Origin of the sequence: Neisseria sp. P0022.S009, assembly GCF_051956675.1 — a bacterium.
Lineage (GTDB): Bacteria > Pseudomonadota > Gammaproteobacteria > Burkholderiales > Neisseriaceae > Neisseria.
Genome location: NZ_JBQCXE010000002.1, coordinates 57,672 through 110,530, shown reverse-complemented (window position 1 = coordinate 110,530; position 52,859 = coordinate 57,672). Strand labels below are relative to the sequence as shown.

At 51.3% G+C, this 52,859-nt stretch carries 59 protein-coding genes and 3 tRNA genes (2 of these 62 cut by a window edge); 23 read left to right on the top strand and 39 right to left on the bottom strand.

Going from position 1 to position 52,859, the window contains the following annotated elements; translation table 11 throughout:
• The 3 genes in view from ACTHUG_RS03545 to ACTHUG_RS03535 are tightly spaced (at most 3 nt apart) and all read right to left on the bottom strand, a layout consistent with a single transcriptional unit that may run on beyond the window.
• A protein-coding gene (locus ACTHUG_RS03545) for a contractile injection system protein, VgrG/Pvc8 family (RefSeq protein ID WP_440386344.1) crosses the window boundary here: on the bottom strand, positions 1–1,289 show its 5' portion. Its footprint begins 64 nt before the window's first position; 1,289 of the gene's 1,353 nt are visible here — the first part of the coding sequence; it begins with the start codon at positions 1,287–1,289; the stop codon falls past the left edge of the window.
• Between the two features lie 3 nt (positions 1,290–1,292).
• A complete protein-coding gene (locus tag ACTHUG_RS03540; protein ID WP_440386345.1) occupies positions 1,293–1,745 on the bottom strand; it encodes a phage tail protein in 453 nt (150 codons plus the stop codon).
• A gap of 3 nt (positions 1,746–1,748) precedes the next feature.
• The gene (locus tag ACTHUG_RS03535) at positions 1,749–4,406 is read right to left on the bottom strand and encodes a phage tail tape measure protein (protein ID WP_440386346.1); all 2,658 of its coding nucleotides are present in this window, start codon (positions 4,404–4,406) and stop codon (positions 1,749–1,751) included.
• A 14-nt stretch (positions 4,407–4,420) separates the two neighbouring features.
• Here ACTHUG_RS03535 and ACTHUG_RS03530 point away from each other — a divergent pair, with 14 nt between their 5' ends.
• Positions 4,421–4,591: a hypothetical protein gene (locus tag ACTHUG_RS03530; protein ID WP_440386347.1), complete on the top strand. Its 171-nt coding sequence runs from the start codon at positions 4,421–4,423 to the stop codon at positions 4,589–4,591.
• A 56-nt stretch (positions 4,592–4,647) separates the two neighbouring features.
• On the opposite strand, the gene ACTHUG_RS03525 is transcribed toward ACTHUG_RS03530, so the two are convergent.
• From ACTHUG_RS03525 to ACTHUG_RS03410, 24 genes are all read right to left on the bottom strand, one after another.
• Positions 4,648–4,998 carry a hypothetical protein gene (locus tag ACTHUG_RS03525; RefSeq protein WP_440386349.1) on the bottom strand — a complete coding sequence of 117 codons (351 nt, stop codon included), beginning with the start codon at positions 4,996–4,998 and terminating at the stop codon, positions 4,648–4,650.
• Between the two features lie 9 nt (positions 4,999–5,007).
• Positions 5,008–6,015: a hypothetical protein gene (locus ACTHUG_RS03520; RefSeq protein WP_440386350.1), complete on the bottom strand. Its 1,008-nt coding sequence runs from the start codon at positions 6,013–6,015 to the stop codon at positions 5,008–5,010.
• Positions 6,015–6,521 carry a phage major tail tube protein gene (locus tag ACTHUG_RS03515; RefSeq protein ID WP_440386351.1) on the bottom strand — a complete coding sequence of 169 codons (507 nt, stop codon included), beginning with the start codon at positions 6,519–6,521 and terminating at the stop codon, positions 6,015–6,017. The genes ACTHUG_RS03520 and ACTHUG_RS03515 overlap by 1 nt, the downstream gene beginning before the upstream one ends.
• Before the next feature lie 24 nt (positions 6,522–6,545).
• Positions 6,546–7,748 carry a phage tail sheath subtilisin-like domain-containing protein gene (locus ACTHUG_RS03510; RefSeq protein WP_440386352.1) on the bottom strand — a complete coding sequence of 401 codons (1,203 nt, stop codon included), beginning with the start codon at positions 7,746–7,748 and terminating at the stop codon, positions 6,546–6,548.
• Between the two features lie 92 nt (positions 7,749–7,840).
• Positions 7,841–8,320, bottom strand: a complete 480-nt coding sequence (locus tag ACTHUG_RS03505) for a hypothetical protein (RefSeq protein WP_440386353.1) — start codon at positions 8,318–8,320, stop codon at positions 7,841–7,843.
• Positions 8,321–8,917 (bottom strand): phage tail protein, encoded by a 597-nt coding sequence (locus ACTHUG_RS03500; protein WP_440386354.1) that lies wholly within the window; start codon positions 8,915–8,917, stop codon positions 8,321–8,323.
• A 15-nt stretch (positions 8,918–8,932) separates the two neighbouring features.
• The gene (locus ACTHUG_RS03495; RefSeq protein WP_440386355.1) at positions 8,933–10,723 is read right to left on the bottom strand and encodes a phage tail-collar fiber domain-containing protein; all 1,791 of its coding nucleotides are present in this window, start codon (positions 10,721–10,723) and stop codon (positions 8,933–8,935) included.
• Positions 10,720–11,346, bottom strand: a complete 627-nt coding sequence (locus ACTHUG_RS03490; protein ID WP_440386356.1) for a phage tail protein I — start codon at positions 11,344–11,346, stop codon at positions 10,720–10,722. Before ACTHUG_RS03490 ends, ACTHUG_RS03495 begins: the two co-directional genes overlap by 4 nt.
• Positions 11,339–12,253 (bottom strand): baseplate assembly protein, encoded by a 915-nt coding sequence (locus ACTHUG_RS03485; RefSeq protein ID WP_440386357.1) that lies wholly within the window; start codon positions 12,251–12,253, stop codon positions 11,339–11,341. Before ACTHUG_RS03485 ends, ACTHUG_RS03490 begins: the two co-directional genes overlap by 8 nt.
• 5 nt (positions 12,254–12,258) lie before the next feature.
• Complete coding sequence (locus ACTHUG_RS03480; protein ID WP_070765451.1) at positions 12,259–12,591, bottom strand: GPW/gp25 family protein; 333 nt, start codon at positions 12,589–12,591, stop codon at positions 12,259–12,261.
• Positions 12,588–13,211, bottom strand: coding sequence for a phage baseplate assembly protein V (locus ACTHUG_RS03475; RefSeq protein WP_440386358.1), 624 nt, complete (start codon positions 13,209–13,211; stop codon positions 12,588–12,590). The genes ACTHUG_RS03480 and ACTHUG_RS03475 overlap by 4 nt, the downstream gene beginning before the upstream one ends.
• 132 nt (positions 13,212–13,343) lie before the next feature.
• A complete protein-coding gene (locus tag ACTHUG_RS03470) occupies positions 13,344–14,015 on the bottom strand; it encodes a phage virion morphogenesis protein (protein WP_440386359.1) in 672 nt (223 codons plus the stop codon).
• Positions 14,012–14,455: a phage tail protein gene (locus ACTHUG_RS03465; protein ID WP_440386360.1), complete on the bottom strand. Its 444-nt coding sequence runs from the start codon at positions 14,453–14,455 to the stop codon at positions 14,012–14,014. Before ACTHUG_RS03465 ends, ACTHUG_RS03470 begins: the two co-directional genes overlap by 4 nt.
• The gene (locus ACTHUG_RS03460; RefSeq protein ID WP_440386361.1) at positions 14,427–14,657 is read right to left on the bottom strand and encodes a TraR/DksA C4-type zinc finger protein; all 231 of its coding nucleotides are present in this window, start codon (positions 14,655–14,657) and stop codon (positions 14,427–14,429) included. Before ACTHUG_RS03460 ends, ACTHUG_RS03465 begins: the two co-directional genes overlap by 29 nt.
• Positions 14,654–14,905 (bottom strand): Rz1-like lysis system protein LysC, encoded by a 252-nt coding sequence (gene lysC / locus ACTHUG_RS03455; protein ID WP_440386362.1) that lies wholly within the window; start codon positions 14,903–14,905, stop codon positions 14,654–14,656. Before lysC ends, ACTHUG_RS03460 begins: the two co-directional genes overlap by 4 nt.
• Before the next feature lie 43 nt (positions 14,906–14,948).
• On the bottom strand, positions 14,949–15,257 hold the full coding sequence (locus ACTHUG_RS03450) for a hypothetical protein (RefSeq protein ID WP_440386363.1): 309 nt from the start codon (positions 15,255–15,257) through the stop codon (positions 14,949–14,951).
• A 10-nt stretch (positions 15,258–15,267) separates the two neighbouring features.
• Entirely contained in the window at positions 15,268–15,759 is a 492-nt protein-coding gene (locus ACTHUG_RS03445) for a M15 family metallopeptidase (protein ID WP_440386364.1), read from the bottom strand.
• 13 nt (positions 15,760–15,772) lie between these two features.
• On the bottom strand, positions 15,773–16,063 hold the full coding sequence (locus ACTHUG_RS03440) for a phage holin family protein (protein WP_440386365.1): 291 nt from the start codon (positions 16,061–16,063) through the stop codon (positions 15,773–15,775).
• On the bottom strand, positions 16,060–16,458 hold the full coding sequence (locus tag ACTHUG_RS03435; RefSeq protein ID WP_440386366.1) for a putative holin: 399 nt from the start codon (positions 16,456–16,458) through the stop codon (positions 16,060–16,062). Before ACTHUG_RS03435 ends, ACTHUG_RS03440 begins: the two co-directional genes overlap by 4 nt.
• Entirely contained in the window at positions 16,449–16,667 is a 219-nt protein-coding gene (locus ACTHUG_RS03430; RefSeq protein WP_440386367.1) for a tail protein X, read from the bottom strand. Before ACTHUG_RS03430 ends, ACTHUG_RS03435 begins: the two co-directional genes overlap by 10 nt.
• Positions 16,668–16,679: 12 nt before the next feature.
• Positions 16,680–17,156 carry a head completion/stabilization protein gene (locus tag ACTHUG_RS03425; RefSeq protein WP_440386368.1) on the bottom strand — a complete coding sequence of 159 codons (477 nt, stop codon included), beginning with the start codon at positions 17,154–17,156 and terminating at the stop codon, positions 16,680–16,682.
• A gap of 103 nt (positions 17,157–17,259) precedes the next feature.
• Positions 17,260–17,916 carry a phage terminase small subunit gene (gpM, locus tag ACTHUG_RS03420; RefSeq protein ID WP_440386369.1) on the bottom strand — a complete coding sequence of 219 codons (657 nt, stop codon included), beginning with the start codon at positions 17,914–17,916 and terminating at the stop codon, positions 17,260–17,262.
• Between the two features lie 48 nt (positions 17,917–17,964).
• Positions 17,965–18,990 carry a P2 family phage major capsid protein gene (locus tag ACTHUG_RS03415; protein WP_440386370.1) on the bottom strand — a complete coding sequence of 342 codons (1,026 nt, stop codon included), beginning with the start codon at positions 18,988–18,990 and terminating at the stop codon, positions 17,965–17,967.
• 50 nt (positions 18,991–19,040) lie between these two features.
• Positions 19,041–19,916 carry a GPO family capsid scaffolding protein gene (locus ACTHUG_RS03410; RefSeq protein WP_440386371.1) on the bottom strand — a complete coding sequence of 292 codons (876 nt, stop codon included), beginning with the start codon at positions 19,914–19,916 and terminating at the stop codon, positions 19,041–19,043.
• Positions 19,917–20,075: 159 nt separating this feature from the next.
• Here ACTHUG_RS03410 and ACTHUG_RS03405 point away from each other — a divergent pair, with 159 nt between their 5' ends.
• On the top strand, positions 20,076–21,890 hold the full coding sequence (locus tag ACTHUG_RS03405) for a terminase large subunit domain-containing protein (protein WP_440386372.1): 1,815 nt from the start codon (positions 20,076–20,078) through the stop codon (positions 21,888–21,890).
• A 15-nt stretch (positions 21,891–21,905) separates the two neighbouring features.
• Positions 21,906–22,913: a phage portal protein gene (locus ACTHUG_RS03400; protein WP_440386373.1), complete on the top strand. Its 1,008-nt coding sequence runs from the start codon at positions 21,906–21,908 to the stop codon at positions 22,911–22,913.
• A gap of 247 nt (positions 22,914–23,160) precedes the next feature.
• Here the strand turns inward: ACTHUG_RS03400 and ACTHUG_RS03395 are convergent, their stop codons facing one another.
• The 4 genes from ACTHUG_RS03395 to ACTHUG_RS03380 form a co-directional block, all read right to left on the bottom strand.
• Positions 23,161–24,387, bottom strand: a complete 1,227-nt coding sequence (locus tag ACTHUG_RS03395) for a tyrosine-type recombinase/integrase (RefSeq protein WP_440386374.1) — start codon at positions 24,385–24,387, stop codon at positions 23,161–23,163.
• A 173-nt stretch (positions 24,388–24,560) separates the two neighbouring features.
• A tRNA-Ser gene (locus ACTHUG_RS03390) sits at positions 24,561–24,651 on the bottom strand.
• Between the two features lie 64 nt (positions 24,652–24,715).
• Positions 24,716–24,802, bottom strand: a tRNA-Leu gene (locus tag ACTHUG_RS03385).
• Positions 24,803–24,840: 38 nt separating this feature from the next.
• A tRNA-Leu gene (locus tag ACTHUG_RS03380) sits at positions 24,841–24,927 on the bottom strand.
• Positions 24,928–25,021: 94 nt separating this feature from the next.
• Here ACTHUG_RS03380 and rnr point away from each other — a divergent pair.
• From rnr to recR, 4 genes are all read left to right on the top strand, one after another.
• Positions 25,022–27,502: a ribonuclease R gene (gene rnr / locus ACTHUG_RS03375; RefSeq protein ID WP_440386375.1), complete on the top strand. Its 2,481-nt coding sequence runs from the start codon at positions 25,022–25,024 to the stop codon at positions 27,500–27,502.
• 81 nt (positions 27,503–27,583) lie between these two features.
• On the top strand, positions 27,584–27,931 hold the full coding sequence (locus tag ACTHUG_RS03370) for an ArsC family reductase (RefSeq protein ID WP_440386376.1): 348 nt from the start codon (positions 27,584–27,586) through the stop codon (positions 27,929–27,931).
• A gap of 145 nt (positions 27,932–28,076) precedes the next feature.
• A complete protein-coding gene (locus ACTHUG_RS03365) occupies positions 28,077–29,930 on the top strand; it encodes a SurA N-terminal domain-containing protein (RefSeq protein ID WP_440386377.1) in 1,854 nt (617 codons plus the stop codon).
• Positions 29,931–30,012: 82 nt separating this feature from the next.
• Positions 30,013–30,618 (top strand): recombination mediator RecR, encoded by a 606-nt coding sequence (recR, locus tag ACTHUG_RS03360; RefSeq protein ID WP_188213932.1) that lies wholly within the window; start codon positions 30,013–30,015, stop codon positions 30,616–30,618.
• A 62-nt stretch (positions 30,619–30,680) separates the two neighbouring features.
• On the opposite strand, the gene ACTHUG_RS03355 is transcribed toward recR, so the two are convergent.
• Positions 30,681–30,968, bottom strand: coding sequence for a hypothetical protein (locus ACTHUG_RS03355; protein WP_107867417.1), 288 nt, complete (start codon positions 30,966–30,968; stop codon positions 30,681–30,683).
• A 214-nt stretch (positions 30,969–31,182) separates the two neighbouring features.
• Between ACTHUG_RS03355 and ACTHUG_RS03350 the strand changes: the two genes are divergently transcribed.
• The 4 genes from ACTHUG_RS03350 (at position 31,183) to ACTHUG_RS03335 (ending at position 36,300) form a co-directional block, all read left to right on the top strand.
• Positions 31,183–32,433: a lipoprotein-releasing ABC transporter permease subunit gene (locus ACTHUG_RS03350; protein WP_003746931.1), complete on the top strand. Its 1,251-nt coding sequence runs from the start codon at positions 31,183–31,185 to the stop codon at positions 32,431–32,433.
• Positions 32,426–33,109 carry a lipoprotein-releasing ABC transporter ATP-binding protein LolD gene (gene lolD, locus ACTHUG_RS03345; RefSeq protein WP_003679081.1) on the top strand — a complete coding sequence of 228 codons (684 nt, stop codon included), beginning with the start codon at positions 32,426–32,428 and terminating at the stop codon, positions 33,107–33,109. The genes ACTHUG_RS03350 and lolD overlap by 8 nt, the downstream gene beginning before the upstream one ends.
• Before the next feature lie 131 nt (positions 33,110–33,240).
• The gene (recD, locus tag ACTHUG_RS03340; RefSeq protein ID WP_440386378.1) at positions 33,241–35,004 is read left to right on the top strand and encodes an exodeoxyribonuclease V subunit alpha; all 1,764 of its coding nucleotides are present in this window, start codon (positions 33,241–33,243) and stop codon (positions 35,002–35,004) included.
• 96 nt (positions 35,005–35,100) lie between these two features.
• The gene (locus ACTHUG_RS03335; protein WP_440386379.1) at positions 35,101–36,300 is read left to right on the top strand and encodes a hypothetical protein; all 1,200 of its coding nucleotides are present in this window, start codon (positions 35,101–35,103) and stop codon (positions 36,298–36,300) included.
• A gap of 94 nt (positions 36,301–36,394) precedes the next feature.
• Here the strand turns inward: ACTHUG_RS03335 and ACTHUG_RS03330 are convergent, their stop codons facing one another.
• Complete coding sequence (locus ACTHUG_RS03330) at positions 36,395–36,796, bottom strand: RNA-binding S4 domain-containing protein (protein ID WP_003679090.1); 402 nt, start codon at positions 36,794–36,796, stop codon at positions 36,395–36,397.
• Positions 36,797–36,999: 203 nt separating this feature from the next.
• Here ACTHUG_RS03330 and ACTHUG_RS03325 point away from each other — a divergent pair, with 203 nt between their 5' ends.
• The 6 genes from ACTHUG_RS03325 (at position 37,000) to ACTHUG_RS03300 (ending at position 42,347) form a co-directional block, all read left to right on the top strand.
• Positions 37,000–37,959, top strand: coding sequence for an acetyl-CoA carboxylase carboxyltransferase subunit alpha (locus ACTHUG_RS03325; protein WP_049322761.1), 960 nt, complete (start codon positions 37,000–37,002; stop codon positions 37,957–37,959).
• Positions 37,960–38,047: 88 nt separating this feature from the next.
• Complete coding sequence (gene tilS, locus ACTHUG_RS03320) at positions 38,048–39,376, top strand: tRNA lysidine(34) synthetase TilS (RefSeq protein ID WP_440386380.1); 1,329 nt, start codon at positions 38,048–38,050, stop codon at positions 39,374–39,376.
• A gap of 214 nt (positions 39,377–39,590) precedes the next feature.
• Positions 39,591–40,190: an RNA polymerase sigma factor RpoE gene (gene rpoE / locus ACTHUG_RS03315; protein ID WP_036493687.1), complete on the top strand. Its 600-nt coding sequence runs from the start codon at positions 39,591–39,593 to the stop codon at positions 40,188–40,190.
• A 5-nt stretch (positions 40,191–40,195) separates the two neighbouring features.
• Positions 40,196–40,744, top strand: a complete 549-nt coding sequence (locus ACTHUG_RS03310) for a sigma-E factor negative regulatory protein (RefSeq protein ID WP_440386382.1) — start codon at positions 40,196–40,198, stop codon at positions 40,742–40,744.
• A gap of 117 nt (positions 40,745–40,861) precedes the next feature.
• Positions 40,862–41,653, top strand: coding sequence for a TrmH family RNA methyltransferase (locus tag ACTHUG_RS03305; protein WP_296117285.1), 792 nt, complete (start codon positions 40,862–40,864; stop codon positions 41,651–41,653).
• A gap of 34 nt (positions 41,654–41,687) precedes the next feature.
• Positions 41,688–42,347 carry a UPF0149 family protein gene (locus ACTHUG_RS03300; protein ID WP_440386383.1) on the top strand — a complete coding sequence of 220 codons (660 nt, stop codon included), beginning with the start codon at positions 41,688–41,690 and terminating at the stop codon, positions 42,345–42,347.
• Positions 42,348–42,416: 69 nt separating this feature from the next.
• Here the strand turns inward: ACTHUG_RS03300 and ACTHUG_RS03295 are convergent, their stop codons facing one another.
• The 4 genes from ACTHUG_RS03295 to ACTHUG_RS03280 form a co-directional block, all read right to left on the bottom strand.
• On the bottom strand, positions 42,417–42,905 hold the full coding sequence (locus tag ACTHUG_RS03295) for a DUF456 domain-containing protein (RefSeq protein ID WP_003746916.1): 489 nt from the start codon (positions 42,903–42,905) through the stop codon (positions 42,417–42,419).
• Between the two features lie 143 nt (positions 42,906–43,048).
• Complete coding sequence (locus ACTHUG_RS03290; protein WP_440386384.1) at positions 43,049–44,284, bottom strand: MFS transporter; 1,236 nt, start codon at positions 44,282–44,284, stop codon at positions 43,049–43,051.
• A 100-nt stretch (positions 44,285–44,384) separates the two neighbouring features.
• Positions 44,385–44,783 (bottom strand): extensin, encoded by a 399-nt coding sequence (locus tag ACTHUG_RS03285; RefSeq protein WP_440386385.1) that lies wholly within the window; start codon positions 44,781–44,783, stop codon positions 44,385–44,387.
• Between the two features lie 304 nt (positions 44,784–45,087).
• Entirely contained in the window at positions 45,088–47,133 is a 2,046-nt protein-coding gene (locus tag ACTHUG_RS03280) for a TonB-dependent receptor (protein WP_440386386.1), read from the bottom strand.
• A 548-nt stretch (positions 47,134–47,681) separates the two neighbouring features.
• Here ACTHUG_RS03280 and ACTHUG_RS03275 point away from each other — a divergent pair.
• Positions 47,682–48,302, top strand: coding sequence for a TetR/AcrR family transcriptional regulator (locus ACTHUG_RS03275; RefSeq protein ID WP_440386387.1), 621 nt, complete (start codon positions 47,682–47,684; stop codon positions 48,300–48,302).
• A gap of 90 nt (positions 48,303–48,392) precedes the next feature.
• On the opposite strand, the gene ttcA is transcribed toward ACTHUG_RS03275, so the two are convergent.
• Positions 48,393–49,352, bottom strand: coding sequence for a tRNA 2-thiocytidine(32) synthetase TtcA (gene ttcA / locus ACTHUG_RS03270; protein ID WP_003746908.1), 960 nt, complete (start codon positions 49,350–49,352; stop codon positions 48,393–48,395).
• Positions 49,353–49,480: 128 nt separating this feature from the next.
• Entirely contained in the window at positions 49,481–49,834 is a 354-nt protein-coding gene (locus ACTHUG_RS03265; RefSeq protein WP_440386388.1) for a RidA family protein, read from the bottom strand.
• 99 nt (positions 49,835–49,933) lie between these two features.
• Here ACTHUG_RS03265 and ybaK point away from each other — a divergent pair, with 99 nt between their 5' ends.
• The 5 genes from ybaK to hemB form a co-directional block, all read left to right on the top strand.
• Complete coding sequence (gene ybaK, locus ACTHUG_RS03260; RefSeq protein ID WP_440386389.1) at positions 49,934–50,419, top strand: Cys-tRNA(Pro) deacylase; 486 nt, start codon at positions 49,934–49,936, stop codon at positions 50,417–50,419.
• Positions 50,420–50,434: 15 nt separating this feature from the next.
• Positions 50,435–51,067, top strand: coding sequence for a DnaJ domain-containing protein (locus ACTHUG_RS03255; RefSeq protein WP_440386390.1), 633 nt, complete (start codon positions 50,435–50,437; stop codon positions 51,065–51,067).
• A gap of 3 nt (positions 51,068–51,070) precedes the next feature.
• Positions 51,071–51,943, top strand: coding sequence for an EamA/RhaT family transporter (locus tag ACTHUG_RS03250; protein ID WP_440386391.1), 873 nt, complete (start codon positions 51,071–51,073; stop codon positions 51,941–51,943).
• A gap of 159 nt (positions 51,944–52,102) precedes the next feature.
• The gene (locus ACTHUG_RS03245) at positions 52,103–52,813 is read left to right on the top strand and encodes a DUF6973 domain-containing protein (RefSeq protein ID WP_036491232.1); all 711 of its coding nucleotides are present in this window, start codon (positions 52,103–52,105) and stop codon (positions 52,811–52,813) included.
• Positions 52,814–52,845: 32 nt separating this feature from the next.
• On the top strand, positions 52,846–52,859 hold the 5' portion of the coding sequence (hemB, locus tag ACTHUG_RS03240) for a porphobilinogen synthase (RefSeq protein ID WP_440386392.1). The gene runs 988 nt beyond the window's last position; 14 of the gene's 1,002 nt are visible here — the first part of the coding sequence; its start codon is at positions 52,846–52,848; the stop codon falls past the right edge of the window.

Below are 52,859 nucleotides of genomic sequence, written 5' to 3'. Positions count from 1 at the left end.
GTCGGCGCGTCTTCGTAGAGCGTGATGTCGGGGACGATGCGCGCTTCAAATTGTATGCTTGCGGTATAGCCGCCGCTGTCGATTTTATGCGAAACCTCGTTAATTAGCCAGGCTTCTGCGTCGATTTCGGGCTTAAAGCCTTTGACGACGGCAGGCGTTTCGGGGTAGAGGTCAGGGCGGCCGACGGCGAGGGTAATGCTAAATTCGGCAACGCCGCGCTGGATTTTTTTGAATGCGCCGCGCGCGCCTGACCATGCGCCGCTTTCTGTGGCATACAGATGGCGCAGGGTTTTGATTTTTTGGCCGTCGGTGTTGACTTTGCGATTGTCTGTCACGGTTTTTGTCGTCGTGACTTTTTTTGTTGTGTACTGCCTGCCTTTTTTGCCTTTTACCGTCTTGCCCTTGGTGGCTTTGCCTTTTTGGGTTTTGCCTTTTACGGCTTTTCCTTTGATGATTTTTGTCTCGCTGACTGTCTTTTTATTGGGGTAGGCGTTGTCTTTGTTGACGATGACTTCTTTTTTTTGGCCTGTTTTTTTATCGGTGTAATAGGCGCGCACGGCCTGATAACTGTTATTGCTGGAGTAGGTAAAGCTGTGGCTGTCGCCGCTGGCGCGCGTGATGGTGGTGGGCTGAATGGGCTGGCCGCTGGCGGTTTGGCTCTCGCCTGCAGGGATAAATAAGAGCTTGCCGTTTTTGATGGTAGCGATGGCGTCGTATTGCTCGGCAAGGCGGCTCATAAAGGACGCGTCTGATTCGTTGGTTTGGTCGATGTGTTCTATTTTTTGGCTTTGAAAATCCTTGCTGATGATGTATTCGTATTTGTGTTTTTTGGCGATGGTCTCAATGATTTGGTAGAGGGTTTGCTTGTGCCAGCTTTTCTCGACTTGCTCGGCGAGGGCTTCGGCGAGGTCGGCGGCGCGCGCGGTAATGCTTAGGCGGTCGGGGCTGCCTGATGCGGTAAATTCGGAGACGAGGTATTCGCCTTTTTCGACGAGGCCAGTTTCTTGGTAGCCCAGCTTGAGCGTGATTTTGCTGCCTGTTTTAGGGATGGCAATGGTGCCGTCGTGGTCGTCCAATTCGATGGTCAGCTCGTCGGCTTCAAAGCCGCGCTTGTCGGTCAGGCTGATGCTGATGATGCGGCTCATTGCCTGCGTGCCAAAGCGGCGGCCGTCTATGGTCAGCTCGGCTGCCGGCGTGAGATGTCGGGCGTTTTTGCCGCTGACTTCGTCAAAGATTTTAGCAGCGGCCTTTTGGGCGGCCGCGCTGATGGAATCAAAATTTAATTGCATGGCTTAAATCCCTGTCAGGTTTCGGACGACGGAGACGGCGACGTTGAGGGCGGCGCCTTCGAGGCCTAGCGCGCTGTCGGAAACTTTTTTCAGGCTCATGCTGAAAGAGATGGCGCGCGCGGAGCCGTCGGGATTCAGTTGGCTGCCTCGCTCTTGGATGTTGGTTATCACATAGCTGCCCATGATTTTGCCGTGGCCCATGATTAGGGTGTAGGGCTTGCCGGTAGCCGCCATCATGCGCAGGGCTTCGATGCTGCCCGTGCCGCCTGTGACTTCGGGGCGCAGCTCGCCCTCGATGGTCATCTCTTCTGGGTCTTTGCCTGTAAATTGTGCCGGCGGCATGGTGCCGACGGTTGCTTGGTTTGGGTGTTTCCATGCCTGGCTGCGGCTGTATTGATTAAAGGGTATGGTACGCATTAAAAACACGAACATCCCCAAGCTGCCTAATAAAACCATGATTTAGTCCTTATCGAAAAATGAGGAATTGCGGCGGCGCTGCTTGGCTTGGCTGCGCGCTTCGAGCTTGGCCATGATGGCGTTGACGAGGGTCTGCTCGCTCATGCCCGGCGCGGCGTGAACGTTGATTGTGATGTTGTCGCCCGCCATGCTGACGGCGTGGGGCGCAGCATTGAATCGGGTCGGGCTGGGCAGGGCGGTTTGGCGGCCGTCTGAAAATCCCAGTCCCAAGCGGTTGCCGATGTTGGCGAGTACGCCTGCGCCGCCGCGTCGGATGGCCTCGACTGCCTGCCAGCCGCCAAATTTGGCGACGTCGCGCTGATTGAATACGACTTCGCCTTTGTGTACAACGCCTGCGGCTTCATGGACGCCGCCTGCGCCTGTGTAGCCGCCGACGGAAAAACCGCGATTGGGAATGCCAATGCTGGGCGGCGTTGCCGGGGCTTTTGCGGAGGTGGCCTTTTTGAGCCATTCCCACGCGCCGACGGCAGCGGAGCGCAGGATTCTGAAGCTGTTGATGACTGCGCCGATGGGACCCATTGCGGCCGCCATGGCGATGGCGATTGGGTTATTGCCGGAAAATGTTTTTTTAATCCATTCCCAGCCGCTAATCAGGGCGGCTTTGACTTTATTCCAGTTTGCGAGCAGGGCAATGAGCCAGCCGATAGGGCCGGTAAAGGCGGCGAGCAGGGGGTTTTGTTGGAATACTTTTTTAATCCATTCCCAGCCTGCAATCAGGGCGGATTTGACTGTTTCCCAGTTGCGCCATAGCAAAACAATGGCAGTAACGGCGAGGATGGCCCAGCCGAAGGGGTTGGTCACAAGGAAAACCGCCGCTTTTGCGCCAAAGCCTAGCAGCGCCATGCCCAGACGGCCAAGCCAGCCGATAATCGTGGAAATCGCGCCGCCGCCACCTGCGAAGACGCCGAAGAGGCTGAAGAATGAAAATTTAGCCAGGGCGATGGGGACGAGGACGGCGGAAATGGCCGCGCCGATGCCTGTGATGACGGTCAGGAAGATGCCGACGGCGGCGACGATTTTCATGATGGTATTAGCGGTCTCTGGATTTTGGGCGGCCCAGTTGCTCAATTTTTCGTTAACGTCGCCGATCCATTTGGTTATTTCTTTCAATTCAGGCGCGATGGATTCGCCCATTTTGGCAAGAAAGTTGGTAAACGTGCCACCTGCCGCGTCCCATAAGTTGGTCAGCGTGCCTAATTGGTCGTTGACGCGCTGTTCGAGGCTGGCTTGCGATTCCAGTTTTTTGGCAAATTCTTCGTATCCTGCCTTGCCTTTATCGATCATGGTGTTTAAGGCTTGCTGCGTCTCGGCATCATCGCCGAAGATGCCTTGCAGAATCTTGAGGCGTTGCTCGGTGTTGACGGCTTTGAGCTTGGCCAGCTCGTCGTACATTTTGTCTAAGCCGCCAAATTCGCCCTTGCCGTCGGTAAAGTCGAGGGAAATGCCTGTCCCTTTTGTGGCTTTGGCAATTTTCTTGGTATCCATCATGCGCGTGAACACTTTGCGCATGGCGTTGCCTGCTGATTCGCCTACTAAGCCTGATTGGTCAAGCATGCCGACGAGCGGCGCCATCGTCTTCATGGCTGCCTCGCCCTTGATGTTGAGGATGTCGAGGGCTGGGGCCATTTTTTCAAACGCGCCTTGAATATTACTATCTTCAACGCCTACGTAATGCAGCCGCTGAACTTGGTCGATAACGCCTTTTATCTCGTCTTCGGTCGCACGCATAGCGTCTTGCAGTTTGGCTGTCATCTCGGCGGCGGCTTCTGGGCTTTTTTTGAGTTGGACGGCCAAGAGGGCGGCGGCCTCGCCTGTGCCGCCTAAGATTTTTTTTGATTCTATGCCTTGGCGGCGCAACATGAGCATCATGATTTTAAAGTCGGCGGTCGTACCCGGCAGGCGGTCGCCCAAGCGAGTGGCAAGGTTTTCAATGTCTTTGAAGTCGGCGGATACTTTGCCGGTATTGTCCATCATGGCCGCGCGCAGGTCGGTGGAGGCGGCCTCTGTTTCGGCGTAGGCTTTGACCGGCGAAGAGAGGACGTTGCGCGTGGTGTCGGCAATGCCGCGCGCGGTGTACATCAGGCCGACGGCGCGCATGCCTGCTTCGGTCATTTGGGATTTGGCGGCGGCGGCTTTGTTTTGGGCGTTTTGTAATTTTTCGTATGCCAGCCGTTGCTTTTCTACCGCTTTAGATGCCGCTTCGTGTTTTTTATTTAATTGGTCTTGGGCGTTTGAGAATGTTTTGGCCGTGATACCGGCGGCAGATAATGCCTGGTCGAGTTTTCTGACTTTCTCCCAGTTTTTCTCTTGCGCCTGTGTCAGCTTTTTGTTTGCTTTGGTCAAGTCGCGTAATTCTTTTTCTTGCTCTTTGCTCGCTGTTCCTGTTTTGGCAATTTCGTTATTCAGGCGGCGGATTTCGGCGGCGTTTTTTCTTAATGCTTCGCCGTTTTTGCTTAATTCTTTATTTAATTTGTTTTTTCTTAATAGATTTTCTTGGGCTTTATCTAGGTCATGCAATTCTGCCTCTGCCTTTTTTAGGCTTTGCGCTAAAACGTTGCTGCCCTCTCGTAGCTTTTTGAAAGCCGCGCTGGCTTTGTCGGTGGCCGACATGATGATTTTTAATTCGAGGCTTTTAGACATGATGTTTCCTGTTTTTGATTACAAAAGGCCGTCTGAAATATTCAGGCGGCCTTTGTTTACTCTTCGGGCGTGTTGATTTGGACGGCTTTGTCGGTCCACTCAATCAGCTCGGCGATATTGCATTGCTCAAACTTGTCGAGGCTGCCGAAGGTCGCCGCGCATTGGGCGAGGCAGTCGTTGATTAGGTTGTAATACTTTTTCTCGTCTTCTGCCGCCGCCTGATAGATGTCGGCTTCGCCGCTTAGGATTCGGCCGACGTGGTCTGCTCGGAATTTGAGCTTTGGGAGTAGCCCAAGTCCTGCAAGGCTGCCTCCATCTCGGCTTTGGCTGACGGCGGCGCTGAAAAAAAATCAATGGCAACATTTAAGACTTGAGCGTCCGACATGCTCAATTTGCCATAGGCGACACGCGTCAGCGGCGGCGTTGAGATTTTGCCCAGCAGTTTTTGAACGGTGTCTGTGTGTTTGACTTTAATCAAGTCCTGCCCCAAGCCCTCCATGTCTTTGGCCAGCGGCTCGCGCAGGGTGTAGCGGTCGCCGGTGGAAAGCTCGATGGTCAGGGTGTTGTCGTCGTTGATTTTGATGGTTTGCATTGTTTGCTCCTATTTGGATTTTAAGATGGCGGCGCGATACCAAACGCCTTTTAACTCTGGGCTGTAATTGGTGGCCAGGTCAAAGCCTGACGCGGTCACGTTTTGGACGTACTGCAAGCGTGCCGAATTGCTTCGGATGTCTAAGCATACCTCGAAAATATCAGGGCGGCGGCTGAATGGTTTGGGGAAAGATACTGTGGCCGGCGTGTTGTTTTCGGGGATAAAGCCGAAATTTTCACGGGCGATGTAGCCCTCCTGAATTTCACTATATGGCGATTCTGCTTTAGGGGCAGGGCGGTTTTCCAAAGCAGTGAGGCGGCGTTTGAGTTCGCTGTCGTCGTAGACGGTGTCTTGGTCTTGGCGGTTTTCCAGCGCGGTCAGCCGTTGCTTGAGGTCGCTGTCGTCGTAGACGGTGTCTTGGTCTTGGCGGTTTTCCAGCGCGGTCAGCCGTTGCTTGATGTCGCTGTCGTCGTAGACGGTGTCTCGGTCTTGGCGGTTTTCCAGCGCGGTCAGCCGTTGCTTGATGTCGCTGTCGTCGTAGACGGTGTCTCGGTCTTGGCGGTTTTCCAGCGCGGCGAGCCGTTGCTTGATTTCGCTGTCATCGTATGCCGTCGGGCTTCGATTTCCAGCCGCGCGGATGATGGTGGCTTCGGAAACGGTAACGCTGACGGCCTCTTCGTGGATTTCGCCGCCGTCGCCTGCGGTCACGGGCGTGATGCTCGGCGTGATGTGCAGTTGGCCGCGCAAATAGGTTTTGACGTACTGGCCGCTGATGGCGCGGAGGTCGTATTCGGCGGTTGTGTGCGTGATGGCGGCGGTCAGGGCGGATGGAAACAGCAGGCTGACGATGTTGCCGTCAACGGTCAGCTCGGGCGCAATGGTTGCACCGTCGGGGAATTTGACGGCCAGCGCAAAAGACAGGCCGTCGATTTGCAACGGCTCGCCTGCTTCGTTGGTCAGGGCGACTTTGAATAAATAGGTGTCGCCCTGGTAAATGGCCAGATTCTTGGTTTTCATCACAAGCCCAACGCGGCGCGCAGGCCGGCGCGTTCGTCTTGGCCGCCGAAAGCGGCTTTATTGCCCATGACGTCAATTTCGACGATGGGGCTGCCGTCCACGCTTTCTTTCCAATAAACAAGCTCGACTGTGAATTTATGCTCGCCGCCTTCGCCTTGTTTGTCGCTGCCGGGGTCGGCTTCGGTAATGCGGCCGCGCGCTTCGCCTTTGAGGGTTTGGTAGCCTGTGCCGTCTTCTTCTTGCAGCGCGCCTTGGTAGCGCAGCAGCTTGCCGTCAATGCTGCTTGACATAGATTTGAGCATATCGGCGTCGTAGCCTTTGGATGTGATTTCCATTGTCAGCTTTTCAAAGCCGTGGACGACGGTCATTTCAATCATGCCGCCGCCCGGCGTGTAGGTTTCGGTTTGGCGGCTGATTTTTGGGCGCGTGATGTCGACGGTTACGCCGTATTGGTTCTCGCCATCGACGAATAAGTTAAAGCCTTTAAGGACTTTTGGCATTTTCATGGGGTGGGTTTCCTTTCAGACGGCCTAGACGGTAGTCGGTTTCAGGGTGTTGGCGAATGTGATGACCTTGTCAACCAAGTTAACAAAGAAGGTGTCGGTAACGTGTTGGTTGAAAACCAAGTTTTCCAGTGGCGGCACCCATGTGAACTCGTAGCTGATTGTGAATTGACCGGCTTGGACGGTTTCGGAGGTGTTGAGGGTTTTGTCGATAAACACGCGCGCGCCCAAGATGTAGCCTTTGTTGACGTACTGCGCCAATTTGGCGTTGATGGCCATAATGATGTCTTCCATCAGGCTCTTATGCATCGGCTTGTCCAAAGCCCACATGAAGGCGGAAGCGATGGTCTCTTGGATGATTTGGGCGGTACGCGTGGCGACTTCGAAAGCCATCATGCTGTCGTTGGTGCAGGTGCGGTTGCCCCAAACGCGGAAACCGTCCTCGCGGATCAGGGTGGTGACGTCTTTGTTGTTGAGGGTGTTGGCGTCGCAGTTTTTGTCCAAAAGATCAAAGCTGCGCGCGAATTTCAGGCCGCTGACGCCGTTGATTTCAGTGTTGGAGATTGATTTGTGCCAGCCAACATTTTTGTCGAGTTTGGCGCGCGCGCCCAATACTCGGGCGATGGTGGCGGCGGTCTCGGTTTTCTTGGAGGCAGGGTCGAATGCCATAAACTCGTTGTCAATCAACATCAGCTCACGCTGGCCGAAGTTTTTGCGGTAGTTGCCCACTTCCGTGATGTCGGGATTGCCGCCTGCGCTGCCGTAGGCAAAGGCGCGCGTCGCTTGGGCAACGCCTACCAATTCGGTCAAGACGTCTTGGCTGTCCAGCTCTGGGCAGCCCAAGATTTTCGGGGTATAGCCTGTCACGGCTTTGGCGCGGCGCAGGGCTTTGAGGCCGGTGTAGTTGCCGCCTTCGGCTGTGCCGATGACGTTGGCTTTGAGTTCTTCGGTGTTTTTGCTGTCGGCAACGCGCACGATGACGACTTGTGCGTCGGCTTGGTCAACGATGGCGTCGAGGGATTTGGCGAGCGTGCCTTTTGTGCCTGCTTTGGCGAGCAGGTCGTAGGCGGAGGTGGCGAAAATCGGGGTGTTCAGCGGAAATACTTTTGCGTCGGCATCTTCGGCGGTACAAACCATGCCGATGATGGCTGTCGAGATGTCGCTGATGCTGCGCACGCCTTCGGTGTATTCGTTGGCTGTGATGCCATGATGGCGGTTTGCTTCTGCCATTGGGGCTTCCTTTTTGTGGGTTGGACGATTGATACACTATTAAAAATTAATCCCACGCGTGTGGCGAGCGCGTGGGATTTTTTGGGTATTTTTTAAAATTGGTCTTGCTTCATGACAACGGCAAGGTCTGACGGCGAATATTTGGACGGCTCGCCAAAGCCGATGACGGCGGCGCACCATTCGGAGCAAAACCATTTATCCGGAGCTTGGCGAATTTTCAGGCGTCGGAAAACCGACTTGACGGCCAAAACGCCTGAAAGGTCGTATTTCTTGCCTTTTGTTTCGCGCCATAGTTTCATGGCGCGGCCGTAGGTCAGATTAGGCTTGGGCAGCTCAATCAAATCCCACTTGTCAGACGGCAGCTCCATGCGCTTGCAACGGACGCCGCCGTCCCGATGGGACGATGTGTAGCAGTCAAACTGACCGTCAGGTAGTCGGACGGCGATTTCGCAGTGGGAATATTCGCCGCGCGTCGCTTTGCGGATTGCCCAATCAGTCAAGCGGTAGATGATGTCTTTGGGAGATTGGATTTTTTTTCGGCCTTTGTACAATGCCAAATAAATTTTACTCATTCAGACGGCCTCCGGCAGCTTAAACTCGATTTTGATTTTGTCTAAGGCTGATTTGGTTTTGGCGGATTCGATTTTGCTCTGCAGCGCCTGCCGCTGGCCTGTGATGGATGCGGTCAGTTGCTCATAGGCGAGAGTCTTTTTCAAAGCCGCCTGTTTGAGTGCGTCAGCCGGTACGCCTCGGCTGGCCGCGATTTGGTCGAGTATTGGCGTAGGGGCAGATTTATCAGCCGCCCATGCTTTTGCCTCGGCCGCTTGGATGACCCATGTCTGCACTTCAAAGCCTGGGATTTTATCGATACCGGCGGCGCGGTCGATAAACGCTTGAGCCGCCGCATTTAAGCTGATGATTTTTTCGGCTCGTAGCTCTTCCAAGATGGCGGCTTCGCGCTCATTTGGCAAAACCCATTCCCCATCCTTGACGATATGGGCTTCAGACGGTGGCGGCGTGGTTGCTTCCTGCACGGTTTTGCCGTCTGAAAACAAGTATTCGCCCAAATCGTCCGCAGCTTCTAAATAAAAGTAGCCTTGGGGCAAAATAGGCGGCTCGACACTCATTTTCTCGGCGAAATGCCCATGATGATTAAAAATATAAAACATAATTACCTCTTTTGATTATTTGCTGTTTGGGGTGTGCCATTCGGTGTAGCCGTAGGTGTATGGAGTGTCTTTATGCGGCTGAATGCTGATATATGTTCCGCTCCACCAAGGGACTACTGCACCGCCGAAGCCGCAGGCAATTGCCCTAAGTGGTCTATAGTCCTGATTTCGGAAACGCTTCGGTATTTCTTCTGTTGTGATGATTGTTTCGATGTTGGCTTTAAATGAATAGACGGTGTCAAGCCTTAATTCAATGTCGCCGCCGCGTTGGCGGTACGCGATGGCGGCGCCGCCTTGCCCTTTACTGCCAGCTTTAACGCCATCGATTACTGGAAGCGGAATCCATCCGGTATCGTATGGCTCGACAACATCGGCAATGATTTCAATGGCGGAAGGGATGGCGCGCCCTGTTTGAAACCCATCGTCTGAAGATGGGCAGGCGTATGCGTCGCCGTACCAAACCTGCGAAGATCCGCCAGCGTCGAGGGCGACGGCAATCAGGCAGCCTTCATCTGCCATGATTTGCGCGGATTCTTGCAGCGTTGCACCGTATGAGCCGCTGATTCCCTCGAGGTTTAAAAGCACGATGCTGCGGTCGGCACGTTGGCCGATGGCGGCGCGCGCGCTCAAATATGTGTCAGGGTTTTGAATGACGCTGCCGTTTTCAACCAAGACAGGGCCGCGAGCGAAACTTGCTGACCATTCCGCGCCTTCGTCAACCCATTGGGCGGCCGACTTGCCGTCTTTGCTTTTGGCGGCTTTTAATTTGCCGTTGCGCATCCAAACGGCGGCGGCGTTGGTGTCGTAATCTGATGATGCCCAGTCTCGATGTACTTTGCCGTCAACGATTTGCAGTCCTTGCAGCGCCGCTTTGCCATCTACCGGCGGCGTCGTCCATCCGTCGCAGCTCAAAAGGATGCGCGCGCGGCTATTGCCGACGTAGTCATGCAGTTTTTCTAATTTGATTTTTTTTTGTGCGTCAGGCTCGCCTAAAAGGATTTTTCTGATGCTGCCGGGCTTGGGATTGATGACTTCGGTAATGTTCCATTTTTTGCCATTTTTTTGATGATAGCGGCAGCGGACGATGGTTTTTTCGCGCGTGTCGATGTAGTCGCCGTCAAAGTGGGCAAATGATTCATCGATGGGCAGCCAATCCGGCGCATCGGGAATATATCGCGCGCCGGTTTGTTTTTTATATAAATGACCTTGGGCGATGATTACCGCGCCGTCTTTGAGCTTTGTCAGATTTTCGAGGGCGGCAATAAACTCGCGGCGGCTGTCAAACGATAAAACAATCTGCGCCGCTCCGCCGAAGCCGTTGTCTTTAAATTTTTTATTAATCAGTTTTTCGACATATTCACGAGTCGCCAAAACGACGGCAGGGTCAACCTTGAGGCCGACGGCGTCGGTGTTGTCTATTTGGATGACCATGCGGATGATTTGCTGACTTGCCGAGCCGCTGGATAGGCGCGGCTTGTAGCTGTCGGCGATGCTGCCGATGGCGATCAGGTTGTTGTTGTTGTCAAAGAGGCCGACTTCGCGGATGGTAAAGTCGCCTTCTTCTTCGGGGATGAGCAGCTCGGCGATGACCTGCTTTTGGTTGTTTTCGTCAACCTCCAACATATTGAGGCTTGCGCGGTACACTTCGCGCGTCAGGGCGGTGGCTGTGGCAGACGGCGTGATGGGTTTGCCGCCGCCGTCGCCGACTGCCATTTGGCTCAAGTTGACGACTGTGCCTAATGCGGTCGCTTTCGCGATGCGCGCGGCGCCGATGTTGGTGACGAGGGTGTAATACTGTTGGCTCATGGGTTGGCTTTCGGGTTAATTGTGATGACGTCGATGTGTTGTAATGCGGCGGCGGCGCGGCCTGCCGGTTTTAAATTAATTTTTGGCTTGATGTATGGGTAAATTGTCGTGCGTTGTCCGCTGATGGTAATGCCGCTGGCTTTGAGTTTTCCGTAGGTCATAACGCCGACGGTCAAGCCGCTTAAATGACGGCTGACCGGCTTAACCTTTTGGACGATGCGCAGCATTTCCTGATAGTCGGCCTGGCTGATGGCTTCTTCGGCCATCAGGGTCAGAGCAAAGCTGGCAGGCGAGCCGATGGGCTTGGTCTGAAACCATTCTGTAATCTTGGCGGTCACGCCGAAGGGCTTTAGGGCTTCTTCGATGGCGCCGTTCGTGCCTTTAAATTTATGGGTGCGGTAGGCTGATTTGATGACGTCGCGTTTGCGCTGCTCGTCCCATGCGTCATTCCAATAGTCAACCGACAGCGCCCATGCGAGATACGGCAACAGGTGGGCTGGGATTCTGTCGGGATTCCAGAGGTCGGAGACGACGGCGTAGGGGACGGGGTAGATTTCGGCTTCGCCGAATTTCTTCTCAAAAGCCGTCCGCGTTGATGGCTGGGCGGTTTGGTATTTATTCATTTTGGCCGCCGTAGCTGATATTGATTTGCGTACACAAGGCCGCCTGATATTGTGTGACCGGCATGGCGGCGGCTGGCTGGCTGATGACGACGCTCTGCACGCCCTCGACGCGGAGGGCGGCGTAAATCATGGAAAGGTCAACGTCGCGGCCCAGCTTGAAATTTTCGTCCACGGCTTCACGCATACGCGTGCGCGCGTTTTCCAAAATCGGCTCATAGTCGGGCGTGGGATAGACGATGATTTGGGCGTTGATTTGATACTCGATGATTTGGGCGGCTTTGACGGTCACGCGGTCGGCGGTCGGGCGGCGGTATTTGGCATTGACGGCCTCTGTCACGGCTTTGATGACGGCTTCAGACGGCACGCCGCCTGCTTGATTCGAGAGGACGACAATATCGACAACCGCGCCGCTCGGGCTGATGACGGCGATGTCGGCGACTTGGCCGTGCGCGGATTTGGCGTGTTGGTAATAGGATTCTTCGCTGCCTGCCGTGGTCAGGGTTTCAAACGCGCCTTGCACGCGGCGGCGCAGGGATTCGTCGGATTCCCAAACCTGCTGGATGGGCGGCTCGACGGTGTAGTCGGCCTCGGTAATAACGAGGCGCTGAATATCGACATTGGCGGCGAGCTGGTCCAAGTCGCTGCCTGTTGCGTATGCCAGCATTAAGCCTTTGGCGCGCTCGTTGAAATCTTGGCGCATGAGCATTTCTGAATAGGCGCACTCTTCCAGTAATTTGACAACCGGCTCGGATTCCAGCTCCAACACTTTGCGCCAATAGTCGCGCTCGGCAGGCGTTTGATATTCTGCGATAAAACGCTCCTTGCGCGCGGCAAGTATTTTCTCGAAGTCAATCTCTTCGATGACGTCGGGGGCTGGAATTTTCGATAAGTCGGCAATTTGCGGCATTTTTTTTATTTCCTGATGCTGTATGTCTCAAGTGTGCCGGTCGAGATGTTGACGGCTTCGATGTTGATGATGACTTTTGCGTCGTTGGCGGCGGCTGCCGATACGGTGGCCGCCTGAATTTCAATGCGCGGCTCCCACTTTGCCAGGGCGGCGATGGCGGCCGCCTGGCATTGCAAGAGCAGGGCGGGGGTAATCGGTTGGTCTAATAATTCTGGCAGTAGGCTGCCATATTCTTCGCGCATCAGGCGCGTGCCGATGCGCGTGAACAGAATGTTTTTTATTGACTGGCGGATGTGGTCGTAGAGGCCGATCTGACGGCCTGTTTCGCTGTTGGTCATTCGGGTTTGCCTGTCTTGCCGCCGCTGTCGCCGGTGTGAATATGCTCATCGAGGACGATGCCGTTGGATTCGATTTTGCCGGTATTGGTCAGCGTGCCTTCGTGGTTGATTGCGCCTTTGATGGTTGTGCCGCCGCCTGCGCCTTCGCCGCCGCTGCCGCTCATGCCTGCCGTGTAGGTCAGCAGGCCGTTGCTTGTCGTCATTTTTTGGATGACAACGTTGCCAGTGATGAGGGTGTCGGGCGCGTCGATGGTCAGCTTGGCGACGGCTTTTAAGGTCATTTGGCCTGCGCTGTGGTTGTAATTGATGATGGCGCCGTCTGGGAATTTGACGACGGTCTCGTCAGCCGATTGGGCAGGGCTGGGGAATGAGGCCGATGCCATGCCGCACAAAACCATGCCGTTGGCGGTCTCGCCGCTTGGCGACAAGATGATGCAGTTTTCGCCGACGCTTGGGGGGCGGTGTACGGAAACGCCGCCTGCGAATGGGACGAAATAGGGCAGCCAGTCGCTCGTCAGCTCGCCATGCTGCACGCGTACCAATGCGCGCGCAGGGTCTGATTCGGAAATCACGCCCTGCTTGATGATGTTGGCGATTTTTCTGTTGAGTTCGGCGGTCATTGGTTTGGGTTTGTGTTCGCGTGCGTGTAATGGGCATAGTTTGGCAACGGCAACGCGGTTTTTCTATTCTTGGCGGTTTTGATGGTTTTTTTTAAAAGAGAGGCCGTCTGACAACGGGTTCAGACGGCCTTTTTATTCGTGGGCGGCCATGTGGCTGATGACGAGGTTTTCGATGATTTCGAGGTCGTCATCACTAAAACCTAAGAGATGACGCTCGGGTCGGCCGTCGTCGCCGTATTGGTGGGCGGCGGCGATGTAGGCGGTCAGGCCGCTGACGAATTTGATGGCGACGCCCATGCTGTCGATTTGTGAGCGCAGGTATTTGGCGCGGTGGATTTTTGTGAACATGCGCGTTTTCAGCCGCTCTTTGGTGGGCTTGCCGTCTAAGACGCGGATGTAGTCGCGGTTGAATTTTGACACGCCGCGCGTTTCCAATTCGTAGCCCCACTCATACTGCGGATCGTAGGCGGCCGTATTGGCGCGCGATTTCTTGGCGGCGCTGGCGGCGGTCTTGATGTTTTTAAATTGGCGGATGCGTCCGGCGTGTTTGCCGGATAGATAGACAAAGCGCTGCCCGACTTTGAGACGCTCGCCGTCTTTGAGCTTGCGCCCTTCTTCGCCGTGTCCGGCGCGCGGCGTCATGGCGTTGCCTTCAGGCTCAATGTTGGCGCGGATGCGCTGGCGGTTGGCTTTTAAAACGACTTTGCCAATGTCGCTTTTAAGGCGGCGAAGCTCTGCCGGGGAGAGTTTGGCAATGTATTCGTCGATGTTTTTAATATAAAGATTTAAGGCGTCGGCGGTCATTTTCTGTCTGTTCCGATGCCCAGCGCGGTCATCAGGTCGGAATGGTTGGCGTTGCGCGGATGGCCGATGACGATGTTGCCCTGGTCGTCGGTCAAGACAGTGGTGCGCTCGGTCAGATTTAACTCAATCAGAATGTCGCAGGTGTCGTTCCCCAAAAGCTCAACCTCGAAACTGTAATCTGTCGGCGTGGTCGCGCCCGGGCCGATGATTTGGGGGTTTTCTTCTTGCAGCCAAGCGATAACGACGGCGTTTAAGACGTCGATGTTGCCGGTAAAGTCGGTAATCATGACGCTCAAACGGTATTTTATCTCATGGCTCAATGTGCCTTTTGAGGCGACGATTTGCCCGTTGGTCACAAACATCGTCAGCTTGTCGGGATTTTGGCGCAGCTCGGGCAGGTGCTTTTGGATTTCAGCGCGCAGTAAAGCTGGTTTTTCCATATTTTTCCTGTTCGCGTTGGCAGTCGATACAGAGGCGGCAGCCGGGGACGGCTTGGCGGCGTGCTTCGGGGATGGGTTCGCCGCATTCTTCGCACTCAAATGCGGATGGGTAGTCTTGCTCGGCGCGGTCGGCTTGGCGTGCGAGGGCGTGGGCGCGTTGCATTTCTTCCAGCTCGCAGGCGCGGTCGATGTAGTCGGTCATTTCTCGGCCTCCGCGTCTGGGTTGAGGCAGGCGGCCAGCGTGTCGCGGTAGAGGCGGCATTGATTAAAGGCGGTTTTGTAGGCGGCAATGGTGTAAACCAAGTCGGCATTGGTTTTTATTTCGGTCAGCGGATTGACGGTACATTTCGGCACGGGTGGGCAGGTGTCGGCGGCTTGTATGGTCAGCGGCTCTTTGGCGGAGCAGGCGGTCAGGGCGGCGGAGAGTAAGATGGGGAGGATCGTTTTCATGGCTGTGCTTTCTAAGATAGGGCGTGTTTGACACGCCCTTTTTTTATTTGATGGATTTGGCTAAATCTTCGGGGACTGCCTGACTTGCCCAATCGTGATTTTTTTGGATGGCCGTCTGAATCTGCTCATTGTGTCCGGCGGCTTCGGCGGTCAGTCGGTCGAGCTGCTCTTGCAGGGTGCGGCTGCGCTGGTGGTAGAGCTTCAGGGCGGTATCTTTTTGCTTGATGGTCTCGGCCTGCGTTTTGATTTCTTGCTCTTTGGCTTTGATGGTGCGGTTGGCTTTAAGCAGGCCGTTCATGAGCAGGCAGCAGGCGAGAAAGAGGGCGAGACAGAATGAAATGACGGTTTTCATGGCGAGTCCTTTAGGCAAGCTCGAAATGTGGGCCATCGATAAACGCGCGTTTACCGGCGGCGCGGCGTTCGGCGACGTAGTCGGCGACGAGTTCGGTTGTCGGCTTGGTGGTGTCGTTGAGGGTTGCCCAGCAGCCGCCCCAACGGACGCGGATGTTTAATTCTTTGGCGGCGTCGCGCATGGCTTCGGCGATGGGGTAGAAGTTTTCCCATGCCCATGAAATCTCTTTGCTGCCGTTGCCGTCGAAGTCGCCCCACGGGATGAGGTCGGAGGCGTGGCCGTAGCCGTCTGGTTGTTTCAAGTGTTTGCTGTTGAGGGTACGGCTTGCACCGGCGGCGACAAGTCGCTTTTGTCGCTCAAGTGTGCGCAGCCCTTCGTTTACGCTGAAGTCTTGGCTGGTCAGCTCGATGGCGCGTTTGATGACTTTGACGAGGTCGGGATGGACGCCGTTTAATTTTGTCAGGCTGGTTTTGCCCAGGGTGTAGGTTGGTTTGTCGGTCATTTGTGAGGCTTTCTTATGGGTTGGTCTGATGTTTGGTCGCGGTCGGCAAGAGGCTGTTGACGTTGCCGCCGTGCCAAATTAATGCTCCGGTATGCAGGGCCAATCCGAAAATCAGCCCCCACACGGCGGCGGAGTAGAGTTTGAATATCACGGCAATCATCAGCCCGATCATCCAGGCAAATTTGAGCCAGGCGATGAAACAAATGAGGGGCTTATGGGTGCGGCCGCGCGTATCGAAAAACAGGATGCGCCATGCTCCGGCAGCCGTCAGGGAGATGATGGCGGCGGCTTGCAGTGGGGTCATTCGCTCTCTCCTTTCTTTTGGTTGGGTTGGGTTGGCTTGGCTGTGCCGACAAAGTCGATCAGGCGGTTGACGATGACGACGACGAGGGCGGAAAACAGGGCGGCGCCGAGAAATTCGTTAAATTTCAGCGGCTGGGCATCGGGGCGGATGATGCTCAAAACCCAGTTGAAAATCCCTGCGGCGGTCTCACCGCCAAAGATGCCGCTGAAAAAGGAAACGGCGAAGAGCCAAGCCTTGGTCAGTGGGCTGTGTTGGTTTTGGCTTAAGATAAACAGGCTTGCGCCGACGGCCGCGCCGAAGGCAACAGATGCGGCCATGTGATAACTGCCGATGACGATGACGGCCGCGTTGATGGCGGTGGTGGTTTTGGTTTCGTTCACGTTTTCTAATCCCATAGATTGATTGTTTTGATTGTTTGGTTTTGTTCTGTTCTCGGCATGACGATGGTCAGCCCTGCTGGCAGTTGCACGGCTTGGCGGCTTAGTTTTGGATTGGCTGCGAGGATTTGCTCAACCATGACGCTGGATTTGCCGTAATACTCGTAGGCCAGGCGGCTGATGGTGTCGCCGTCGCGCGTGATGATGGTGTTGTTTTGGGTGTGCATTTCAGACGGCCTTTAAATCAGCTCGCAGTCAATACGCGGCTTTTTGAGCAGCTCGGCGATGGCGTGATGCCCTTCGCGTCGGTAGTCTTCGGCGGTCTCTTGTTTGGCGTCGCTGCGCGCGGCGGTCTTGCCGGTGCTGTCGTAGTCGTTGTAAACCTCTAGAAGCAGGGCTTTGGTGTAGCTGTACACGGCGCGGCGGTAACGGATGGTGGCGAGCGGCTCGCCGTTGATTCGGCGTGGGTCGGTTTGGCTGATGTGTTGAGCCAATGGGACGATGGCGATGATGTCTTTGAGCTGGTCGTTGACGTAGGCGACGGCGTTGACGGCGGTGTCGAAGAGGCGGTCGGGCGTGATGGTGGTGTCGATGCGCATGTCGCGGCGCAGCTCGTCTAGGTCGATGACCGGCCAAAATTCGCCGCTGTCGATTTGTTGTTTGTCGATGGTTTGTGTGTTGGCTGGGGCGGCTGTATTAAAGTTAAATCCGGTCATTTCAGACGGCCTTTTTTATTGGGGTATGGCAGGGGCGGCGGCGCAGGCTGTAAGGGATTGGGCTTGCAGACAGGCCGCCGTCTGCCATACGGCGGGGGAGCTTTTATTTTTCGAGCTGTTTTTTCAGGGCGTCGATGCGTTTTTTGACGCCGCTGCGCGCGTTGTAGGCGTAGGCTTGCCAGTAGAGGGCGAGGGCGTGTTCGGCTTCGCCTTGCTCTTCGGCGCGTTCGCCTGCGGCTTTGAGCAATTTGGCGCGTATTTGGTCGGGCATGTTGTTGATGTGCAGGCCGTTGTCTGCTTTGGCTGTGACCCAGTCAATCAGGGTTTGCAGGTTGGGCAGGCTGATGTCGCTGCCTGCGCTGATTTGCTCGGCCATTTGCTCGATGATGATTTCGGGCATGGTTCGGCTGTATTCATCGGTCGAGGCCATTTGTGTCTCGATGGCGAGCTGCGCCAACGGCATGGCGGCGTCGAGCGCGCCTGTGTCAATCATCCAAACCAAGAGCGTCGGGGTCACTTGGTCGTCTTCGGCGGCGCGGCCTGTGTCGATGACGCCTTGAATCCAGTCGGAATAATTGGGAATCATGGCGGCTTTGGCTTTGATTTTGTCTTGGATGGAATCGATATTTTTTAAAATCGCTTTGTCGTCTTTGAGGCTTTTGTAGAGGCGCTGATAGACGGTCAGGGCGTTGATGTCGATGCTGTCCGTCGAGGCGGCAGCGGCAATGCTTTGGTCAAAGTGTTGGCGAATGAGGGTCATTTCAGACGGCCTTTCTTTTTGTCTTCGGGGGCTTGCGCCCCCCTGTTTTTATTCGGTGTATTTCAGGTTTTCAATCAAGACGGCCGCGCCGTATTCTTCGACGATGAAGTCGATGTTTTTGGATTGCAGGCTTTCAAGCTGGTCTTTTCGTGGGTTGTCCACGATTAACCGGCGCTCGCCGCTGATTTGGTAGTAAATCGACAGATTCGATACTGGGGTAATCAGCAGGGTGTTTTGCGGCATATTTGGGACGTACATAACCGGCAGGCCGCCTAATGTGCGCTCTTTGTTCAGACGGCCGCCTGCTTCGATTTCAGTGGCGGTTTCGCCTGATTTGTTGACGATGCGCAGGTATTTGTCGCCGACGGTACGGCGGCTTGCCAAGACGACAAAGTCGGAGCGGTCGGCAAAGCGTTCGTCCATGATGTTGAGCGCGTCAGTGACGACGGCATCGAGGTTTTTGTAATCTGTTGCGCCCGGGCCATATGGGACGGATGTCTTCGATGTGCCTGCCGTGCCGATGCAGCGCGCTTTGTTTTCCTCGCGCATTTTTTGCAGCCAGCCTTTGGTAACGTCTTGCAGCATTGTGTTGGTGGAGGCGTCAGAATCGGCGGCGCGGCTGGTGCCGTTCATGCCGATGGTGACCAAAGACAGGGCGATGGATTCGGCAATTTTTTTGTTGATGTGTTTCGGGAAATCGGTCAGGTGCGCCCATTGGTCGATTTCGTCATAGCGTAGGGCGGCGTCGAAGTTGGTTTTCTCGAGCGAGTATTTGCGGCCGCTCAAGTTGTGGATTGGCTTCGGTTTGCGTTCTTTGCCTGCGCCGGTGGTGTCGGTATTGCTGCCGATCAAGCCGGATGAGAGGCCGATGACTTCGCCTACTTTTTCAGTTTTCGGGCGCAGATTGATTTTTTGCAGCAGCTCGGTGTTTTGTGCGATTTCGTCGTACATGGTCTGCACGGCGGTCGGGGCGATGGTGTAGCCGTTGCTGACTTGCTCTTTGCTGATGCCTTGGGCGGCGGCAACTTCGGAAATCATCGCGGCGATGGCGAGACTTAATTTAGTTTGGTTCATGATGCGCTTTCTGTGGTATTGGGGGGATGTGGTGGATTCGGGTTGCTTACTTACCAGACAATGCGGTCGGCTGATTGGCTGCCGCTGTGTTCTTGGCGTTGGCCGGTATATGGCGCGGCTTCGATTTCGGCTTTGAATTTGTCAAACTCGGCGCGCAGGGCGTTGTATTCGGTTTGCTGGGCTTCGATTTTTTCGTCCAGTTTTTCGATGATTTGCGCGGCTTGACTGTATTTCTGACGCATGGCGTCGAGGTCTTCGGCTTTGGCGTAATCTTGCGAATCCCCAGCTTGGTCGGTTGTTTCCGGTGTGTTTTCCGGAATGGATTCTGGTTTTTCTTTTTTGCCGAAATATTTGTCAAACAGGCGGCTGAAAACGCTTTCTGCGTGTTCTTCGGTCATCGGTTTGGCTTGGTTTTCGGCTTGGTTGCTGTCTTGAGGCTTGGTCATGGCGATTTCCTGCGTTTCGGTTTGGCGGTAGGCGGTAAAGATTTTTTCTTCGGCTTTGGTCTTGGCGGCGGTGTAGTTTGCGGTCGTGCCAAGACTTGCCGGGGTGTCGGTAATGGCGAGGCCTGTCAGGTAGGCTTTTTTGGTGTCTGCAAAGCGCGGCGTAATCTCCATGCTTGTGTAGATTTTTTGGCCGCTGTCCCAAAGTTTTTGAAGGCTCTCGGTAATATTCAGCTTGGCCAGCAGGGCGGTTTTGGTTTCGTCTTTTGCCCACGGCTCGGCTTTAAGTTCGACAACGTCGCCATAGCCGCCGGCGAAATCTGGAAACAGAAAATTCATGTGTTCGAGATTGATGCGCGCGCCGTAGATTTCTGGGTCGTATTGGTCGGCCATTTCTTGCAGCTCTTTGGCTGAAATGGTGCGGCCGTCTGCGGTTTCGCCGCTGACGCCGATGACGCGCCAATCGGTTTTTTTATAGGTCATGGGTGAATGTCTCGCGTGTGGATGGGCATAGTTTGGCAAGCGTTAAGCTCTTTATCTATGCTTTGCGATTTTTGAGGATTTTTTTAAAAGGCGTTTGGGTTTAAGGCGGTCTGAAAATCATTGATTGTTTGGTTTTCAGACTTTTTTATTTTTTGAGAGATGACAAAAGAATCGTTAATCAAACCGAATGTCGATCCGCGCTTGATGGCGCGTGAGCTTTATTGGCAGGGCTGGCGGATTTCAGAGATTGCGCGGCATCTTGGTCTCAAGGCGCCGGCGGTCTATTCTTGGAAGAGCCGCGATAATTGGGACGGCGGCAGTCCGGCGGTGCGCGTTGCGGCTTCGGCGGAAATGCGGCTGCATGTGTTGATTGCGCAGCCGAAGAAATCGGACGCGGACTATAAGGAGATGCGGCAGCTTTTTGCGCTGGTATCGGGAGGCAAGAAAGCCGACGCGCGTCAGCCTGATTTAAATGAGGTCGAGCAGGCGGCCGCGCCTGTGGTTTCAGACGGCCTGCCCTGGGATGTGCCGACTATCGACAAGCCGCCGCGTGAGCGTCGGGAGCGTGAGAATGTGCGCTCGGCCTCGAAGCCTGCGCCGAATAGTTTCACGGCGGAGCAGGTCTTGCGCTTGCAGGAAATCTTCAGGGAGCAGATGTTTGAATATCAGCGGATTTGGTTCAATCAAAAGGTACGTTTCCGCAATCTGCTCAAAAGTCGTCAGATCGGGGCGACGTTTTTCTTTGCTCGTGAGGCTTTTGTCGATGCGCTGACGACGGGTAAAAATAAGGTGTTTTTGTCGGCGTCAAAAGCGCAGGCGTTTCAGTTTAAACAGTATCAAATCGACATGGCGCAGATGGTCGGCGTCGAATTGAAAGGCGCGGATATTCGTTTGGGCAATGGCGCGGTCTTGTATTTCTTGGGGACTAATTCGCGCACGGCTCAAGGCCGACACGGCGACTTGTATGTTGACGAGTATTTCTGGATCCCCGATTTCAAGGAATTGACGCGCTTGGCGAAGCCGATGGCGTCTCAAAGTCAGTATCGGATTACTTATTTCTCCACGCCGTCGGCGTTGTCCCATCCGGCTTATTCGTTTTGGACTGGCGAGCAATTCAATGAGGGCCGCGATAAGTCGGAGCATATCAAACTCGATGTCAGCCATGACGCGCTTGTTGATGGCCGCGCCTGTGAAGATGGGCAATGGCGGCAAATTGTGACGCTCGATGATGCGGAGCGGCGCGGCTGTAATTTGTTTGACCGCCAACAGTTGCTGCTTGAAAACTCGCCGGCGGAATTTCGTCAGCTCTTTATGTGTGAGTTTGTGGAGGACGGCGACAATGTCTTTGACTTCACTGCATTGCAACGCTGCGCGGTCGATTCGTGGGACGAGTGGGCGGAATTTTATAAACCGTTCGCGGCGCGGCCTGTTGGGAATTTGCCTGTTTGGTTGGGCTATGACCCGGCCGATTCAGGCGATGCGGCGGCTTTTGTGGCTGTCGTGCCGCCTCGTTTCGCTGGCGATAAGTTCCGCATTGTTGAGCGGCAGATGTTGCACGGCAATGATTTCCAAAGTCAGGCGGCATTTATTAAAAAGGCTTTCGAGCGCTACAACGTGCAAAAGGTCGTCATCGATAAAACTGGATTGGGCGCGGCGGTCTTTCAGATTGTGCAGGGATTCTATCCGCCTGTGGTCGGGGTTCAGTATTCGATGCATGAGAAATATCTGATGATCAATAAGATGCACGCGCTCATGCGTGAGCGTCGCGTCGAGTGGGAGCTGGATTGGAAGGATTTCACGGCGGCTTTTATGAGTATTCGCACGGCTGTGACCGGCAGCGGCCGCAATGTGACTTATGTCAGCGGTCGGACGAAAGAGTTGAGCCATGCGGATGTCGCGTGGGCGGCGTTGCAGGTGTTCTACCAAGAGCCGCTCGACGGCTCGGCGGCGCGTGGTTCGGTTGATGTTTTTTAATGAGAGGGTTTTATTATGAGTAATGAGATTTTGAAAGAGGGTCAGTTTGACTGTGATGTCTTCTCGTTTGAGGATTATCAAGATGTTTACAGTCTGTTTGATTTTATCGGCTGCTTTGACAACGGCAAATGGTACGAGCCGCCTGTCAATTTATATGATGTCGAGCGGCTGATGACTAAAGGGTTGCACCATGCTTCCGCTCTGCTCGCCAAGCTAAACATTTTGAAAGTTACCTTTAAGCCGACGGAGTTTTTGAGCCGCTCGGAATTTGAAAAGCTGGCTTTTAATTATTTGGTTTTGGGCAATGGCTATCTTGAGATGCAGCGCAATCGATTGGGCAAGGTGGTCGGAATGAAAAGCCGCTTGGCTTTGTACATGCGCCGCGCGTCCAATTTAAAAGACTTTGTCTATTTGCGGAATAATTTTTTACAGTTGGACTATGAAGAAATCAAAGGCAGCGATGTGATTCATATCATGCAGCCGAATCTGAAACAGGAAATCTATGGCGTGCCGTATTATCTGGCGGCGATGGATTCGATTGATTTAAATTCGGCGGCTACTAAGTTCCGCGTCCGCTATTATAAGAATGGTTCACACGCTGGCTTTATTCTCTACTCGACTGATACGCAGATTGACGAGAAGGGCTGGGATGCAGTCAAGTCGCAGCTCCGCCAGTCAAAAGGCGACGGCAATTTTAAAAATGTTTTGCTCCGCGCGCCGGGCGGAAATCCTGACGGCATTAAACTGATTCCGATTGCGGAGGTCGCGGCGAAGGACGAGTTTCTCAACATCAAAGCAGTCAGCGCGGAAGATATGATGGCGATTCATCGCGTACCTCCTGCGTTGATGGGGATTGTGCCGAAGTCTGCCGGTGGTCTTGGCGACGCGATGACCGTGGCAAAAGTGTTTGCGACGAATGAAGTCAAGCCGTTGCAGCAAAGTTTTATTGACGTCAATGAGCGGATCGGGCTTAAAGTCTTTGACTTCGACAGCTATCAGGTCGAAGAGCCAACGCCGAAATAAAATCAAACCAAAAAGCAAAGCTGAATCCAAAAAAATGGATTCAGCTTTTTTATTTTTGGAAATTTTGACCGGCGGCGGAGCGGCTCGCCGCGCACCGCCCTCCGCTCCTCCGCATTAAAAAAATCCTCTGCATTTTTATGCAGTCTGGCGAAATACTCAAAGTCTTATATTTAGACGGCCTCTGACATATTTTTTATTACGCGTTTTTTATGCGTTTTTATGCAAAATTCCGCGTTTTCTTTCTAAATTATTCGCCAGCTTTTCGGCGGCGGTATTTTTCGCGTAATTCCATCACATCACGTCCGAATAATTCCAATGCTTCTCGGCGTTCTTCTAGCAGTTCGGAGCGGTCATAGGCTCGCTCGGTTTTGTCTGCAATGCCGTGTGATAGCAATAATTCCCCCACATCGCGGCGGATTTTGTGTTTTTCTCGGAGATATGTTCGGGCAAGGCTTCGGAGGCCGTGGGCGGTTGTGTCTAGTTTCATTTTCCGCCGCAGTTTCAGACGGACGGTTTCACGGTCGAGCGATTTTGTAAAGCCGCTTCCCTCAAACAAATAAATTCCGTTGACGTTGAGCTTGATAGCCTCGTTATAAATTTGCAGCAGGGCCGATGATAACGGCACGATGTGCGGCCGCGTCTTCATCCGCTCAAGTGGGATTTCCCATGTTTTTTGCTCAAGGTCAATTTCTTTGAGTAGCGTCCCAGCGGCTTCAGACGGCCGCGTCATGCTTAGGAGTTGCCAATAAATCAGCAGGCGCGCACGGTCGCCGATACCGTCGGCGGTTTCTAGCTTTTCGATTAGTACCGGCAGCTCGTCATATTTCAAAGACTTAAAGTGTCGTTCTTTGGGTTTGTCAAAAACCTGCTTTCCGATAACGGTCACGGGGTTGTTTTTCAACGTTCCATCGGCGACGTAGTAGTCAAACATTAGATTCAAGTTTCCCTTGACGCGGCGCAGATATTCCAACACGCCGCGCGCTTCCATTTTGCGGAGCATTTCTACAATCTCGGCCGTTTCGATTGTTCGTATGTCGCGGCCTTTAAAAACTGGTATCGCGTTTAGTTCGAGCGCCGACAAGACTGCTTTTGCATAACGCGGCGCTTTTTCGCTGCCATCTTTGCCGCCCGATCTAGCCCAGCGGTCATACCAAACCGCCAAGCAATTCTCGAAGCGATATTTAGCGGCGACATCATCAGATATGATTTTGGGGTCTTTCCCTTCGCCAATTTTTTTTAATATCTCTTCTCGCCATTGCCTTGCGTCGGCAAGCCCGAATTTTGGGAAAAGCCCCAGCGTCAGCGTGTCTGACTTGCCATCGGTAGGGCGGCGATATTGAAGCCGCCATGACTTCTTGCCTGATGGTAGCACCCAAAGAGCAAGGCCGCCGCCGTCAGGTAGCTTGTACATTTTATCTTTTGCGCGCGCGGCTTTGACTTGTGCCAGCGTCAACGGGGTCACGATTTTGGGCATTTCTAATCCGATTTTTGTCTGATACCAAATAAAATACCACAAAAAAACAAAAAAGATTTAAACCTTTTTAAAAGCGTTTGACATTCTTGAATAAATAAAAGCCCCTTAAACACTTAATATTTAAGGGGCTTTTTCTGTTTTTGAAAAGTTCGTAAAACTTTTAAAAGTATCTATGGCAGAGAGGAAGGGATTCGAACCCTCGATACGCTATTCACGTATACACGCTTTCCAGGCGTGCGACTTAAACCACTCATCCACCTCTCTGTGGACTATTATCCTGAATTGTTATTTCAGAATAATGTGAAAACTTGACTGATTGATTTATCAGTGGTGCCCAGGAGAAGACTCGAACTTCCACACCCGTGAGGATACTAGCACCTGAAGCTAGCGCGTCTACCAATTCCGCCACCTGGGCAATTTAAATTTTCTTAAGCAAAGAAGCACCAAATTATTTGGTGCCCAGGAGAAGACTCGAACTTCCACGCCCGTGAGGACACTAGCACCTGAAGCTAGCGCGTCTACCAATTCCGCCACCTGGGCTTTGCTTTATTCTTCAATTTAAGGTAGAGTTGACTACCTGAACTGCGAAGAAGCAGCTATTATATATTTTAAAAAAAGAATGTCAACCATCAAAATGAACAAAAATACTAAATCTTTAAATTTACGAGAAAAAGACCCATATTTGGAGCGGGAGAAACAACGTTACGCTCATCCGTTGCCCAGCCGTGAATGGGTTATTGAATTATTGGAACAAAAAGGTGTGCCGACCAAAATCGAAGCGTTGGCACATGAATTGTCGATTACAGAAGATGAATATGAATTCTTCGAACGCCGTCTGAAAGCGATGGCGCGCGATGGTCAGGTGTTGATCAACCGACGTGGCGCGGTATGTGCGGCAGAAAAATTGGCATTGGTTAAATGCCGTGTCGAAGCGCATAAAGACGGTTTTGGTTTTGCCGTGCCGCTTACACCGACAGGCGAGGGCGATTTCGTTTTGTATGAGCGTCAGATGCGCGGCGTGATGCACAGGGATATTGTTACCGTGCGTCCTGCCGGTATCGACCGCAGAGGCCGTCGCGAAGGTACGGTTTTAGATGTGGTGGAGCGTGCGCAGTCTAAAGTGGTCGGCCGTTTTTATCTGGATCGCGGCGTGGCGATTTTGGAGGCGGAAGACAAACGCTTGAATCAAAGCATTGTTTTGGAACCTGAAAGCGTAGCGCACTTTAAACCGCAATCCGGTCAAGTCATTGTTGGTGAAATTGAGACTTACCCCGAGCAAAACCGCCCTGCCGTAGCGAAAATCATTGAAGTGTTGGGCGATTATGCCGACAGCGGTATGGAAATTGAAATCGCCGTGCGCAAGCACCATTTGCCTCATCAATTCAGCGAAGCATGTACCAAAGCCGCGAAGAAAATTCCCGATCATGTGCGTAAAACCGACTTGAAAGGGCGCGTGGACTTACGAGATTTGCCTTTGGTAACCATTGACGGTGAAACTGCGCGGGACTTTGACGATGCGGTTTTTGCCGAAAAAATCGGCCGCAATTACCGTTTGGTGGTGGCGATAGCCGATGTCAGTCATTATGTCCGCCCTGATGACGCGATTGATGTAGATGCTCAAGAACGCAGTACCAGTGTGTATTTCCCGCGCCGTGTGATTCCGATGCTGCCGGAGAATTTGTCCAACGGCATCTGCTCGCTCAATCCTGATGTCGAACGCCTGTGTATGGTGTGCGATATGGTGATTACTTATGCCGGCAATATCAAGGAATACCGTTTCTATCCGGCAGTAATGCGTTCGCATGCGCGACTGACTTATAATCAAGTTTGGGATTGGATTTCAGACGGCCGGGATCATCCGTTTAAACCGCAAATCGATACTCTGTATAAATTATTCAAAATCTTGCAGAAAAAACGTTTCGAGCGTGGCGCGGTTGAGTTTGAGAGCGTTGAAACCCAGATGATTTTCGACGACAACGGTAAAATCGACAAGATTGTTCCCGTTGTCCGCAACGATGCGCACAAGCTGATTGAAGAATGTATGCTGGCGGCGAATGTTTGCGCGGCAGAGTTTTTGCTGAAAAACAAACATACGGCTTTGTTCCGCAATCACTTGGGCCCGACCCCCGAAAAACTGGCTACTTTACGCGAGCAGCTTGGTTTGCTGGGGTTGAGTTTGGGCGGCGGCGATAATCCGACGCCGAAAGACTATGCTGCGCTTGCCGAACAATTTAAAAACCGTCCGGATGCGGAACTGTTGCAAGTGATGATGTTGCGTTCTATGCAACAGGCGGTTTATGAACCGCATTGCGACGGTCACTTTGGTTTGGCTTATAGCGCATATGCACACTTTACATCGCCTATCCGCCGTTATCCGGATTTGACGGTCCATCGTGCCATCAAAGCTGTATTGAACGGACAAACTTACCAACCCAATAAAACCTGGCAGGCTTTGGGCGTACATACCTCGTTCTGCGAGCGCCGAGCCGACGATGCCAGCCGCGATGTGGAAAATTGGCTGAAAACTTATTATATGCGCGACAAAGTCGGCGAAGTTTTCAGCGGCAAGATTTCAGGTATGACCAGCTTCGGTATTTTTGTAACTCTGGACGATATTCATATCGACGGCTTGGTTCACATCAGCGATTTGGGAGAGGATTATTTCAACTTCCGTCCTGAAATTATGGCGATTGAGGGCGAACGCAGCGGTGTCCGTTTCAACATGGGCGATACGGTTACTGTAAAAGTTGCGCGTGCCGATTTGGATACCAGTAAGATTGATTTGACCTTAATCAGCGGCGGTTCAGTCGGTAAGAAACGTGGCACCAGAAAAGCAAAACCTGTAAGCAAGCCGACAGCTGCTGACAAATCTGTCGAAAAGCGTAAGCGTAAACTTTCAGCTAAAGAAATTGATGAAGCGTTGGCTGCTCCCGTGAAGGCAAAGAAGGGTAAGGTAAAAAGCAAACCCGCTTCCAAACCGGCCAAGTCAAGTAAACCTAAAGCTGCAAGCAAGAAAAAGGCGCAGGCGAAAACAGCTTCCGTCAAAGCCGGGCGTAAAAATAACGCACAAGGCAAAAGCGTGAAGATTAAAGTGAAGAAAGCTGCTAAGAAATAAGCAGCATTCAATTCAGGCCGTCTGAAAGGTTTCAGACGGCCTGAGTTTGTGATTTCATGAATGAAAACAAGGATAAATAAGATGATAAAACTATACGGTATTCCTAATTGCGATACGGTTAAAAAAGCGCGCAGTTGGTTGGCGGAAAACGGCATCGAGTTTGAGTTTGTAGATTTTAAGAAAAACGCCCCGACTGCCGATTTGATTGATGGCTGGCTGAATCAGGCGGCTTTGGAAATTTTGCTCAATAAAAGAGGCACGACTTGGCGCAAGCTGGATAAAGATGCGCAAGAATTTGCCGCCACAAAAGAAGGTGCGATTGCTTTAATGGTGGAGAATCCCAGCATCATCAAGCGGCCTGTGTTGGTCAAAGAAGGGCAGGTTCATGTCGGATTTTCAGTAGAAGCGTATCAGGAAATGTTCGGATAAGGCATTTTTAGGTTTTTAGGCCGTCTGAAAAAGCAAGCCTCGAAAAAATACGTTACAATACGCGCTTTGAGCCTGTTTTCAGGATTTTAAGATTTTTGTGGCAGCATTTTCCGGCTGCCGTGCCAAACTTTTCTTTCGGATAAATATGTTCCATATTGTTGAAAAATATAAAACACCCGCCCAGATTGTTTTAGGTATCATCGGTCTGACCTTTATCGGATTCGGTGCCAATAATTTGTCTTCGCCGGGTTCTGATTACATTGTCAAAGTCGGGGATGAGAAAGTCAGCGAACACGCTTTACAGATTGCGATACAAAACGAGCAGGCTGCCGGCAATAATGCGCCTTCGCGTGATGCGGTATTCCAATCGTTATTGCAACGTGCTTATCTGAAGCAGGGTGCCAAGCTGATGGGCATTGCTGTATCTCAGGAACAAATCAAGCAAGTCATTGTGGATGATCCGAATTTCCATGATGCTTCCGGTAAATTCAGCCAGGATTTGCTCAAGAAATATTTGGATCAACGCAGGATGACCGAGGATCAGTTCGTTGAAGATATCCGTGAACAGTTCCAATTGCAAAATCTGTTGAATCTGGTGCAAAACGGTGCTTTGGTCAGCGATGCGCAAGCGCGTCAATTGATTAACCTGACTCAAGCCACCCGTACCATCCGTTCATTTACGTTCAGCCCTGAAGCATTTGCGGCACAAGTCAAAGTAGATGATGCGGCTTTGCAAAAATATTATGAAGCGCATAAGAAAGATTACTTGATTCCTCAAGCCGTTAAGCTGGAATATGTGGCTTTGAGCATCAAAGATTTGGCTGAGAAGCAAACCGTCAGTGCGGAAGAAGTACAAAAAGCTTACGACAGTAAAAGCGTAGATTTGTCGCCAAGAGCCGAAATTGCGCATATTTTCATTCCGGTCATGCCTAACGGAGATGAAGCAAGCAATGCGGAAATTAAAGCCGAAGTGGACAAAATGGCTGCGGAGCTTAAAGCACATCCGGATTCGTTTGCCGAGCTGGCGGCCAAGTATTCCAAAGACTTGTCTAGCAGCAACAAAGGCGGCAACTTGGGCTATCTGAGCAAAAGCGGCGGCAGCGGTTTCGGGCCGGAATTTGATAAAGCAGCATTTGCATTGGGCAAAGGCGAGGTCAGCGATACCGTTAAATCGTCTTTGGGTTATCACGTCATTAAAGTTTTGAATGTCGAAGCTGAGCCGACTTTGGAACAAGCCAAAGCGCGTATTGAAGCAGCCTTGAAACTGAAAAAAGCAGCTTCTGCCTTTAATGCCGCTAAAGAAAAACTGGGTGAAGATACCTTCAATGATCCGTCTTCTTTGGCAAAAGCAGCCGCCAATTCAGGTTTGAAAGTGGAAAGCCTGGATGAATGGGTGACCAAAGCAGGCGCGAAGGAAGCCGGCTTGCCTGAAGCATTGATTAATGCCGCGTTTAGCGATGATGTACTGAAGAAAAAACACAATTCTGAAGTGATCGCCATCAACAACGATACCGTTTGGGTTATTCGTGCGAAAGAAGTGCGTGAAGAGAAAATCGCACCATTTGCGGAAGTCAAAGATACTGTCCGTGCGGCATATCTGCGCTCTGAAGCCGCCAAACTGGCAGAGAAAAAAGCCCAGGAAACTTTGGCTGCATTGAAAGCTGGTAAAGCTGCCGATGTTCAATGGTCGCCTGTTTCTCAATTGAGCGCGCAAGATGCACGTAAAACCATGTCTCCGGAAGCTTATGCGGCTTTGTTGAAAGCGCGTCCTGTCGGCGGCAAACCTGCGTATACATTGTTGGAAGGTATGCCCGCGCCGGTGATTATGGAAGTTCAGAGTGTTTCTGCTCCTGAAAATGCCGATTCACAGATTCCGGCTTCCAAACAGGCTTTGGTTCAGCAGCTTTCTGCCAATGTTTTCGATGCCTTGCTCCAGTATTTGGATAAGAAAATCGATCGTACGCAAGGTGCACAACAAGTTAATAATGCTGCCGAATAAGCAGAATATTAGAGTAGGGCAGCCGGATGAATTCCGGCTGTTTTCTTATTTTTAGCCATCTTTTTAAAGGCCGTCTGAAATCATGAATAAAAATCCTGATGCCTTTGTCCGCTTGATTAATGCTTTAAAAATATTGCCCAATGTCGGCCCGAAATCCGCACAACGTATGGCCTACCAGCTTTTACAGTACAAACGCGAAGAGGCTCAGGAATTGGTGGACGCTTTGCAGTTTGCTTTGAAGCAGGTGCAGCATTGTCGGATGTGCAACACATTTTGCGAAGGCGATTTGTGTGAAATTTGCGCAGACGAAAAACGCGATAAAAGTCGTTTGATGATTGTGCATATGCCGGCGGATGTCTCCAGCATGGAGGCGGCCAATTGCCATGATGGCCTGTATTTTGTTTTGATGGGGCAAGTCAGCCCGGCGCAGGGGATGGATATTTCGGCAGTCGCATTAGATAAGCTGGTGGCGCGTCTGCAGGCGAGTGATATTGAGGAAATTATCATTGCAACCAACTTCACAGCCGAAGGTGATGCGACAGCGTATATATTGGCGGAATTGTTTAAAAATCTTCCTTATAAAGTCAGCCGGTTGGCAAGGGGAATCCCTTTGGGCGGCGAGATGGAATATGTGGATGCCGGTACTTTGGCTCAGGCTGTTTACGATAGAAGAAACATCCAATCTTAAATGCCAATATAAAAAGGCCGTCTGAATGTTTTTCAGACGGCCTTTTCATTGATGAAATCAGATTATTTGCAGCTCACGCCTTGAATTTGAGGCGTATCGCCGTTGCCGACTTTGAATGCGCATTTGGTTGCGCTGCTGCCGGATACGGTAACAACACCGTTTCCGCTGTTGAGGCTGACAGGTTCTTTTACGCCCATGCCGACAGCAGTGGCTGCCAGTTTTTGAACATCGGCGTCGGAGTAAGCGGTATTGTTTGAACTGATTTTGATTTCTTTGGCGGCATATGCATTGAAGCTGAATGACAAACCTATAGCTACGGATACGAGGGCCAAGAATTTTTTGCTGTTCATTAGTGTATTTCCTTTTTGATGGTGACAAAACGAGTCACAGCTTCAGAATAAGGGCGATTGGGTGATTGTGCAAGTTTTTCGGCGGAATTTACGGGAAGATACATGGTTTTACATACACTATATCCCTGAATGCCACATCAGTCGGGCAATCGGACGACCTGTCGGTTTTACGGTACAATAAGTCTTTTTTGACAAACGAATGAGGCATTTTTGAATGGCTTCTTTAGAAACTTGGATAGGCCTGCGCTATTTGCGTGCGAAAAAACGCAACGGCTTTATGTCATTTATTACCATGATTTCAATCGCCGGTATCGCCTTGGGCGTAACGGCGCTGATTGTGGTGTTATCGGTAATGAACGGATTTCAGAAAGAGATACGCGGTCAATTGCTGAACGTCGCACCCCATGCGGAAATCGGCTATTACGATGTCGGCAGTGCGCCGGGTTGGCAGAATTTGCGCGAATTTGTAAAAGGCAAAAAGGAAGTGTTGGCCAGCGCGCCTTATGTTTCCGATCAGGCTTTGCTTGCCAATGCCGGAGAAGTACGCGGTGTACAGATACGCGGTATCTTGCCGTCTGAAGAAAAAAATGTCGTCGATTACGGCAAGGATATGCCGGCCGGCAGTTTTGACGATTTGAAGCCGGGCGAATTTGATATTATTTTGGGCCAAGGGCTAGCTGAGGCATTGGGTACGGAGCTTGGCGGCAAAGTTACTGTGATTACGCCGGAGGGTAATGTTACTCCTGCCGGCGTAGTGCCGCGATTGAAGCAGTTTAATGTGGTCGGTGTGGTAAAAACCGGTGTTTATGAAGTCGATAACACATTGGCCATGACGCATATCAAGGATGCGCAAGTCTTGTATCGACTGGGAGAAAATGTCGGTGGGCTGCGTTTACGATTGGCTGATCCTCAGAATGCGCCGTCTTTCATTGCCAAGTTGATTCCTGATGCTAAAAAAGATGAAGTATGGGTGCGCGACTGGACGTTTAATAACCGCAGCTATTTTGAAGCCGTTGAGTTGGAAAAACGCATGATGTTCATCATTTTGACGCTGATTATCGCGGTTGCTGCGTTTAACCTCGTCTCGTCTTTGGTAATGGCAGTAACGGAAAAACAAGCCGATATTGCGATTTTGCGTACTTTGGGTTTGTCTCCGGGCGGTGTCATGAAGATTTTCTTGGTGCAGGGCGCTTTTGCGGGGTTCTTTGGTACGCTTGTGGGCGTGGTGTGCGGTGTATTGCTGGGTTGGAATGTCGGCAAGATTGTCGCGTTTTTTGAAGACCTGTTTGGCGTACATTTGATTAACTCACAGGTTTATTTCATCGATTACCTGCCTAGTGATGTGAACTTGAAGGACGTCGCCGTTATTGCCTGCATTTCGCTTGGCTTGGCATTTATCGCCACACTGTATCCGAGCTGGCGTGCTGCGAAAACCCAACCTGCGGAGGCTTTGCGTTATGAGTAAGACAATTTTGAAATGTATTGGCGTTGGCAAAAGCTATAATGACGGTGCATTGAATGTACAAGTGTTGAATCATTTGGATTTTGAAGTTGCCGAAGCGGAAAGCGTGAGTATCATTGGTTCGTCCGGCAGTGGTAAATCTACGTTGTTGCACCTTCTTGGTGGCTTGGATATGCCGTCTGAAGGCAAGGTAATACTGATGGATCAGGATTTGGGCGGTTTGAGCCAAAAACAGTTGGGCGAATTGCGTAACCGTTATTTGGGCTTTGTGTATCAATTCCATCATCTATTGCCTGAGTTTTCTGCGTTGGAAAATGTCATGATGCCGCTTTTAATCGGCAAAATGCCCAAGGCGATGGCTGAGGAGAAGGCTGTCAAGATGCTGAAAAAGGTCGGCTTGGACAAACGTATGTTGCACCGTCCGAGCGAACTTTCCGGCGGCGAGCGTCAGCGTGCGGCGATTGCCCGTGCTTTGGTCAATGAGCCTAAATGCCTATTGGCAGATGAACCGACGGGGAACCTTGACCGTAAAAATGCGCAAAATGTGCTGGACATGATGCTGGATTTGAAACGCGAATTGAACACCAGCCTGATTGTGGTGACCCATGATGACGAGCTGGCTGAACGTTTCGACCGGGTAATGACCATGAAAGACGGCAGCCTGCAAGTGCTGCAATAAGGTTATTATTTCAGGCAAATATTTTATGCTTTGAACGGTATAATAGAGGCCGTCTGAAAAATAGGTTTTCATTTATGGAAACGCTGTTTTTCAGACGGCCTTTCTTTTTCCATATCAATCAATCCTGAGCCATGAATCCGACCGACTCCATCCTTTCCTCTGCCGCAGATGCGGCCATAGCGTTTTTCCGCCGCCACGAAGTACAGGGCGCATCCGTTATTGAGCCTTATGTGGTTCGACTGTTTGCAGCCTTGCAAAACGGGCATTCGTTTATTTACTTGGATAAAGCGGATGTCGATGCCTTAAGCAATTTGCCGAATTTGGTCGGCAATGCGGATAAACCGCTTATCCTGCAAGGCCGGAAATTGTTTTTAGGGCGGATGTGGCAGTTGGAGCATGATTTGGCTGTCGAAATCAAACGGCTGGCAAGTGCCGAGGCGGAAGAAGTGAATTTCATGGCGGCTTCAAAAAGCCTGAGTGATTGGTTTGATCCTAAGGACAGTAAAGAGCAGAGGGATGCTGCGGCTTTGGCCTTGCTACAAAACTTTATGCTGATTACCGGCGGGCCGGGTACGGGTAAGACAACGACCGTAGCAAAGCTTTTGGGTCTGATTTGCAATAACAGTACGAAGCTGCCACGTATTGCATTGGCGGCACCGACGGGCAAAGCGGCTGCGCATATGGCACGGGCCTTACAGCGTGCTTTGGACGGTTTTGATTTGTCTCCGAGCATTAAAGCACATTTGGAAAACTTGGAAGGGCAGACTGTCCATCGTTTGTTAAAACTGCGTCCGCCACAAATGCGCCCTGCGTTCAATCATGAACATCCGCTTGCTTTGGATGTTTTGGTGGTGGATGAGGCTTCGATGTTGGATTTGCCGCTGGTGTTGGATTTATTGCGCGCCGTGCCGACCGGTTGTCGTCTGGTGTTGCTTGGCGATGAAAACCAGTTGCCGTCGGTTGGCTTGGGTGCCGTATTGGCGGCGTTGTCGTGTCCGACAGCTTTGGATAAAGAAACTGCTGAAAAGTTGGAAGTGTACCTGCCCAATCATGGCTTTGAGATTAAAGAGCGGCCTCAGGCTTTATCGCAAAACAATGCCAAATTGACGTTCAGCCACCGTTTTGGCGCAGACAGCGGTATCGGTTGTTTGGCAAGGGCGGTGGTGTCCGGGGAAAAGCAAACTGCGGTCGAACAGTTTGACAAGTTCCCCAAAGAGTTGGAAATGAAATCAGGCCGTCTGAAAGAGCAGGTCGCCTTGCTGTATCAAAAGCAACAGGATTATTGGCAGGCCGTGGCAGAGAATAATGTCGCACTCGCCTACGGTCATGCGGCCGATGTGGTGGTATTGGCAGCTTGGCGGCGGGATGCGGATGATTTGAATCAGGCTTATCAAGAATACCTGCAACGACAAGGCAAGGTTTCGGGAGAAACGCCTTGGTTTGCCGGACAAATCATCATGATTACCCACAATGATTACATGCTGGAAGTGTTTAACGGCGACATCGGGCTGATTATGAAAGATGAAGAATCGTTGAATGGCTTGTCTGCCTATTTTCCTGAGAAAGATGGATTTAAAAAAATTGCCATCAGCCGTTTGCCCGATTTTGAATCGGCTTTTGCCATGACGGTGCACAAGAGCCAGGGTTCGGAATATCGGGAAGTATGGCTTTTGCCGCCGTCAGTGCCTGCAACGACGGAGGGCGAAGAGGAAGCTCGAGGGTTGGATACGGCTCTGCTTTACACAGCCATTACCCGTGCGCGTGAACGTTTTGTGTTTTGGGGAAATGCAGAGGAATTGGTTAAGGCTGTGGGATGCCACCAAAAACGCAGGACGGCATTAGCCGATGCCTTGGAACGGCAGTTTGAACAGCCTGATATGCAGGCTTCTGTTTGACCTGAATCAAGAGGCCGTCTGAAAGCGGATAAAGCGTTTAAATCTGCTTGACTGATTACACTAATTTACATACGATAAAAATAATTAGTAAACAAAATGAATAATTTTTACAAAATCCACGATTTTGTACGCTTTATCGAATACTTCACTTTCAATACCTTCTTTTGGAGAGTCGGCATGAAATTTCAAACCAAACTGATTGCAACCTGTATTTTATTGGCTTCATCATCTTATTCATTGGCAGAGAACGCTGATGGCGGGCGTGATGCGGCGGCTTTGGCCACCACCAACGATTATGTAAATTCCGGCAGCATCATTCGCAAAGATGACGATAAAATCAGCATTTTCAATGATTTGTTGACTGTGAACGGCGGTTTGCGCGTACGTGTGGATACCAAAGACATCAATGCCAACAACAGCAGCGTTAACCCGACGCCTGAAGACACCAATGCCAACTTCAACGCGGAGTTTTGGTTACGCGCAAAACTGTACAAAGATTGGAAATTGGTAGCGCAAATCGAGCCGAATATCGATTTGGAAACCGGTAAATTTAACGGCGATCATGATGTGCCGGTCAATAAACTGTATGCCGAAGGGACTGTGTACAACAACATCAAAGCGCGTGTCGGTAAATTTGGCGCATTCTCTTCATACGGCCGCGTATGGGATACCGAAGTTACTGGCGGCGAAATTTTCTTTGACAATAAAACCCTGCCGACCAAAATCTATGCGGGCCGCCGTACAGGCAATCTGAATGACAACGCATGGGGCATCGGCGGTCGCCGCAGACATTTTGCCGCGATTCAAAGCGTGTTGCCTGTGAATGAGAATATCAACGTCGGCGCAACTGTCAGCTACATGAAAGACATCGATGTACGCGGCGCGAAGAAAAACGCGGTCTTCGGGGAAATCGGTACGGACATTAAATTTAATGACGATTGGCGTTGGATGGCCGCGGTCAGCAAGTCCAATATCAAAGCTTATAATGATGCCGGACAAAAAATCAAAAATGACGGCGTGTTCACTGAAGTGCGCTATAAATCGGCCGACTGGAACGTCCGTAATTCTTACGACGTATTCTTGAACTACCGCCGTGTCGGTTCGTTGTCCGGTGTCTCTTCTGTTGAGGATTACAGCAAAAACGTCCAAGGCGTGCAAATCGGTGCAACCTATATTCCTTGGAAAAACTGGAAACTCAAAGGCTTCTATTTGGCCGGCAAACAGGTTACGCCTACCGTTGGTACGGATAAGCAGGACGTGAACGTTATTCGTGGTCAGTTAGAATATAAATTTTAATCATCACAAATAAAAAACAGGCAGGATGTCCTGCCTGTTTTTGGTTTTCAGACGGCATGAACATAGGGCCGTCTGAAACAATGGATGAATCACTTTACCAGCTATCGCGCTTCATGCGGTCAAGCTGGCGGCGGTCGCGTTTGGTCGGGCGTCCGTCCGGATAAGCGGCACTGATGCGGCTGGCCTGGTCGAGTTGTTTTTGAGCTTCGCGTTCGGCAGCCGTTTTCATGTCTTCTTCGTACAGTAAACGCGCTTCCGGTGCCGGCCGGCGTTGATGATTGAGCGCGGCGACTTTGAATTTGTAGGGGAGGGAGTTTAAAGTCATGTCGATGGTGTCGCCGGCGGAAATATTTTTGCTGTTTTTCACCTTCGAACCGTTTACCAAAACCCTGCCCAGCTCAATGTGTTTTTGTGCCAGCGCGCGGGTCTTGAAAAAGCGCGCGGCCCACAGCCATTTGTCCAAGCGCATGGACGAATTGTCATGATCGTTTTTCATAGCCTGTTTGAAATGATTGAACTGAATTGAAGTTTATCATAAGATACGGCACGCCATACATTTAGTGCAGATATACTATTTCTTTGTTAAAGGCCGTCTGAAAGTTTTTTATTGCAAAAGATGGCAGTTTCCCTTTGAGAAATGCTGTCAAATACGTCTGATTAGCGTATCATGTCAGCAACCATTACCGAGAGCTTCGTTTTATGAAACCCGTTTTTTTGGACTTTGAACAACCCATCGCCGAATTAACCAATAAAATCGACGAGTTGCGATTCGTACAAGACGAATCGGCCGTCGATATTTCCGACGAGATTGCCAGACTGCAAAAGAAAAGCAACGAGTTGACCAAGTCAATTTTCAGCAAGCTGACTCCGGCTCAAATTTCACAAGTCTCCCGCCATCCGCAGCGTCCTTATACTTTGGACTACATCAACGGTATTTTTACCGATTTTGAAGAGTTGCATGGCGACCGCCATTATTCTGACGATCATGCCATTATCGGCGGTTTGGCACGTTTTAACGGTCAAAGCGTGATGGTCATCGGCCATCAAAAAGGCCGCGATACCAAAGAAAAAATCCGCCGCAATTTCGGTATGCCGCGTCCCGAAGGTTACCGTAAAGCGCTGCGCTTGATGCAGACTGCCGAGAAATTCAATATTCCGGTCATGACCTTTGTCGATACTCCGGGTGCGTATCCGGGCATTGGCGCGGAAGAGCGCGGCCAGTCCGAAGCCATCGGCCGTAATTTGTACGAACTGACCCGCCTGCATGTGCCGGTATTGTGTACCATTATTGGCGAAGGTGGTTCGGGTGGCGCGTTGGCAGTCGCTGTCGGTGACTACATCAATATGCTGCAATACTCGACCTATTCGGTGATTTCTCCCGAAGGTTGCGCCTCTATTCTTTGGAAAACTGCCGAAAAAGCAGCAGATGCCGCGCAAGCATTGGGTATTACCGCCAAACGCCTGCAAGAATTGGATCTCATCGATAAGGTCATTGACGAGCCGTTGGGCGGCGCACACCGTGATTACGAAACCACGATGAAAAACGTTAAAACCGTTTTGGAACAGCAATTAAGCGAAGCGCAAAGCATGACCATGCCTGATTTGCTTTCCCGCCGTTTCGACCGCATCATGGCTTACGGTAAATTTACCGATAAATAAGTTTGACTGCTGAAAAAGCAAGCAGATGCCGCTGCTTGCTTTTTTTGTATTCTATTTTTGAGTCATTCATAATTTCAGGCCGTCTGAAATGTTGCAACTATCCCCTGATTCCCTATTTAAAAGTTTTCAAGCAACTTTTCCTGATTTGCCGAACCATACTGTTTTTGAAGTTGGTTTGAGCGGTGGATTGGATTCTGTTGTCCTGTTGCATCTTTTGCACCGGATGCGTGAATTCTGCCGTTTTGATTTGCGTGCCGTCCATGTTCATCATGGTTTAAGCACCAATGCCGACAGTTGGGCAAAATTTTGTCAGGATTATTGTCAGCGTTTGAATGTTGCCTTGCGGGTGTGCCGTGTCAATGTGGAAAAACAAGGAAAAGGTTTGGAAGCGGCGGCCAGGGCTGCCCGATATCAGGCATTTTCAGACGGCCTGAAGAAAATTATTGTTTTGGCCCATCACCATAATGATCAAATCGAAACATTTATGCTGTCGGCCGTACGCGGCGGCGGATTGCGCGGTATGGCGGCCATGCCGGTATGGCGTGATTTAAATGAAAAGATCCAAATCTGGCGGCCGCTTTTGGCATTTTCCCGTCAGGAATTGGCAGGGTATGCGCAACAATGGAGGTTGTCTTTTGTCGAGGACGAAAGTAACGAGGATCCTGTCTATTTACGCAATTGGATGAGAAATCAGGCCTTGCCGCAATGGCAGCAGCGGATTCCGAATTTTGAGCGGCAAATTTGTGCCAATATCCGATTATTGCAGGAAGATTTGCAGCTTTTAGATGAATTGATTGAGTCTGAATATCAGCGCATCAGTCCGGACGGAATATTCAGTATCAGTCTGTGGCGGCAAGGTACGCCGCTTTTGCGCCGTCGGTTGCTTTGGTATTTTTTGCGAAAGCAAACGGAATCATTGCCTTCTTATCACAGCATTGCCGATTTCGCCCGAGTATTGGAAACCGCAGAACAGGCGCAGTTGAGTTTGCCAAACGGCGAATTGGTTGCCTATCGGGATCAGTTGTTTATTTGGCAAGAAAGTGAATTTCAACAGCTGCCTTGGTGCAATGGTAGGGAAGTTCGAGGCCGTCTGAAAGATATTTTGCTGGAAAACGGTTTTGTTTTATTACCGTTTAAAGGCGGTTTGCCGGAAGAAGAGTTGGAGAAGCAGGCAGTGCTTAGAACTGTATCCGAGGGCGACGTGATTCAGTCAGGGCAGAGGGAAAAATCAGTCGAAAAACTATTGCAAGAGTGTCATATCATGCCACTCGTGCGTAAATATTGGCCGATTATCATAAGTCTGGGCAACAAGTGCCTTGCTGTTGCTAACCTTAGGGCTGGAAGCGATGTTCAAATAGAGCAAGGCTATCTGCCAGTTCATAGAAAGTTGGTCGAATATATGGCAAAAGTAAAGTAAATAACTCTAAATTTAGTAAGTATCAGTAGTTTAACTACTTTTGCTAAGTATTGGTATATTAAGTAATATTGTTAATGTTAGAGCATCTGCACGAATAAACTTTAGCCATTGAATGTAATCTTATGGAACTATTTCAGAGCGTTGCTGTCTTTACTGTGCACAGCACGCTTTACTATTTTTGGGTTTAAAGCAGTAAAATGATTAAAGGGTGGGTATGAACGATCGCCAAATAGATCAAGTTTTGGTGGAGCGCGCGCAGAAAGGTGACCATAAGGCATTTGAGATGCTGATGTCTAAATATCAGCGTCGGCTAAACAGACTGATTTCTCGTTTTATTCAGGATGAGCATGAAGTGCACGATGTAACCCAAGAGGCAATGATTAGGGCTTATCGTGCATTGGCAAATTTTCGTGGAGAAAGTGCATTTTATACATGGCTGTACCGTATCGGTATCAATACGGCAAAGAATTTCCTGACCACTTCGGGTCGTCAGTTTTTTGTCAGTTCGGAAGCAGCCAATGAGGAAGGAGATGTTCTCGATTTAACCGATCAGATTGCGGATTACCATACGCCGGAAGCTGAGATGATGAATCGGGAAATCTTGCAGACCGTCGAGGCAAGCATTGCGCAACTGCCAGACGATATGCGTCAAGCCATTACGCTTAGGGAAATGGACGGCTTGTCTTACGAAGAAATAGCTCGGGTAGTGGATTGTCCGATAGGTACAGTACGTTCGCGTATTTTCAGAGCGCGTGAACTGATTGCAAAAGATTTGCGGCCGCTGTTGGATACTTCTGAAGATCAAAGGTGGTAATAAAAATGAACGACAAAACAAATAAAGCATTGGAGTATGTGTCCGCATTGATGGACGGTGAAGCATTGACTGATGAGATGCTGGATGCCGTATTGGCAGACGAGGAAGCATTGCGCGCTTGGCATGAGTATCACATTATCGGCGACTGTATCCGTCAGGGCGCGGCGGCGAAGGTGGCTGATGAAACCATGCAAAGCAAAGCATTTACAGTGCCTCAAGCTGAGATTGCCGGCAAGCAGGAAAAATATACTCATCGCGAGGTGGCCAATAACGGCTTCTTTAAATTCTTTGCGGCCGCTGCTAGCGTGTGTGCCATTGCTGTGACGGCATGGCAGTTTACGCCGCAAACTTCTCGTGACGCTATGCCGGTTGCCGAGAAGTCTAATGTTCAGCCTGCACAAGATATCATTCCGGTAAGCGGTACGCCTGACGATAAAGCGGCTTCCGAACCAGGTGAAACCGTTGTGCCGAATGCGGCGAAAGACGGCAAGATTGAAAACCGTCCGACTGTCCGTACCGAGCAGAAAAATGAGCAGCAGACTGTTGTTCAGTAAAAAATGAAATCATGCAAAACCCTTGCTTTATAGCAAGGGTTTTTATTTTTGCAGTAAAACCGTCAGGCCGTCTGAAAGCATAGCTTCAAAGAAGTCAAAGCAGTTATAATGCGCTCCATGAAACTGATTACCTCTGCTCAAAACGAACAGCTCAAACATTTATTCCGTCTTTTGACGCAGGCCAAAGCAAGGCGTGAAAGCGGTGAAACCGTATTGGAAGGCGTACATCTGCTGCAAACTTATTTGCAAAGCGGCGGTACGCCCAAACAGGTTTATCTGCCTGAAAAGAAACAGCAACATCCTGAAATTCAAGAAATTACGGCGCAGTTGGACGAGGGATTGATTACTTGGGTCGGTAACGAAGCGCTGTCTAAAATCACCAGTCTGACCGATGCCGATGATGTGATGACTTGGATTGATATTCCGAAACAGGCAGGCTTGCCTTCAGACGGCGATTGCGTGGTATTAGAGCGGGTACAAGACCCCGGCAATGCAGGCACAATTTTGCGCAGTGCGGCGGCAGCCGGAGTCAAGCAAATCGTGTGCAGCAATGATTCCGTAGATATTTGGTCGCCCAAAGTGTTGCGAGCGGGAATGGGTGCGCATTTTCTACTGTCTATTTTCAGCCGAGTGGAATTATCCGCTTGGATGGAAAAGTATCAGCATCCAATTTGGGCAACAGCTTTGGGCGGCCGCAATATCGGGTTGTATGAAATGGACCTCAGTCAATCTTGCGCTTGGGTGTTTGGCAACGAAGGCAGCGGCGTGAGTGAAACGGTAAAAGAGAAAGCCGATGCCTGTGTCAAAATCCCCATGTTGGGGCAAACCGAATCCTTGAATGTCGCGATGGCGGCAACGGTTTGTCTGTTTGAACAAATGCGGCAGCGTATCCATGACCAGGCCGTCTGAAAACCATAATATGATTTTATTTTAAGGAACGAAAATGCAAATACTGACTTTTGATGAAGCGGCACGCAGCCGATTGATGGAATTGCTGGATGCTAAATCCGAAGCCCACAACACCATGCGTTGTGATGAAGTTCAAGGTTTTATGATGGCTTTATTGAGCGGTCCGGATGCTTTGAATCCGACCAACTGGCTGCCTGAGATTTTGGGTGAGGAATCTTTGTTTGATGCCAAAGAGCGCACCGAAATCGAGCGTTTGGTCATGGCAATGGCCGCCGATATGCGCATGAAGCTCAACGAGAAAATCCTGCCTGATTTATGGTTTTATGAAGATGAAGCCGGCAATCTGGATTTCTACACATGGTGTAACGCCTATCTTTACGCACTGGATATTGTGCCTACCGATTGGTTTGAAGCAGTCGATCAGGAAGAGTTTGAAGATTTGTTCTATCCGATTATGGCTTTGGGCGGTATTTATGACGATGAGGAAAACGGCGAAGTCATCTTGCATCTGAATGAAAAAGAGCTGACCCAGTTGGAATCTGATTTGCCGCATGTCCTGCTGGATATTTACTGGTATTGGCAGGCCATCATCAATAAACCGCAAACCATCCGCCGCGAAGGCGAAAAAGTGGGTCGCAACGATCCTTGTCCGTGTGGTAGCGGTAAAAAATACAAAGCCTGCTGCGGCAAATAAGGAAAATAAATAGTGAAATGGAAAGGCCGTCTGAATGCTTGAAATTCAGACGGCCTTTAATGTTTTGTCTTAGAACAACGAGGCCAACCAAACAAACAGAATGGTCAGTGCAATGGTCAAGGCACAGCCGATTTTGGCCACGGTGCCGATGATGAAGCCGATAAACGTACCGATACCGACTTTGCCAGCCTGCCATGTGTCTTTGCGTGCGATAAATTCACCGATGGCTGCGCCTGCCAACGGGCCGAGCAACAGGCCGGGAATAGAGAAGAATGCACCGACGATGCCGCCGATAAACGCGCCCCAAACCGCAGTTTTACTTGCGCCGGTATATTTTGCACCTAATGCGCCCGCCACATAGTCCATCGCAGTACCGAATACGGCAACAATGGCCAAAAAGGTCAGCGTACCCGAGCCAAACACTTGATAATCGCCGGCATAACCCAACAACCATGCGCCACCAAACATCAAACCTAATCCGGGCAGGGCGGGATAAATCGTGCCTAAGATGCCGACGACAATGGCAATCAAGCCGAGAACGATGAGAACAGCAGTCATGAGGTTCCTTTTGAATGTAAGAGTGTAATAACGGCAGTATTATGGGCACGTTTTGTTATATTTTCATGAGAGATTGTGCAATAAAATGAAAAATTATCCGGAGGTGCGCTCAATTAAAATCGATGGATAAATATCTGAGCGAATTATTGTGAATCACGCTCTGAATGATTGAATAAATTTCTATTCAAATATAAAAGCAGGCCTACCAATACGGTCAAGTACACTGCAACCCAATACGCATCTGTATAACCAATAGCCTTTGCCAGCCGCAGGGCAGCGAAACCGGCCGCGTAACTGCCGAGCAGGACGACGGAAAATTGCAGACTGCTGTCGAGTGCGGCGGTGGCGCGGTCTGATTTGTCCATCACCAACGCCAGTATCACCGGCAGCAGCAGCGTGTAGCTCAGGCTCAGGGCGATGATTTGCGCGGGCGGCAGCCAAGGATGGATGCGGGCGAGCGAGTCGATGGCGATCATGGACGCCAAAAGCGGCAGTTGCAGCGCGTAGAGCAGGAACACGAGTTTGCGGCGCGGATAATTGCGCGAAAACCAGCCCGACAGCGGCGTCACAATCAGGCAGGCAACAGGAATGCCCACCGCCAAAATTCCTCCCGTCTGTTTCGGAGTGAAGCCCAAATCCGCCAGCTTGGGTACAAAAGTTGCCGCCATAAACGCATACGGCGCGGCAACGGCAAACAGCAAAACCAGCCACCGCCAGCCCGTTTCAGGTTGTTGCCAAAAAGAAACCAGCCGCGCTGCCAACGCCGTCCAACTGCCTTGCGCGGTCGGGCTTTCCGGCTCGCGGTAGTACAAGAGTTGCAGCAACATCAGCAGGCTGAACGCCAGCATAAAGCCGGCCGCCGCCGTTTGTCCGTATTCCTGATACAGCCACAACACCAGCGCACCGCCGATCATCTTGCCGCCGCGCGCCGCCATCGTCTGAATCACGCCGCCGAAACCGCGTTCGCGGTGCGGCAGGACGATACATGACAAACCCAGCATCGCGCAGCCGTACACCGCCGACATGGCCGAGAGCAAAACGCAGCAGGCCAGAAGCAGCGGGAAGTTTTGCGTGATGTCGGCACAGGCCATCAACCCGAACACCGCCGAAAGCCCCAGCGTCGCCGCCAGCAGCCAGCCACGAAACCGTCCCAAACGCCCCGCCTGCCGCCGCTCCATCAGCGCGGCAAACAACACCTTCGCCGCTTCGATACTGCCGATTAAATGAATCCAGCTCAGTTGGTTCAGGCTGTAACCGTGGTTTTTCAAAATGGCCACCAGCGCGACCAGATAAAAACCGGTCAGCGTGAATTTGTAGGTGCTGCCGCCGATAAGCATCAGCCAGTCGCGTGAGTTTGGGGAAGTCTGATTGTCGGACATCACATGATTCTTTTGAAGATGAGGCAAATAAAGGGACAAGGCCGTCTGAACATATTGGGTGGCAATACTTAATTTGTATTTAAATAGGTTTAGTATCTTTTCAGACGGCCTTCAACGCTTCTTCTGCGCGAAGCAGGGCGGTTTGCTCGTCGGCTTCGACGATGTAGTTCACGCCCAGCGCAGGGCCGAGTTTGGACGATTGTTCGCGGAAGAACGCCAGTTGCGTCGCGTCGGGTTCGATGAGGAGCATGGCGGCGCAGCGTTCGGACAGTTGCGGCCGATGTGCCTTTATCCATTCGATGTAGGTTTTGCGGTCGGCAATACGCTGTTCGTCGCTTACCTGCCGTCGCATAGGGGTGCAGACGGTGGCGAAGCGGCGGTTTTGGTTTAACAGGGTTTCGAATTCGGCCAGCCAGTCGGCGAAGTCGGCAACGTGGGTCAGGTCGGTCAGGTAGATGGTGCCTTCGGGCAGGGTTTTGGCAGGGGTGAAGTAGTGCATGGGGTTCCTTTGGGTGTTTTGGGGAAGCAGGGTAGGTCAATAGTTGGGCATTTATGCCTGGCTTTTTATTAGACTTCTTGTGCTGTCATTCCCGCGCAGGCGGGAATCCAGACCCATCCGCACAGAAACTTATCGGATAAAGAAGTGCCTTCGAGTCTCCATTCTGGATTCCCGCCTGCGCGGGAATGACGATAATCGGTTGTTACGATCGTTTCAGACGACCTTCGTTATTCCAGTAACCGTAGGTAGGGCATTGATGCCCGATCTACGTTTTTTCAGACGACCTCCATCATTTCAGCACCGCCTAAAACTTCCATTCCGCGCTCACGCCTACGCTTCTGGGACGTTGGTAGAGTGCGTCTTGGCGGTCGGCGCTGGAAATGAATATGGGTCGGCGGCGGTTGAACACGTTGTCGGCGTAGAGCGAGATGCGGCCTTGTTTGAAGTTGTAGGCGGTGTAGAGGTTGACTTGGTTGTACGCGCCGATTTTGCCTGATTCGGCATTGTCGGCGGCGGAGTAGTAGCCGCCGTAGAAGCGCACGTCGCCGCCGGCTTCCCAGCCTTTGTCGTTCAGGTATTTCACGCCGATGTTGGCGGTGTATTTGGGCGCGCGGCCGAGTTTGTTGCCTTCGATGCCACTGTCGGGATAGCTTTTGATTTTGGTGTTGAGCAGCCCCAGTCCGGTGGTGAGTTTCAGGCTGTCGGTCGCCTGCCAGTCGGCGGCGAGTTCCGCGCCGTAGGTGTGGACTTTTTTGGCATTGCGGATGACGACGGAGTTGGTGCCGAGATAGAAGGGGAGCTGCATGTCGCGGTAGTGGTTCAGGAACAGGTTGCCGGAGAGTTGCAGGCGGCGGTCTGCGCTGCGCCAGCGGGTGTACCACTCGTAGTTGTTCACATATTCGGGCTCATAAGTGTAGGTTACGACGGGGCGGCCGAAGGTGATGCCCGCGCCGCCGGGGTTGTAGCCGCGCGCAGCTTTGATGCCGCTGACCCATTGGTCGGTGGGTTTGAAGGCGATGTCGATTTTGGGCAGGAAGACGGTCTGGCCTTTGTCTAAATCGAGGTGCAGCGCGCCGCTGCCGCCGCTTCGTTTGTGCGTTTCTTTTTCAATGCGGGCGGCGGCTGTGATGTCCCATTTTTCGCTGGGGCTGTATGTGGTTTCGGCAAACAGGGCGCGTACGCTGTTGCGGTCGTCAAAGGTGTTGCGACCGCCGACGCTGCGGATATCTACCCATTCGTCTTGTTTGCTGCGGAAGTAGTGCAGTCCGGCAAGGCCTTTCAGACGGCCTTTGTTTGAAAAATGCAATACCGGCTCCCATTGCAGTTCGCGGCCTTTGAGTTCGGCGGGCACGCCTTGCGGGCTGACGGTCATCGGCAGGTGCAGCCGCTCGTTGTGGTAGCGGCCGTAAACCAGTTTGTTTTCCAGTTTCAGATAGTCGTTAAGCTGCCACGATACGTCCCAGATGCCCGATGTCGAGCCGGTTACGAACACGGGCTTTTCTTTTAAAAAACGGCGGCTGGCGGTGTTGCCCATGATTTCGTTTTGCGGCGCGCGCGAACGGATGTGGTTCAGCGTCAGGCGGCTGTAAAAATCGGGATGGTTTTCGGGCGTGAGCAGGAGTTTGAAGCGCACGTTGGTGTTTTCCACGCGGCGCGGGTTGCCGGTCGGCTCGTAGGACACGAACGGCTCATAGCTTTCGCGCTGCTGCCGCTCCGCGCTCAAGCGGAAGGCAAGGTTGTTTTTCACAATCGGGCCGGACACTACGCCGGCGACATTACGTGTTTTCTGATTGCCCAAACCCAAGCGCAGCGCGCCTTCCCATTCGTCGGTCGGGTCTTTGGAACGCATCACCACCGCGCCCGCCACCGCGTTCTGTCCGCGCACATGGCTTTGCGGTCCGCGCAAGACTTCTACTTGCTGCATGTCCCACAGCGACTGTGTGCCGAAGGCGTATTCGTTGTAAGTGGCGGAGCGGCCGTCTATGGACAGGTTCAGGCGCGGCCGAGTGCCCGCGAAAAACGCCACCGCACCGACGGCGGGGCCGGAGCCGTCCACGCCGCGCACGGTCGGCAAATCGTTGCCGCTGCCTAAGTCCACTGTGTTCACGGTCTGTTTGAGCAGGTCGGTGGCGGAAAGATTGTGGCCGCTGCGGTCGATGTTGGGCGTGGTGAAAACGCGGTTGGACGTGGCGGTTTCAAAGCCGCTGCGGTTAGCACGTTCGCCGGTGACGACGACTTCTTCCAACTGCACCTGTTCCGCGTCTTGCGCCGCATCGGCGGCATAAATCCATTCGGAGGCAAAGGCGGCGGCAATCAATAGAGGCAGGCGACGGAGGGTGTGTTTCTGCATTTCTTATCCTTTCAGACGGCATACGTCGGGGCGGATTGAATATCAGGCAATCAATTTCTCCGTCAGTATGCAAATATTTGTGTTTACACATTTACATAAAACAAACTATTAATGTAAAGTATAAGAAATAAGAAACAGGAATGCAAGTGTTTATCATTCACTTTACTTCCCCTCTTATCTTGTGAATCGTCCAAAAAATCCCTCTCCTATTTGACAGGAGAAGGTTGGAGGAGGGAGATTCTGTAATCTTCATGAATTTGGCCTGCCAAGCATCCGACAGCCCTCATCCGTAGGGCAGAGCGGAGGATAAGGAAAGAGGCCGTCTGAAACCCCGCCGTATTGCCATTGCAGCCGTGGGGAAATATAGTGGATTAACAAAAATCAGGACAAGGCGACGAAGCCGCAGACAGTACAGATAGTACGGAACCGATTCACTTGGTGCTTCAGCACCTTAGAGAATCGTTCTCTTTGAGCTAAGGCGAGGCAACACCGTACTGGTTTAAAGTTAATCCACTATATGATGGGTATCCGACTTACGGATAACTTTAATGAACCTCCTTTATAAACAAAATCAAAACCTTCCTACCGTCATGACTGCCAGTAAACAACAAACCATCATCGACACCGCCCGCCGCCTGTTCCGCGAACACGGCTTTTCCGCCGTATCCGTAGGCAGCATCTGCACTGAGGCCGCCGTCAGCCGCGTCACTTTCTACAAATATTACAGCGGTAAAAACGCACTCTTGCAGGAAATCGTTACCGAACAGAAAAACCGCGTCCGTGCCGAATTTGAAAATCTGCTTGCACGGCAATGCAGCCTGCGCGAAGCCGCTGAGGCTGTGTTTGCCCTGCAAAAACAATCGTTTGAAGAACTTTATTCCGCCGCTTTTCTGCGCGACATTGAAGAGAACACCGATTTGGAGCTGGAGCGTTTTTTCCACGAATTGAACGAAGAAAAATACGCCTTTATGCGCGGTTTCTTCCACACCCTGCAACAACGCCGCCTGATTCAGCCCGATTTGCCGGTGGAACTCATCGACCTGTTCATCCGTCAGGCGGATATATTGATGCGCCATCCGCAACTGACCGCGCTTTATGCCGCCGCGCCGCAAAAGCTGCCGCAAGACGTATTGGGATTGCTGCTGCACGGTTTGTCAGGGAAAGAATAGATAAAAAAGAATAGAAAAATTTCAAATATGAATATTCAGACGGCCTTTCGGTAAATAGCTACCGAAAGGCCGTCTGAAAATTAAATGGAATTATAAACCGCAGGTTTTAGGTTTGTTTGCCAGAATATTGATGACTTTGCGTTCGGCTTTTTGCGGCTCGATTTTGATTTCGCTTTCGTCTTCTTCGCTGCCGTCGGAGAAACGTTCCGGCATTTTTTCACTGTCAAACGCCAAGTCGCCACCATGTTTCAGGTTTTGACCGCGTTCCAAGCCGACAAAGTCGAAGAGCTCGGTATCGGCCAAATGTGATGGAACAACGTTTTGCAGCGCGGAGAACATCGATTCGATACGGCCGGGGAAGCGTTTGTCCCAATCGCGCAGCATGTCGCCGATGACTTGGCGTTGCAGGTTGGGCTGAGAGCCGCAGAGGTTGCATGGAATAATTGGGAATTGTTTTAGCTCGGCATATTTGATCAAGTCCTTCTCTTTGACATATGCGAGAGGACGGATGACGATGTGTTCGCCGTTGTCGCTGACCAGTTTGGGCGGCATGGCTTTGAGTTTGCCGCCGTAGAACATATTCAGGAACATGGTAGCAAGGATGTCGTCGCGGTGATGTCCCAAGGCGATTTTGGTGCAGCCCAATTCTTTTGCGGTGCGGTAGAGGATGCCGCGGCGCAGGCGGCTGCACAGCGAACAAGTCGTTTTGCCTTCGTCCAATACGCGTTTGACGGTGGAGTAGGTGTCTTCTTCAACGATTTTGTAGGGAACGCCGATGCTTTCGAGATAGGTCGGCAATACTTCTTCGGGGAAGCCCGGCTGTTTTTGGTCAAGATTGACGGCAACCAGTTCAAAATCAATCGGCGCACTGGCTTGAAGCTGGCGCAGAATATCTAAAAGGGCGTAGCTGTCTTTGCCGCCTGAGAGGCAGACCATGATTTTGTCGCCCGGCTCGATCATATTGAAATCGTTAATGGCATCGCCGACGGCGTGGCGCAGGCGTTTGCTGAGTTTGTTGTTTTCTAATTCTTGCTTGGTTTTTTTGGACATGGCTGTTTGTGCTTTGAAATAATAGAAAAATTTAAGGGCGGTATTGTACCGCAAAAGAATAAAGGCCGTCTGAAAAACTGCGCTGGTTTGGTCAATGCGGCATTTTCAGACGGCCTGATATTTGCGCTTTATTTGATTTGAAGGGCGGTAATTTTGATTTCAACCTTCCAGTCGGGCGAGGCCAGTTTTGCTTCCACGCAGGCGCGGGCCGGAGCGCGCTCGTGGGCTGTCCATGTGTCCCAGGCTTCGTTCATGGCGGCGTAGTCGTTCATATCGGGCAGATAGATGGTAGCTTCTAAAATGTGGGCTTTGTCAGATTGGCATTGGGCGAGCCATGAATCGATTTGTGCCAAAACATTTTCAGTTTGTGCTTTGGCATCGGCTTCAGGATTTTCGGGAACCATGCCGGAGAGGAAAACCAAGCCGTTGGCCACGACGGCTTCCGAATAGCGTTTGCTTGTGCCAAGATAGCGGATGTCCATGTTGTCTCCTGATTTCAAAAAGAAGGTATGGTAACATTGCAGTTGTTTACGTTCCACATTTTAAGAGGGGCCGTCTGAAAAGGGTGGCGGCAAACAACCATGAGTAAAGCAGAATATCCGGTTACGCAGGCAGTGCGCTTTTTACGCAGTAAGAAAATCGATTTTGTCCCTTATGTTTATGCGTATGAAGAACACGGCGGTACGGCGCGTTTTGCCGAGTGCACGGGCAAGCCTGAGCATCAAGTCATCAAAACAATCGTCCTGCAGAATGAACACAAAAAAGGTTTGGTTGTGTTAATGCACGGCGACAAACATATTTCCACCCGCAATCTGGCACGCGAACTGGGCTTGAAACACATCGAGCCGGCAACGGCGGATCAGGCGGCGAAATGGACGGGTTATTTGGTCGGCGGTACGTCGCCATTCGGTATGAAAACCGCGTTACCGGTTTATGTGGAAGAAAGCATTTGGGCTTTGGACGAGATTTTTATCAATGGCGGCAAACGCGGGTTTATCGTGGGTATGAAACCTGAAAACCTGCGTACGCTCAACCCGCAAGATGTTCATGTTGCAGTGGATGCATAAAGGATAGGAATAAAGATGGAACAATTAAATTTATACGAAATCTTGGGTGTGTCTCAGGATGCGGATATTAACGTTATCCGCGAGGCTTACGGCAAATTGGTTGCCAATCCGGATATTCAGAAAGATGCGGAGCGTTTCAAAGCCATCGGACAGGCGTTTGAAGTGTTGTCCCATCCGGAAAAACGTCTGGCTTATGATGCGGCGATGCAGTATGAGCCTCAGGAAGCTCAAGACAACGGCTTCAATAATACGGTGGTCAATCATACGGAAAACCATAATACAGGGAACAATAATACGGAGGCCAATATGGCCAATACGTCTAATTCTGAAGTGAAAAACTATGTTTTTATCGCCTATATTACCTATGCGTTGGGCCTGTTTATCTGGTTTGCACCCGTTGTCGGTGTGATTTTGGCATATGTCAAACGCGATGAGGCGCAAGGCAGTATTTATGCCAGCCATATTGATTGGCTGATTAAGACATTTTGGGTGTCGTTGGTGGGTATGCTTTTCGGGATGTTGACCATACTTATCTTAATCGGTTGGCTGATTTTGGTGGCAACCGGTATTTGGCTCATTTATCGCGTAGTCGTCGGACTGATTAAACTGAATGAAGATAAGCCTGTTCCTACTCAAGGATGGTTCTAAAGCATGGCATATTTATTGGCAAGTATCGTTTGCAGCGTGTTGGTTTCCGTATTGCTGAAAGTGGCGCGCAAGCAAAAAATCAATATTGAGCAGGCGGTGGCGGTGAACTATATCGTTGCCGTTTCTTTGACCATGCTGGTGTTAAAACCTGATTTGAGTAATCCGCAGGTGTTTTTACCGACTTGGTGGCTCTTTGCAGCTTTGGGTATCTTGTTGCCAAGCGTGTTTGTCATTATGGGCAAATCCGTCGATGCGGCAGGTATCGTCAAGTCGGATGCGGCACAGCGCTTATCGCTGTTTTTGCCCATTATCGCTTCATTCACGCTTTTTCATGAACAACTGACCGAAGGCCGTCTGATTGGTTTGGTATTGGCATTTACAGCATTGTTTTTCTTGCTTTGGAAAAGCGATGGCGGTAAGAAATCCGGCGGTCTCAGCACGCAAGTGATGCTGCTTTTGGGCGTTTGGTGCGGCTATGGCGTCATTGATATTTTGTTCAAACAAGTGGCAAAGAGCGGTACCGCGTTTGCCGGCAATTTGCTGGTGGCATTTTGTTTGGCCGGTATCTTGATGTTTGGCTACCTGTTTGCCAAAGGGAGTAAGTGGACTAAAGAAGGCATCTTGGGCGGTATGATTTTAGGCTGCCTGAACTTTTTGAATATTGTTACCTACATCTCGGCACACCAAATCATGAAGGATAATCCGACCTTGGTGTTTGCTGGTATGAACATCGGTGTGATTGTTTTGGGTACGCTAATTGGTGCGGCAATGTTTAAAGAAAAAATCAGCAGCATTAATGCAGCCGGTATCAGTATTGCTATTTGCTCGATAGCCTGTTTGTTTTATTGGCCGCAAATTCGAAGCTTGGTGGGTTAAAAATACTTATGCCGTCTGAAAATTTTCAGACGGCCTTATTTTTATTATAAAATAGCCATTCATGCGCCGATTTGGCCGTATGGGAATTATTTTGCGCTTACGGGCGTTTCTATGTTAAACAATCAGTTGAACTCACACAATAATATCGATAGTTACATCATGAAACATATTAAAAAACACATTCAATGTGCCGTTCTCGGCATGCTGGTATTGTCCGGTTGCCAATCGTATCAGGAAGATCAAAGCCGCCGCAGTAAAATGGCACAATTTGCGCTTAACCATCCCGTGGCCGCCCAAGTCATCGGTATGGAGGATGAAGGCTTAATCAATATGACCAGTAATGCCACACGCTTTGCCGAGCGTACAGGTTTGGATGACAAAGCAAACGGCGACAGCAGGGGAACACAGGTCAATGCCGTACGCCAAGCATTATGGCAGGCGGCGATTGCTTCTAAATTCGACAGCATTATTGCCGAAAAAGCAGGTAATGCGCGCCTGACGGATATGGAGTTGCGAGAAGGTAAAGACGACTACTTCAGCCGTTACCTTGCCGACCAGGCAGTCGATCAACGTAACAACCGTATCGGCCGCAGTATCGGCAGTGCCAAACCCGATAGCGATATGAAGACGCTGGCGGCAAGCATTTTGTTCTACTACAACAAAGTAGGCTTGTGGACGGCTTCCGAAGTGAAAAACCGTTGGCACATCAAACAGGAAAAACTTTCAGACGGCCAATATGCCGAAGCATTGAAAAATATCGCCAAATTGGATCAAAACGGCATGACCGAGCAGGAACGTAATAGTTATAAAACCGGTACGCTCAGCGAAATCAAACGTTCGGTCAAAGCCATACGTCAAGTCGAAGATTGATTTTAAGACTTCATTATTGAAAGGCAATTGTTATGAATTTCCCTCC

What these genes read in the sequence shown, in the direction of transcription:
- ybaK (WP_440386389.1), top strand. Translation starts at nt 49,934, where the DNA reads ATGAGTAAAGCAGAATATCCGGTTACGCAGGCAGTGCGCTTTTTACGC.
- ACTHUG_RS03325 (WP_049322761.1), top strand. Translation starts at nt 37,000, where the DNA reads ATGAAACCCGTTTTTTTGGACTTTGAACAACCCATCGCCGAATTAACC.
- ACTHUG_RS03350 (WP_003746931.1), top strand. Translation starts at nt 31,183, where the DNA reads ATGGCTTCTTTAGAAACTTGGATAGGCCTGCGCTATTTGCGTGCGAAA.
- ACTHUG_RS03435 (WP_440386366.1), bottom strand. Translation starts at nt 16,458, where the DNA reads ATGGGATTAGAAAACGTGAACGAAACCAAAACCACCACCGCCATCAAC.
- ACTHUG_RS03540 (WP_440386345.1), bottom strand. Translation starts at nt 1,745, where the DNA reads ATGGTTTTATTAGGCAGCTTGGGGATGTTCGTGTTTTTAATGCGTACC.
- ACTHUG_RS03245 (WP_036491232.1), top strand. Translation starts at nt 52,103, where the DNA reads ATGAAACATATTAAAAAACACATTCAATGTGCCGTTCTCGGCATGCTG.
- ACTHUG_RS03445 (WP_440386364.1), bottom strand. Translation starts at nt 15,759, where the DNA reads ATGACCGACAAACCAACCTACACCCTGGGCAAAACCAGCCTGACAAAA.
- ACTHUG_RS03490 (WP_440386356.1), bottom strand. Translation starts at nt 11,346, where the DNA reads ATGAATAAATACCAAACCGCCCAGCCATCAACGCGGACGGCTTTTGAG.
- ACTHUG_RS03480 (WP_070765451.1), bottom strand. Translation starts at nt 12,591, where the DNA reads ATGACCAACAGCGAAACAGGCCGTCAGATCGGCCTCTACGACCACATC.
- ttcA (WP_003746908.1), bottom strand. Translation starts at nt 49,352, where the DNA reads ATGTCCAAAAAAACCAAGCAAGAATTAGAAAACAACAAACTCAGCAAA.
- ACTHUG_RS03425 (WP_440386368.1), bottom strand. Translation starts at nt 17,156, where the DNA reads ATGACCGGATTTAACTTTAATACAGCCGCCCCAGCCAACACACAAACC.
- rnr (WP_440386375.1), top strand. Translation starts at nt 25,022, where the DNA reads ATGAACAAAAATACTAAATCTTTAAATTTACGAGAAAAAGACCCATAT.
- ACTHUG_RS03310 (WP_440386382.1), top strand. Translation starts at nt 40,196, where the DNA reads ATGAACGACAAAACAAATAAAGCATTGGAGTATGTGTCCGCATTGATG.
- ACTHUG_RS03500 (WP_440386354.1), bottom strand. Translation starts at nt 8,917, where the DNA reads ATGTTTTATATTTTTAATCATCATGGGCATTTCGCCGAGAAAATGAGT.
- ACTHUG_RS03285 (WP_440386385.1), bottom strand. Translation starts at nt 44,783, where the DNA reads ATGCACTACTTCACCCCTGCCAAAACCCTGCCCGAAGGCACCATCTAC.
- ACTHUG_RS03330 (WP_003679090.1), bottom strand. Translation starts at nt 36,796, where the DNA reads ATGAAAAACGATCATGACAATTCGTCCATGCGCTTGGACAAATGGCTG.
- ACTHUG_RS03335 (WP_440386379.1), top strand. Translation starts at nt 35,101, where the DNA reads ATGAATAATTTTTACAAAATCCACGATTTTGTACGCTTTATCGAATAC.
- ACTHUG_RS03410 (WP_440386371.1), bottom strand. Translation starts at nt 19,916, where the DNA reads ATGACCTATAAAAAAACCGATTGGCGCGTCATCGGCGTCAGCGGCGAA.
- ACTHUG_RS03510 (WP_440386352.1), bottom strand. Translation starts at nt 7,748, where the DNA reads ATGGCAGAAGCAAACCGCCATCATGGCATCACAGCCAACGAATACACC.
- recD (WP_440386378.1), top strand. Translation starts at nt 33,241, where the DNA reads ATGAATCCGACCGACTCCATCCTTTCCTCTGCCGCAGATGCGGCCATA.
- lolD (WP_003679081.1), top strand. Translation starts at nt 32,426, where the DNA reads ATGAGTAAGACAATTTTGAAATGTATTGGCGTTGGCAAAAGCTATAAT.
- ACTHUG_RS03465 (WP_440386360.1), bottom strand. Translation starts at nt 14,455, where the DNA reads ATGGAAAAACCAGCTTTACTGCGCGCTGAAATCCAAAAGCACCTGCCC.
- ACTHUG_RS03430 (WP_440386367.1), bottom strand. Translation starts at nt 16,667, where the DNA reads ATGCACACCCAAAACAACACCATCATCACGCGCGACGGCGACACCATC.
- ACTHUG_RS03300 (WP_440386383.1), top strand. Translation starts at nt 41,688, where the DNA reads ATGCAAATACTGACTTTTGATGAAGCGGCACGCAGCCGATTGATGGAA.
- ACTHUG_RS03395 (WP_440386374.1), bottom strand. Translation starts at nt 24,387, where the DNA reads ATGCCCAAAATCGTGACCCCGTTGACGCTGGCACAAGTCAAAGCCGCG.
- ACTHUG_RS03265 (WP_440386388.1), bottom strand. Translation starts at nt 49,834, where the DNA reads ATGGACATCCGCTATCTTGGCACAAGCAAACGCTATTCGGAAGCCGTC.
- tilS (WP_440386380.1), top strand. Translation starts at nt 38,048, where the DNA reads ATGTTGCAACTATCCCCTGATTCCCTATTTAAAAGTTTTCAAGCAACT.
- ACTHUG_RS03415 (WP_440386370.1), bottom strand. Translation starts at nt 18,990, where the DNA reads ATGAACCAAACTAAATTAAGTCTCGCCATCGCCGCGATGATTTCCGAA.
- ACTHUG_RS03275 (WP_440386387.1), top strand. Translation starts at nt 47,682, where the DNA reads ATGAACCTCCTTTATAAACAAAATCAAAACCTTCCTACCGTCATGACT.
- ACTHUG_RS03400 (WP_440386373.1), top strand. Translation starts at nt 21,906, where the DNA reads ATGAGTAATGAGATTTTGAAAGAGGGTCAGTTTGACTGTGATGTCTTC.
- ACTHUG_RS03470 (WP_440386359.1), bottom strand. Translation starts at nt 14,015, where the DNA reads ATGACCGCCGACGCCTTAAATCTTTATATTAAAAACATCGACGAATAC.
- ACTHUG_RS03405 (WP_440386372.1), top strand. Translation starts at nt 20,076, where the DNA reads ATGACAAAAGAATCGTTAATCAAACCGAATGTCGATCCGCGCTTGATG.
- recR (WP_188213932.1), top strand. Translation starts at nt 30,013, where the DNA reads ATGAATAAAAATCCTGATGCCTTTGTCCGCTTGATTAATGCTTTAAAA.
- ACTHUG_RS03525 (WP_440386349.1), bottom strand. Translation starts at nt 4,998, where the DNA reads ATGCAAACCATCAAAATCAACGACGACAACACCCTGACCATCGAGCTT.
- ACTHUG_RS03450 (WP_440386363.1), bottom strand. Translation starts at nt 15,257, where the DNA reads ATGAAAACCGTCATTTCATTCTGTCTCGCCCTCTTTCTCGCCTGCTGC.
- ACTHUG_RS03305 (WP_296117285.1), top strand. Translation starts at nt 40,862, where the DNA reads ATGAAACTGATTACCTCTGCTCAAAACGAACAGCTCAAACATTTATTC.
- ACTHUG_RS03355 (WP_107867417.1), bottom strand. Translation starts at nt 30,968, where the DNA reads ATGAACAGCAAAAAATTCTTGGCCCTCGTATCCGTAGCTATAGGTTTG.
- rpoE (WP_036493687.1), top strand. Translation starts at nt 39,591, where the DNA reads ATGAACGATCGCCAAATAGATCAAGTTTTGGTGGAGCGCGCGCAGAAA.
- ACTHUG_RS03460 (WP_440386361.1), bottom strand. Translation starts at nt 14,657, where the DNA reads ATGACCGACTACATCGACCGCGCCTGCGAGCTGGAAGAAATGCAACGC.
- lysC (WP_440386362.1), bottom strand. Translation starts at nt 14,905, where the DNA reads ATGAAAACGATCCTCCCCATCTTACTCTCCGCCGCCCTGACCGCCTGC.
- ACTHUG_RS03505 (WP_440386353.1), bottom strand. Translation starts at nt 8,320, where the DNA reads ATGAGTAAAATTTATTTGGCATTGTACAAAGGCCGAAAAAAAATCCAA.
- ACTHUG_RS03295 (WP_003746916.1), bottom strand. Translation starts at nt 42,905, where the DNA reads ATGACTGCTGTTCTCATCGTTCTCGGCTTGATTGCCATTGTCGTCGGC.
- ACTHUG_RS03495 (WP_440386355.1), bottom strand. Translation starts at nt 10,723, where the DNA reads ATGAGCCAACAGTATTACACCCTCGTCACCAACATCGGCGCCGCGCGC.
- ACTHUG_RS03370 (WP_440386376.1), top strand. Translation starts at nt 27,584, where the DNA reads ATGATAAAACTATACGGTATTCCTAATTGCGATACGGTTAAAAAAGCG.
- ACTHUG_RS03290 (WP_440386384.1), bottom strand. Translation starts at nt 44,284, where the DNA reads ATGTCCGACAATCAGACTTCCCCAAACTCACGCGACTGGCTGATGCTT.
- ACTHUG_RS03365 (WP_440386377.1), top strand. Translation starts at nt 28,077, where the DNA reads ATGTTCCATATTGTTGAAAAATATAAAACACCCGCCCAGATTGTTTTA.
- ACTHUG_RS03515 (WP_440386351.1), bottom strand. Translation starts at nt 6,521, where the DNA reads ATGAAAATGCCAAAAGTCCTTAAAGGCTTTAACTTATTCGTCGATGGC.
- ACTHUG_RS03250 (WP_440386391.1), top strand. Translation starts at nt 51,071, where the DNA reads ATGGCATATTTATTGGCAAGTATCGTTTGCAGCGTGTTGGTTTCCGTA.
- ACTHUG_RS03280 (WP_440386386.1), bottom strand. Translation starts at nt 47,133, where the DNA reads ATGCAGAAACACACCCTCCGTCGCCTGCCTCTATTGATTGCCGCCGCC.
- ACTHUG_RS03255 (WP_440386390.1), top strand. Translation starts at nt 50,435, where the DNA reads ATGGAACAATTAAATTTATACGAAATCTTGGGTGTGTCTCAGGATGCG.
- gpM (WP_440386369.1), bottom strand. Translation starts at nt 17,916, where the DNA reads ATGACCCTCATTCGCCAACACTTTGACCAAAGCATTGCCGCTGCCGCC.
- ACTHUG_RS03485 (WP_440386357.1), bottom strand. Translation starts at nt 12,253, where the DNA reads ATGCCGCAAATTGCCGACTTATCGAAAATTCCAGCCCCCGACGTCATC.
- ACTHUG_RS03535 (WP_440386346.1), bottom strand. Translation starts at nt 4,406, where the DNA reads ATGTCTAAAAGCCTCGAATTAAAAATCATCATGTCGGCCACCGACAAA.
- ACTHUG_RS03440 (WP_440386365.1), bottom strand. Translation starts at nt 16,063, where the DNA reads ATGACCCCACTGCAAGCCGCCGCCATCATCTCCCTGACGGCTGCCGGA.
- ACTHUG_RS03520 (WP_440386350.1), bottom strand. Translation starts at nt 6,015, where the DNA reads ATGAAAACCAAGAATCTGGCCATTTACCAGGGCGACACCTATTTATTC.
- ACTHUG_RS03475 (WP_440386358.1), bottom strand. Translation starts at nt 13,211, where the DNA reads ATGACCGCCGAACTCAACAGAAAAATCGCCAACATCATCAAGCAGGGC.